Source organism: uncultured Ruegeria sp. (assembly GCF_947497005.1).
Lineage (GTDB): Bacteria > Pseudomonadota > Alphaproteobacteria > Rhodobacterales > Rhodobacteraceae > Ruegeria.
Window position 1 is genome coordinate 223,083 of the sequence record NZ_CANMFF010000007.1, and the last position, 51,576, is coordinate 274,658.

Sequence of the window (51,576 nt, forward strand, 5' to 3'; positions counted from 1 at the left end):
TGACGACCCCTTGCCCACCCGCGCCGGTTCTGAATCGGGCGCGTTGTACGCCGATAACTGCCAACGCTGCGGACACCACGATCAGGAACCAGCCCACCCATACGAGCAGCCCACCCGGCCCGCTGACCCAGCTAAGGCCTACGACCAGAACAAAGGCTGCAACCAAAACCTCACGCCAACGCCAAAGCGCCAGTTTTGCCTCGGGTCGGATGAAACTCATGACAGGGCCTCAAAGGAAAACTCTATTGCATAAGTGACAAGCTTTAAATTGGGGATCGCGCGTGCTGCGGCCAATGTCCGTTTGTCAAAACTGTGGGCCACGATCATCCCACGGATGGCCTGAGGTTCATCTTCAGCGATCAAATCACCCATATATCCCAGAATCTGCCCAACAACCCGACTGTCTGTCTTCCCGGCTTTCAATTCGATGACAACCATCTGACCCGACGGATCTTCGCACAGAACGTCGATGAAACCTGAATCAACCGAACGTTCCGCGCCGTCATCAATGATGGTCAGGCCAGCCTCCAGAACAGATATGTTCCTGCGCAAAGCGGCTTGCATGTCACGCTCCAACGCGAAGCGCTGTTTCTCAGTTTGCTCCGAATTGGCGTGATCGTTCGGATCCGTAGATCTCGGTTCGTCCGACTCGGGATCAAAACCCTCCGAAACAAACCGCGCATATCGGTGTACCGCACCTTTCAACGACTGGAGGCGGGTATAGACCCTGCCGTTGAAATCCACCTTGCTCGGGTTGGGCCGCCCGGCTCGTTCGTCCTGTTTCGAGTAGGTGAAATCCTCAACCAGCTTGTCCAGCCCACCGTCAGAGAGCAGGGGCAGCAAATCACCATAGTGCTTCTCGATAATTCGAATATGAGCCATTTGAGTATTGCAAGTGTTTTCGTTGTAGCCTTGAGCGACCAGCCAGTCTTGATATTCAGCTTTCACGTCCAATCCCCCAAAGCCTGCTGCCACATGGTCAGCGCGGCAACGGCTGCCGTGTCTGCCCGCAGAATACGCGGGCCGAGACTGACCACATGTGCATAGGGCAACGCGCTCAGGCGCGCGCGTTCTTTCTCGGAAAAGCCGCCCTCCGGGCCAATGAGAATCGCCCAAGGGCGACCTTTTTCATTGGCAGCCAATCGCAGGGCTGAGCCGACTTCGGCCTCATTGCAGAACATCAGTTGCCGGTCGTCAGGCCAGCCATCCAGCACACGATCCAGTCGCTGCAGATCGGCGACCTCGGGCACGAATGTTCCGCCACACTGCTCTGCCGCCTCGACTGCGTGGGCCTGCAACCGGTCTTGTCGGATGCGTTCGGAGTTGGTGAATTCAGTCTGTACCGGCAGGATACGCGCCGCACCCATTTCTGCTGCTTTTTCCACAATGAAATCGGTGCGGGCCTTTTTGATCGGCGCGAACAGGAACCACAGATCGGGCGGCAACTGCAACGGTTTCGTCTGTTCAATGCAGGTCAGCGTCCCACCGCGTTTGCCCGCCTCGGAAACTTCCGCCAACCACTCGCCATCCTGCCCGTTGAACAGGGCGACCTGCCCATTGACAGAAAGGCGCATGACGCCAAACAGGTAATGCGCTTGGTCGCGCGTCAAAGGAACCGATTGCCCCTGACCCAAGGGCTGCTCTACATACAGTCTGATCTTCGCACTCATGAGACCTTACATATGCAAGGCAATGCCCCAACACCAGATGGTCAAGTCGCCGATGCTGTCACCGGCAACTGGGTCGACACGCACGCCCCGGCTTTTGCCCGCCCCTATCTGCGCCTCAGCCGCGCGGATCGACCCATCGGAACATGGCTGTTGCTGATTCCATGCTGGTGGGGGCTAGCGCTGGCGATTCTGCACGACGGTCAGCCCCGGATAGCGGATCTATGGATCGCCATTGGGTGCGCGTTTGGTGCCTTTCTGATGCGAGGCGCAGGTTGCACCTGGAATGACATCACCGATCGAGAGTACGACGGGCAGGTTGAACGCACACGCTCACGTCCGATCCCTTCGGGTCAGGTCAGTGTTCGGCAGGCTGCGGCCTGGATGGTTCTGCAATGCCTTCTGGCGCTTGGCATCCTGCTCAGTTTCAATCAGGCCGCCATTGCCATGGGTGTTCTGTCGCTGTTGCCAGTAACGATCTACCCGTTCGCCAAGCGATTTACATGGTGGCCGCAAGTGTTTCTGGGGCTGGCTTTCAACTGGGGCGCGCTTCTGGCCTGGGCGGCCCATAGCGGCTCACTTGGTTGGCCTGCGGTTACACTGTACCTGTCGGGCATCGCATGGACCCTGTTCTATGACACGATTTATGCGCATCAGGATACGGAAGATGATGAATTGGTCGGTATCAAATCCACTGCTCGGCTGTTCGGAACCGACACCGCGAAATGGCTTAAGTATTTTCTGGTAGCGACAGTTGCCCTGATGGGTCTGGCCATCATCGACGCCGGTGTGCCGGATGCGTCTATCCTGGCACTGGTTGTTGCGCTAAGCGGGCCTTGGGCCATGGGATGGCACATGATGTGGCAACTGCGCGGGCTCGACACCGAAGACAACGCCAAACTGCTGCAATTGTTCCGGGCCAATCGGGATACCGGCTTTATTCCGCTGATCTTCCTTTGCATCGCCCTATTGCTCTGATTGCACCTGCTGAACGGGGCCTGTAAAGATCGGCCCAAACGCCTGAGGAGTGTCAAACCCAAACATGCGTCTGCCGTATTTTATCGCTGTTTCCCTGATCTTTCTTGTATCAGCCGGGGTGTCGCTTTTGGCAGCCAGCTATGCCGTTACGAAGATCGAGGAGACCTCGGAATTCGCTGTGCGTCGATCATTGGACCTGAAAGGCCATGACTGGGCCGAGGTCGAATCCGATGGCTTGCGCGTGATCCTGACAGGCATTGCACCGGACGAGGCGACCCGCTTTAACGCACTGACCGCGGCCGGAACCGAAGTCGATACATCCCGCGTGATCGATGAAATGGGCGTCGCAGCAACCTCTGCCCTAGCACCACCACGCTTTTCGGCAGAAATTCTGCGCAATGATCGCGGCATCTCGATCATCGGCCTGATCCCGGCCAGTGAAGACAGAGAAGGGCTGATACAGCGGCTGAGCGATCTCAACCGCAACGTTCCAGTCTCGGACCTGATGGAAACAGCGGACTATCCAAAACCCAAAGGCTGGGACGCTGCTATGTCCTTTGCGATTGAGGCTTTGACCAGCCTGCCCCGCGCCAAGATCTCCGCCAGTGCTGATTTGGTCAAGATTACGGCCATTGCCGACAGCCAACAGGAAAAGCAACGTCTTGAGCGGGATTTGACCCGCGCCGCGCCACCAAGTTTGCGGATCGGGTTGGCGATTTCAGCGCCTCGCCCCGTCATCACGCCTTTTACACTGCGCTATCTGATCAACGATGAAGGTGGTCAATTTGACGCCTGCTCAGCACAGGATGAGAAATCCCGCGACCAGATCGTGGCCGCCGCACGCGATGCCGGATTGTCGGGACCATATTCCTGCACCATCGGTTTAGGCGAGCCATCGTCGCGCTGGCCCGAAGCCGCCGTGAAAAGCATTCAGGCGCTGGCCAGAATCGGCAAGGGCTCGGTCACGATATCGGACGCGGACATCACGCTGGTCGCAGAGCAAGGCACTGATCCAGCCTTGTTCGACCGGGTTGTGGGCGAACTTGAAACAGCGCTGCCTCAGGTCTTTGCCCTGCACGCCGTGCTGCCGGAACCCGAAACCAGTGAACAGACCGGTCCTGTTGAATTCTCGGCGACCCGAAGCCCGGAAGGGCTGGTGCAATTGCGAGGACGTCTGGGGGATGAAACCCTGAGGGATATGGTCGACAGTTATGCCCGCGCTGCGTTTGGGTCGGATCAGGTCTATACAGCGACCCGCATCGTGCCGGGCCTACCAGCTGATTGGCCGGTGCGTGTTCTGGCCGGTTTGGAGGCTTTGGCCCAGCTTCATAACGGAGCCTTAACCGTGACACTAGGCACCGTCGAACTGACTGGCGTCAGCCATGAAGAAGATGCCAAAGCCCGTATTGCGGGCCAGTTGTCGGATAAACTGGGTGAGGGACAGGAATTCACCCTGATGATCACCTATCAGACCCCACCGGAACCTCAGGACGCCCCGCCTGACCCGGAAGTCTGTGAAGAGCAGATCGCCGAAGTTCAGGCCGTCAGCAAAATTGCCTTCGAACCCGGATCAGCCACGATTGCCGCCGACTCCCGCGATAGCGTGAACCAGATCGCAGATATCCTGCGCGACTGCGGGCCGATCCGGCTGGAAATTCAGGGTCATACGGACAGTCAGGGCCGCGAAGAGATGAACCAGCAGCTTAGCCAGGCGCGGGCACAATCCATTTTGAACGAGCTACGCGGTCGGCGCATTCCCACCAGCAGCTACACCGCCGTGGGATATGGCGAAACACAGCCCATTTCGGATAACGACACCGAAGAAGGCCGCGAAGAAAACCGGCGGATCGAATTCCGGCTGATCCGTCCCGAGCCTGTTGCCAACACCGAAACCGGGTTGGAAGAACTTGAGGCCGAAGCCAACGATCCTGAGGCTGATCAATCCGACACGACCGCACCTGATGCGGATGCAGGGGACCAGTAAGTTGAACAGAACCGAATTCGTCATTGCCACTGCCATCATCCTGTTCGCAGCGTTCTGCATGGGTTGGTTTGCCAATTGGCTGGCCCACCGCCTGTCCCGCGTACGCCAAAGCGACGTTGCCGATCTGGATCGTATGAGTCAGGAGCTGCACGAAGCTGAGGAAACTCGCGATCAGGCCATCACTTACCTGCAGCAGCGCGAGGCCGAGTTGACCAATCAGTTGACCCAGACAGAGGCAGAGCTGGCAGCCGCCATGGACGGCTTGCGGGCCGCCCGGCAGGAGGCCGAGGAATTGCGCGGGCGGATCAACAACGCCGACTGATCGGCCGCACGACGAGTGGGTTCACAGAACCTGCGCCAGATCAGCGATCAGGTCCTCGGGGTCCTCCAATCCGATTGACAACCGGAACACACCGTCCCCTGCGTAACTCCGATAGCTTGCCAACTGCGCCCCTTCCAGCCGGAAAGACGTTTCCATCAAAGCCTCTGTGCCCATCCAGAAAATCAGACTGCGATGGTGGCCAAGCGACACGGCATAGTGGACGATCTGCAGTTTATCGATCATCTGTTGGGCCAAGGCCTCTCCGGTTGCATTGTCGCCCATCTGAAAGGTGATCATGCCGGATGTGTTTCGCATCTGTCGCTGGGCCAATTCGTATTGCGGGTGCGATTTCAACCCCGGATAGATAACTTTCGCTACGACGCCACGTGTCTCAAGCCATTCGGCAACAGCGGTGGCACCAGTCTGATGCGCCTTCATCCGCAACGGCAAAGTCGCCATGCCCCGGGCAATCATCCACGCGTTGAAGGGGGACATGATGCTGCCGTGATGGATCGCGGATTCGTTGCGGATCTTTCCGATCAGCTCCTTGCGCCCGGCCACCGCACCACCGATGGCATCACCGTGCCCGCCGATGTACTTGGTTACGGAATGCATGATCAGATCAACGCCCAGCTCTCGGCTTGGCTGACCCAGAGGTGAGGCAAAGGTCGCATCACAAGACAGCAGCGCCCCTGCACCTTGCGCAATCTCTGAAACCGCCACCAGATCGGTCAGGCGCCCGATTGGGTTTACAGGCGTTTCCGTATGGATCAGCCGCGTGTTCGGCCTGATCGCGGCTGACACCGCGGAAAGATCGGACATGTTGACAGTGCTGACTTCAATCCCCAAACGCTGCAGCGTGTCCCGCGCCAGTTCTGCCACGCCCGCGTATGAAACGTCAGAGACAATCACGTGATCTCCGGCTGACAGGAATGTCAGGAAAATTGCCGTCGCTGCCGCCATTCCGGAGGCCAGACAGATACAATCCTCGGTGCCCTCCAACATGCTGATCTTGGCCTCAAGTGTCCGAACGTTGGGATTGGCCCAGCGGCCATAGAGATACGGTGCTTCTTCCTCCAGATCATGGGCCGAGAACCCAGCCACCTGATCAGTAACGAAAGTTGACGACATATGCAGTGCTGGCGCAGACGCACCGCTGGTCGGATCCGGGGTTTCACCTGCGTGGATCGCCTGAGTCGCAAGCCCTTTGTTTTTCAGTCCGTCGTGCATGGCGCTATCCTCTTGATCCACTTGCGCGAATTAAGTGCAAGTTTGTGAACCAGCGTCTAGAGGAGAATTAAACCCATTCTGTCCAAAAACGACCACATCAGTCGCGTGTCGGATGGATCTACTTTACCAACGGGTCAGCGCGTCTTCGTCTTCATCCTTGGCCGCAACCCATTCTGCGCCGGAATGGGTGACTTCCTTCTTCCAGAAGGGCGCGCGGGACTTCAGGTAATCCATTAGATATTCCGCCGCCTCGAACGCATGTTTGCGATGCGGCGCAGCAGTGGCCACCATCATGATCCTGTCGCCCGGGGCCAGACGGCCATGGCGGTGAATCACCAGCACGTCACCCAAAGACCAGCGATCCTTGGCCTCTTGTGCGATCTTGGTCAGGGCGCGCTCTGTCATGCCCGGATAATGCTCGATCTCCATCACATCCAGATCACCGTTCGCCAGGTCGCGCACGACCCCTGTGAATGTGACGATGGCACCGTTGGCATCGTCACCTGCGGCAAAGGCGTTGGCCTCGGCCCCCAGATCAAATGCCGCTTCCTGAACAGCGATCCGCATCTCTCAGCCGCCCGTCATCGGTGGGAAAAATGCCACTTCGCGAACACCCGCCAGAGACGCATCAAAATCTGAAAGTTCCTGATCCAGCGCCACGCGCAGGGCAGACAAGTCGGCAAAGGCTGCTGCATAGCGGTCTTCCCGAGCGCTCAGTTCAGCCACCAGATCATTTACCGTGGCTGCCTGCGACTCAACCTTTTCCTTCGGCAAGCCGATGCGTTCGCGCACCCATGCGAAGTACAGAACATCCATCGATTAGCCCTCCTTCAGATGTGGCATGGCTTTACGTAGGTAGTCATAGCCCGTGATCAATGTCAGCGTCGCGGCAATCCACAGCAGCCAAAGCCCGACCTGACCGGCCCAGTACATACCTTCGATATTCCAGCGCAGGTGGTTCACGTCCTCGACCTGACCCGCAATGATCTGCTCTACCAGCTCGGCATCCATGCCGAAACTCGCCATCACGGCATAGTGTTCAAAAATGCCCTGCGAAAACAGAACCGCGATGGCGACCATCTGTGCCGTAGTCTTCCATTTGGCCAGCTTGGTGACCTTAAGCGTCCCTGCCACATCGCCCAGATATTCGCGCAGGCCTGAAACGAACACCTCGCGAAACAGGATCACGGTGGCGGGCAGCACCAGCCATGGCGTCCAGTGTTCGGTCGAGTAGCCAACCAGAATCATCAATGCGATCACCACCATCGCCTTGTCGGCAATCGGGTCCAGCATCGCACCGATCTTGGTTTCCTGTTTCCACGCTCGGGCCAGATAGCCATCGAACCAATCCGTGATCGCAGCCGTCAGGAACAGGATCAAAGCGAACCAATCCGCATAAGGACGGGTGAAATACAAAAACATAACGGCCAGGCTGGGCGCGGCCAGCAGGCGCAGGACGGTCAGGATATTGGGTAAATTCCACTTCATGGCTTGGACCCTATATCGCCGGTCCGGGACAGAAAAGGCAAACGGTTAAAAAACTTCATCCCTCGCAACCACTTGGTCAAAGCGCCGCAGGCCTGACACCACAGAACAGTGCCTCTTGGCCTTTCCCGGCTTAGCGGTCAGATTGCCAGTCGAACGCAAGCCCGAAAGAACAGAATGACAGCGCATATACAAATAGACGCCCGGTCGAACATGATCGGCAGCCTCTGGATGATCGCCGCGATGGCGGGCTTTGCGCTGGAGGATGCATTACTCAAAGCAGCCTCAGCCGTGCTTCCGATCTGGCAGGTCCTGGTTCTTTTTGGCGCGGGTGGTTCCGTGATCTTTGCCGCGGTGGCCTTGGCTCGCGGGCAACGGTTGCTGCAGCCTGACGTTCTGTCCCGCCCGATGAAAGTTCGTGTGCTGTTCGAAATCTTTGGTCGGTTGTTCTATGTGCTGGCCATCGCGTTGACGCCCTTATCTTCGGCCACGGTGATCCTGCAGGCCACGCCTCTGGTCGTGGTTGCGGGTGCCGCGCTGTTCTTTGGCGAAACAGTTGGTTGGCGGCGGTGGAGCGCCATATTCGTCGGTATGATTGGCGTTGTCGTCATCCTGCAACCAACCGGTGACAGCTTTTCGCTGCTTTCAATATTGGCGGTGCTTGGGATGTTGGGATTTGCCGGGCGTGATCTTGCCAGCCGTGCGGCCCCAGCCACGTTGGGAACAGAGGTTCTGGGTTTTTACGGGTTCCTCAGCATTATCGTGGCGGGTCTCGCCTATCGGTTTTGGGAGGGCGCGCCTGTGGCACCGGTTGGCATCCACACCAGCCTGCACCTGACCGGCGCGGTGCTGATGGGGGTTATGGCCTATGCGTCGCTGATGAAGGCCATGCGCACGGGCGAAGTGTCCGCCGTGACCCCGTTCCGCTACATCCGGTTGCTGTTCGGCATCGGGTTGGGCGTGATCATGTTCGGCGAGAGCCTGGACCGTACCATGTGGATCGGCAGCGCGCTGATCGTTGCCTCGGGCCTCTATATTCTGTGGCGGGGCCGGCGCGCCTAACCCTTGTCGTGGAAGAAATCATAGACCTTCTGTGCCAACCCGGCCGAGATCCCGTCAACAGCCTTCAGGTCCGCGAGATTGGCCCGGCTGACGGCCTTGGCGCTGCCGAAATGAGTCAACAGAGCACGCTTGCGCGCAGCCCCAACGCCTGGGATTTCATCCAGCGGCGTGGCCCCTATGGCCTTAGCCCGTTTCGCACGATGGGTTCCGATGGCGAACCTGTGCGCCTCGTCCCTTAAGCGTTGGATGAAGTACAACACAGGATCGTTGCGTTTCAGAGCAAAAGTGCGCTGACCGATCCGGTGAAACTCTTCCTTGCCATGATCCCGATCGACACCCTTGGCGACGCCAACCATGGGAATGTCTTCGACCCCGTGTTCGACCATAATCTCGTGCACCGCGCTCACCTGCCCTGCGCCGCCATCAATCAACAGCAAGTCAGGCCAGAGCCCCTTGTCCCGGTCCGGATCTTCCTTTTGCAGGCGCGTGAAGCGGCGATTCAGCACCTCTTTCATCATGCCGAAATCGTCACCTGGAGTCAGGTCATCGCCTCGGATATTGAACTTACGGTAGGCATTCTTCAAAAAGCCTTCGGGGCCTGCCACGATCATGCCGCCTACAGCGTTGGTGCCCTGAATGTGAGAGTTGTCGTAAACTTCGATCCGCCCCGGAGAGCCATCCAGACCAAACGCATCGGCGACCCCGCGCAGCAGCTTGGCTTGCGTGGCGCTTTCTGACATGCGGCGCGCCAGAGACTCCCGTGCATTGCGCAAAGCGCCTGCAACCAGTTCCTGCTTTTCTCCGCGTTGTGGCACAAGAATTTCCACCTTGCGGCCAGCCTTCTCGGTCAATGCCTCATGCATAAGATCAGCGTTTTCGATAGCATCCGAAAGGATCAACTGCCGGGGCGGTTCCTTATTGTCGTAGAACTGGCCGAGAAAAGCCTCCATCGCTTCGGCAGGCGAAATATCCGGCCCGACACGCGGATAGAAATCCTTGTTGCCCCAGTTCTGGTTGGCGCGGATGAAAAACACCTGAACACAGGCCTGCCCGCTGTCCATATAAAGACCGATCACATCCGCCTCGGTCACGCCACGCGGGTTGATACCTTGCGAAGTCTGCACTTGCGTCAACGCCCGGATACGGTCCCGCAGTCCAGCAGCACGCTCGAATTCCATAGCTTCAGAAGCGGCCATCATCTGCTCGGCCAAATCCTCCTGAACCTTGGTCGAGCGGCCCGACAGAAAGCGTTCCGCGTCCTTTACGCTTTCGCTGTATTCCTGTTCCGAGATCAGGTCGACACACGGTCCGGAACAACGCTTGATCTGATAGAGCAGGCAAGGCCGCGTTCTACTGTCGAACATCGAATCCGAGCAGTTGCGCAGCAGAAAGGCCTTTTGCAACTGGTTAAGCGTCCTGTTCACTGCTCCGGCGCTGGCAAAGGGGCCGAAATAGGCGCCTTTTTCCTTCTTCGCCCCACGGTGTTTCTTGATCTGCGGAAAGCCATGATCCTTGGCGACCAAAATATTCGGAAAGCTTTTGTCATCCCGCAGCAGAACATTGTATTTGGGTTTGAGCTGCTTAATCAGGTTCTGCTCAAGCAACAACGCCTCGGTCTCGGTCCGGGTGGTCAGGAACATCATTGACGCGGTCGAGGCGATCATCTTTTCGATCCGCCCCGAGTGTCCCGGTCTTGTGTAATTCGACACCCGCGCCTTCAGGTTCCGCGCTTTACCGACATAAAGAACCCGGCTGTCCGCATCCAGCATGCGGTAGACGCCGGGCGAGTTGTCCAGCGTTTTTACATAGCGTTGAATGCAGGCATAGCCGGTCGGTTGAGTGTCCGGGTCTGGTTCGTGTTGGGCTGTCATGGCTTTGAGATATGATTCTCCGTCTATCGCTGCAATCTTGAGCGGCCCAGATCAAGAGAAAACAAATCCACGGTTTCTGTGGATAAGTGTGCAGATAAGTTTTGGGGGGCTACGAATTTCCCTTGTTTCATTGCCTTTTCCTTGAGTTGCACAAAAATTGTGCACTTTGTTAAATATTTGATTTTTAATGATATTTTTTCAAGTGCTTAGCAAGTGTATGAAAAAAAAGACATTTTTGTAACGCGCAGGTAACACAAATGAGAGCGGTGCAAAACTTGCGGCAAAATTACTTATTCTACGCCCAGGACATCCGGTGTTTTCCACCCCAGATGCTGACCACCATCCACACATAGAAGTTGTCCGGTAACTGCATGCGCATCCAGAAAATACCCAAGTGCTGCGGTAATATCAGACGGATTCGAGCCCCGCTCCAGTACCGTATTCGAACGCTGCGCCTGAAAATGTTCTTCACTTTGGCGGTGCCCCTGAATCGTCGGACCGGGGCCAATCGCGTTGACGCGGATTGTCGGAGACAATGCCTGTGCCGCCGTTCGGGTCAGCGTCCACAGGCCCATTTTTGCGATGGTGTAAGACATGAACTCGGGCGTCAGTTTGCGCACGCGCATGTCCACCATATTGACGATCAGGCCGGTTGCCAGCGCTTCCCCAACTTTATCTGTGCCTGCAGCCAACCCCTGATCAGCCATTGCCTGCGTCAGAACAAAAGGCGCGCGCAAATTGCTGTCGAGATGACGATCCCAGCTTTGCCGGGTTGCGGTTTGGATATTGTCGTATTCAAAGATCGACGCGTTGTTTACCAGACAGGTGATCGGGCCACCCAGCGCCTCAGCTGCTTTGGGCAGCAATGCCTGGACCTGAGCCTCGTCCAGCAGGTCAGCCTGAAGTGCCACTGATTGGCGGCCTAAAGCCTGCGCCTTTGCCACAGTCTCTTGCGCAGGGCCCTCGGAGGAGGCGTAGTGCACGGCCACATCGTAACCACGACCCGCCAAATACAGAGCCATGGCCCGGCCCAGACGAATACCGGCACCGGTCACTAAAGCTCGGGTCATGCTTCACCTCGTTTTGTCAGATCACACCAGCAATACGGTGACATAAAGCACATAAAGGAAGGTCAACACCAACCCCCAGATGCGCGAGATATCCTGCTTGAAGAACACAAACGGTACCAGCAGCAGCGAAGCGCCCAGCATGACCCACAGGTCAAACCGAAGGAATTCGGGGTCGACCGGAATACGACCGAACCACGTTGCGATCCCGATGATGGCCAGAAGGTTGAACATGTTCGACCCGATCACGTTGCCAAGCGCCACATCGGCCTGCCGGCGCAGAGCCGCCATCACAGTCGTGGCCAGTTCGGGCAAGGACGTTCCAACTGCGATCAGGGTCAGGCCAATTACCGTTTCACTTACGCCATAGTTCCGCGCGATGACGGTCGCATTGTCCACCAGAAGATGGGCCCCCATCGGAAGACCCACCAACCCAAGGATCAGGTAAATCGATACCTTCCAGTAGGGCATGTCAGGGTCAGCTTCTTCCAGACCTTCCAGTTCGTCATCATCCGCACAGGCCTCACCACAGGCCTTGCGGTGCGCTTTTGCCTCACGAAAGGCATTCGCCAGAACAAGACCCAAACCAGCCAGCAGGATCAGGCCACTGGCGAAAGTGAATGTCCCGCAAAAGGCCAGCCCGATGAACAAAACCGTCGCCATCAACATGAAGACGTAGTTCTTGCGGCTGTCGCATTCGCTGGTGTGGATTGTAGCAAGCAGCGCAGGCAAGCCCAGAACCAGCAGGACATTGGCCGTGTTCGATCCAACAACGTTGCCCAGCGCAATACCGGGCGCATTCTCTTTCAAAGCGCTGATCGCAATCAACAACTCGGGTGCCGATGTGCCAAAGGCTACAATTGTCAGGCTGACGATCAGGGCGGGAACGCCCAATCGCAGGCTCAGGTTCACTGCGCCACGCACCAGGGCGTCGCCTGCCAGCAACAGGATCAACAGGCCAAGACCAGACAGCAGCCAAGTGGAAATCAAGTCCGGCCTCCTTTTTCACAGGCGCAGGGGCCTTTGCCGATGCGAAACCGCCCGCAGCGCGGGCACTTGGCCGAACTCAGTTTCTTTTGCCCCGGAAAGCGAAGCTTGCCGAACATCGCCAAAACGCCCATGCCGATCAGGAAAAGTGTGACAGCTTTGATGATCACGTCACAAACCGAAACGCGCGTAGGCTGCCCGCTCCTCTAGCCCAGCGATTGCATCCTGCGCCAGACTGGCCCCAAAGCGTGACCAGATCGGTTTGCGCACGCCGTACCGGCGGAATTTGACCTTGTCGCCAAATCGCTCCTGCATCTTGGGCTTTAGATGGGCGATACCATCAATCAGGCCCAGCTCCTGCGCACGACGCGCCAGCCAGACTTCACCCGTGAACAAATCGGCGTTGTGATCCAGCTTGTCACCCCGGCGGGCTTTGACGTGATCAATGAAATTCTCGTGGATGTCGCCCAACAGCCCTTGCAGGCGCGCCACGTCCTCTTTCTTTTCAGGCGAGAAGGGATCCAGCATCGATTTCGATTTGCCAGCCGTATGTACCCGCCGTTCAAACCCCTGCCGCGCCAGAAACACGTGCGCGCCGAACCCGGCCGAGATAACACCAATCGACCCTAGAACCGAGCTTTCGTCGGCCCATATCTCATCCGCGGCAGCTGCCAGCCAATAGCCGCCAGACGCCGCGACATCTTCAACAAAGCCAATCACGGGCACGTCCAGTTCATCCGACAAACGCCGGATTCGGGCACCGATCAGAGAGCTTTGCACAGGCGACCCGCCCGGCGAGTTGATCTCGAGCGCGACGGCTACAGGCTTTCCCTTGCGAAAGGCCTTCTCAAGAACCGGGGCCAGAGCCGTGTCATTCAACGACCCCCGCCCGGCCATACCAATGGCGCCGGACAGACGGACGATAGCCACACAGGGGGGTTTTTTGACAAACGGCAGGCTGAGCTTCATGGGTGCCGATGTAGAGTGCCCCCAACTCGTAAACAAGGGACTCTGCGGGCCTTAAACGCGACGTGAACCAAATTCCCACACTCGATGGGCAAAAATGCAACGCCTTGGCGGAGGTTAGCTGCGAATGCGCCAGCCGGTTTTGAAGATCCAGCCGATGACCGCAAGACAGGTCCCCGTAAAGGCAATAATGGCCAGCAGACTGAATACAACAGGTACATCCGACAACCCGTAGAACGACCAGCGGAACCCTGAAATCAGGTAGACCACGGGATTGAACAACGTGATGGTCTGCCACAGTGGCGGCAGCATCGAGATCGAATAAAATGTTCCTCCAAGGAAGATCAGCGGCGTGACAATAAGCTGTGGCACCAGTGACATCTGCTCGAAATTGCTGGCCCAGATGCCGATGATGAAGCCCAAGAGGGAAAAGCTGAGACAGGACAGGATCAGAAACGCCGCCATGGCAAAGGGATGCTCGATCCGAAGGTCCACGAAAAACGTCGCGGTGGCCAGTATCACCAGCCCCACGAAAAGGGCCTTGGTCGCCGCCGCGCCGACATATCCGATCACGATCTCGATAAAATTCACCGGTGCGGACAGTAATTCGTAGATGGTGCCCAGAAACTTGGGGAAATAGATGCCGAAAGATGCGTTCGAGATCGACAGCATCACGACAGACAGCATAATCAACCCCGGCACAATGAACGCACCGTAGGAAACGCCTTCGACCTCCTGGATGCGGCTTCCGATAGCTGTTCCAAACACCACGAAGTAGAGCGAAGTAGACAGAACCGGCGACAGAAAGCTCTGCGCCAGAGTGCGGAAGAACCGGGCCATTTCGAACCGGTAGATGGCAGCAATTGCGGTCCAGTTCATGCGGCCTCTCCGGATACCAGATTGACGAAAATCTCTTCCAGGCTCGATTGCCTTGTTTGCACGTCGCGCAAGAACAGCCCGGCCTGCGACACGTCATTCAGCAGCGATGTGATACCCGTTCGGTCTGCATGCGTATCGTAGGTGTAGATCAGGGAATCGCCGGCACCGTTCAGAGTCAGATTGTGGATGGCCAGACTGTCTGGAATCCGGGCGATGGGTTCGGTCAACATGACCTCGATCTGCTTTTTACCCATCTGCGCCATAAGCGTGTCTTTGTCCTGCACCAGCAAAAGCTCGCCCTTGTCGATGACACCGACACGATCCGCGATGGCTTCGGCTTCTTCGATGTAATGCGTGGTCAGAATGATGGTAACACCGTCCCGTTTCAGTTCGGCCACGATCTCCCACATGTCCTTACGCAGCTCGACATCCACACCTGCGGTCGGTTCGTCCAGAAAAAGCACCCGAGGTTCATGGGCCAACGCTTTTGCAATCAGCACTCTACGCTTCATGCCGCCGGACAATTCCTTAATCGCGTTTTTGCGTTTTTCCCAAAGGGACAGTTTGCGCAGAATGTCTTCGATCCGGGCATTATCCTTACCAAGTCCGAACAGACCTCGGGACAATCGAACCGTGTTCCAGACTTTTTCAAAAGGTTCCAGCGCGATTTCTTGCGGCACAAGTCCGATCATCCTGCGCGCTGCGCGATAGTCGGACTGAATATCGTGTCCTCCGACGGTAACTGCGCCGGACGTCGGGGTTGTTATCCCGCAGATCGTGGTAATCAAGGTTGTTTTTCCAGCGCCATTGGGTCCCAGAAGCGCAAGTATCTCGCCCTCTTCAATATCCAGAGACACGCCTTTCAGCGCCTCGAACCCATCGGCGTAAGACTTGCGAAGATCTCTGATGGACAAAATGGTCGTCATATTTGTTCCCTATTCTGACCGAGACCCTATCGCGCAGGACCAGTGTGTAACAGGTCAATTTCGCACAGCAAGCTGCGCATTTTTCAAAGGGTGTCGGTCCTCTGCTCGAATCCGCCTTGCAATCCATCAACCGACCCGCAAACTCTACCCGCAACGGAGGGCGCTGATGCTGAACGGAATACGTGTTGTCGAAATCGAAGGGCTCGGACCCGGCCCATTTGCCGCCATGCAACTTGCAGATATGGGCGCCGACGTCATAACCATCCATCGCAAAGGCGGTACTGCAACGCCAGGTATGCCGGAACGCTCGCTTCTGGACCGAGGTAAACGATCCATCGCACTTGATCTGAAAGTTGCCGATGATCTGGGTACCGCCCGCCGCCTGATTGATACAGCCGATGCTCTGATCGAAGGCTTCCGCCCCGGCGTGATGGAGAAGCTGGGCCTTGGTCCGGATCTTTGCCTGTCCCGCAACCCAAAACTGATTTACGGGCGTATGACAGGCTGGGGGCAGGATAGCCCATTAGCTGACACAGCAGGGCATGACCTGAACTATATCGCCTTGTCCGGTGCGCTCTGGTACGCTTCTCACCCGGATCAGCCGCCTCAAACCCCGGCAACCCTTGTGGGCGATATTGGCGGAGGGGCGATGTATCTTGTCGCAGGCATTCTTGCCGGGATGATCAAAGCGCAAAGAACTGGCCAGGGTACAATTGTCGACGCCGCAATCTATGACGGTTCAGCCCATATGATGAACCTTCTCATGACTATGCGCCAAACCGGTAACCTGTCCGACACACGGGGCCATAGCCTTTTGGACGGCCCACATTGGAGCCGCACATATGCTTGCGCCGATGGCGGTTTCGTCACGGTTCAATGCCTCGAACCCAAATTCTACGCGCAGTTTCTGAACGTGCTGGGCCTCGCAGACGATACGGACTTCCATCAGCAATTAAACCGTACCCTCTGGCCTTCTCTTACACGCCGCCTGACCGACATATTCAAAAGCAAGTCTCGCGATCACTGGGACGCAATGTTTCTCGGATCCGATGCCTGCGTCGCTCCTGTTCTCAGCCCGGAGGAGGCGCAATCCCACCCTATGAACACACATCGAAACAACTGGCAGTATGTCGACGGCACTCTCCAGTCCGCCGCCGCTCCGCGGTTTTCAAATCGTGATTGGAGCCCAAAACCCAGCCCGACGCGCGGACAGCACACCGAAGACATCCTCGCCGAACTCGACAGCCGACCCTGATCCGCTCTTCATCTGGCCAAAAAAACCTCGGGGTTTGAATTGGCCGCAGGCCAAGAAAGGGGCTGGCCCCTTTTTGCTTGCTTAGCGCCCGCGCACCGTGTCGATCATCAACTGTACATTTTCCGGATCCGCATCCGGCGTGATCCCATGCCCAAGATTGAAGATGTGCGGTCCCTTGGAAAACGCCTCAACGATCTGCCGCGTTTCATCAACCAGCGCCTGCCCGCCCGTCACCATATGAGATGAAGCCAGATTGCCCTGCACGCAGCCATCAACCTGCACATGCTCGGCCGCCCAGGCAGGCAACACCGAATTGTCCAGCGCCACACAATCCACGTCGGTCTTCTTTGCGAACCCGATATACCCTTCACCTGCTTCACGCGGGAAACCGATTACCGGGACGCCCGGATGGCGGTCTTTGATGGCCTGAGTGATCACACGGCACGGCTCAAGCGAATACTTAAGGAACGCATCGCCTTTCAGAGAACCGGCCCAACTGTCAAAGATCTTGACCACCTCGGCCCCGGCGTCGATTTGCGCAGACAGATACTCAATCGTTGCCGCAGTGATGCGATCCAGAAGCGCCTCGAAAAGGGCTGTATTGCCTTCACGCAATGCATGAGCTGGTCCCTGATCCGGCGTGCCACGCCCGGCGATCATATAGGTGGCCACTGTCCACGGAGCACCCGCGAATCCGATCAAAGTGGTCTCCGATGGCAATTCCCGCGACAAAATACGCACAGTTTCATAGACGGGCGACAATGTCTCATGAATTGCGTCAACCTGTTTCAAGGCTTCAAACTCGGATTGCTGCGTAATGGTCGAAAGCCGCGGGCCTTCGCCGGTCACAAACCAAAGATCCGCCCCCAACGCCTGCGGAATCAGCAAGATATCGGCAAACAGGATCGCGGCATCAAACCCATAGCGCCGGATCGGCTGCAACGTCACTTCTGCCGCCAGTTCCGGATTATAGCACAGCGACAGGAAATCCCCGGCTTGGGCACGAGTGGCCCGGTACTCCGGCAGATACCGGCCCGCCTGACGCATCATCCAGATCGGCGGCACATCCTGTACCTCACCCGCCAGCGCACGCAGCAGTTTCTTTGTCTCGGCCATATTCGCCCCCAGCATTCCGGTTTTGGCAACGGGTCGTCCTTCGGCGGCAATTTGTCAAGCTCAGCCCCCATTGTCAGGGCAATGTGACGCGACTAAAGCTGTGCACATGACTTTGAACCTGCCCACCCCCGCATCGCCCCTTAAAATCGGCACCCGTGGTTCGCCACTGGCTCTGGCTCAGGCCTATGAAACGCGCCAGCGCCTGAGTGATGCTTTTGATCTGCCGCAGGATGCGTTCGAAATCGTAGTGATCAAGACGACCGGCGATAATCGCGCCATGATCGATGCGGATCGTCCGCTGAAGGAAATTGGCAACAAGGGCCTGTTCACCAAAGAAATCGAAGAGGCGATGCTGCGTGCCGAGATCGACATCGCGGTGCATTCAACAAAGGACATGCCCGTAGAACAACCCGAAGGGCTGGTTCTGGACACGTTCCTGCCGCGCGAAGACGTACGTGACGCTTTTATCTCTCCGCGGCTGGGCTCGATCCACGACCTGCCAGAAGGGGCTGTGGTAGGCACCTCGTCTTTGCGGCGGCGCGCGCAGCTGTTAAGCCGGCGACCCGATCTGGAAGTGGTCGAGTTTCGCGGCAATGTGCAGACACGGCTGAAAAAGCTGGAAGACGGGGTTGCGGATTGCACCTTTCTTGCGATGGCGGGTATTCGCCGTCTGGGGATGGATGACATTCCGGCCAGTGCCATCTCGCCCGACGACATGCTGCCTGCAATCGCGCAGGGCACCATCGGTATCGAACGACGTGGCGACGACATGCGCGCAGCGGAAATGCTTGAAGCGATCCATCACATGGAAACCGGTCAGCGCCTGTCCACGGAACGCACCCTGTTGGCTGCGCTGGACGGATCATGCGAAACGCCGATTGCAGGTCTGGCAGAGTTGGGCGGTACCTCTCTCAGACTGCGTGGCGAGGTTCTGCGCCCTGACGGGACAGAAACTGCACGCGGTGATATGACCGGGACTGTCGAAGATGGGCCTGAGATGGCGCGCGTGATGGCAGCAGAACTGCTGGAACAAGCAGGCCCTGACCTATTCGATTGGAAAAATTCAAAATAAATTTGCTCAGTGTGAACTCGGTCACTGAAGATAGTCCTTCAGTCAGGCATTAAAATGACATACCGAAGAGGAAGTCGGGTCAGTCTCGAAAGTATCGAAAAGTTTTCAGATTGCCGGTGTTTTAATAAGTATTCGAGGGGGCGAGACTGACCCCCGACTTCCAAAGGTAGCGGGTCGCTGTTGGCTTCAACAGCGACCCGTTTACCTTTCCTTTAAGCCGCACTCAGGAAATCGCGGCAACAGCGTAGTGTACGGCCTCTCTGGTTTGCTCCAAATCCGCATCGGTCACCGCTAGCGAGGGGTACAATTTACCCGGAGCTTTGAATATCCCATGCGCCCGCAACGCTGCATTGTACGTGGTGTTGCGTTGCGGATCATCGTGATTTGCACTGCGATAATCCCGGCAATCGGCCTCGGTAAAGTAAAGGTCGAACAAGGTCTCATCGCCGCAGATACGATGGGCAATACCCGCGTCATTTAACGCATCCGCCTGCATCAGCTGCAGCTGCTTTCCAGTTGCGCGCAGATGTTCATAGGTGCCTTCGCGCCGTAGAATCTCCATCGTCTTCAACCCGGCGGCCGAGGCAACGGGGTTGCCCGACAAAGTGCCCAACTGCATCAGCCAGCCTTCTTCGCCAACTTCCGATTTGTCGAAATGCTTCATGATCTCGGCGCTGGCGCCCAAAGCGGCCAAAGGGAAGCCGCCACCGGTGATTTTGCCCATGGTGCTGATATCCGGGGTCACGCCATATCGTTCCTGCGCCCCGCCATAGGCCAATCGGAAGCCAGTGACGATCTCGTCGAAAATCAGCAGAACACCGTGTTTGTCACACAAGTCCCGCAACCCTTGCAGGTATCCCGGCACAGGTGGGATAATCCGCTGCAGAGGTTCAACCATAATCGCAGCGACATCATCGTGTTCATCCAATAGCGCAGCCACAGCTTCAAGATCATTGAAGGGCGCGATCAGCATCTGCTCGGCCACACTTTCGGGAATTCCCGCGCTGTCGGGCACCGCCTGAGGGAAGTTGACCCGGCGGCTGGGGGCAAGGCTCATCTGCGCCTCAGCGCTCATACCGTGGTATCCGCCCTCGAATTTGAGGATCTTGTTGCGCCCAGTGTAAGCGCGCGCCAGCCGGAGCGCATACATATCTGCCTCACCGCCGGAGGCAACAAATCGTACCTTTTCGCAGCAGGGAACGGCCTCAATTATTGCCTCGGCCAGTTCGATACCTTTGCTGTTGTTTGCAAAGAACGTCATGCCCTTGGGCAGTTGTTCCAGAACCGCTTCCATCACTTCGGGGTGGCCATGGCCCAGCAGCATCGGACCGGACCCGATCAGGTAGTCGATATATTCGTTCCCGTCTTCGTCCCAGACACGGCTGCCCTCGCCACGGGCGATGATGATGCCCGGATCGAAATTGCCAAAACCGCCGGCAGGCAGAACTTCGTTTGCGCGTGCTATCCACTCGGACTGCGTTTGGATCTTCAGCATCTCAATCAATCTCCAAAATCGGGGAGCCAAGAATTTCGAGGTCAGGTGCAACACCTAAACCCGGACGCTCGGGCGGTGCAATCCGACCATTTTCACGGTTTGGTGCGTCGGGACACAAGCGCGGAGCAACATAAGAGGACAGATCGCAGGTGTTCATCAGCGATCCATGCGGGGTTGAAGCCGCAAAATGTAGCGAGGCCGCCGTCACGATATCCGAACCCCATGTGCATTCTGCGCAAATCTCGGCACCCAGTTGCACGGTCAGATCACGCGCACGCCGCATCGCCGACAGGCCGCCAAATTTCGACAGTTTCAGTGCAACCGCGTCCATGCATCCCAGCTCATGCGCCCGCATCAGCGAGGCAAGGTCATATGCATTTTCGTCGATCTTCATAGGCAGGCCCGTGGCCTGACGGACAGCGGCGCAGTCCTCCAACGTTTTACAGGGCTGTTCCAGCATCACATCCAGATGCGCCACCGCACGCCCCGTCCGGGTTGCCTGCAGGCGCGACGCCCCACAATTCCAGTCGCCATACACCAGCGACCCCGGCCCTACAGCCTCGCGTACTTTGATCAGCCGCTCGGCATCTGCCTGCCAATCGGCCTCGGCACCCAGCTTGACCTGGAACTGGCGGATACCGGTTTGAAAGGCGGTCTTTGCGATGCGTGCCATCTCGTCCGGCGCAATGCATGTGATCGAATGATAGAGCGGCATATCCGCCCGCGTTCTACCACCCAGCAACGCATAGACCGGCAACCCTGCCGCGTGGCCAAACAGATCCCACAACGCAATATCAACAATCGATTTCGCGTATCGATGTCCTTGCAGAAATCCATCCAGCTTGCGCATGGGTGCATCTACACCGAAAGGCGACATTCCAAGGATCTCAGGACCCATTTCAGCAACGGCGCCCGGAACACCATCCGCATAGGCGGGCAGGTAATGCGGGATCGGGCAGACCTCACCCCAGCCATTTAGGCCGGTGTCTGTGTCAAAGCAAAGGATATGAGATTTCACAGTCGCGCAGGTCTTGCCTTCGGCCATGTGATAGGTCTCATGACTGGTCAGATCGACAGACCACAGCGTTATCTTGTTAATCTTCAAGTATATTCTCCCACTGGATTACCCAATGTGTTTTCGTCCGGGTGCACGCCAAGCCCCGGTGCGTCGGGCAGATGCAAGTTGCCATCGATATTGCGAGGCCCGCGGCCACCCGCAATATCGACCGTAATCATGTCCTGACAGGACCAAACAGCATGGCAATTGTCATCCGGGACGGTCGCGGCCAGATGCAGTGCTTCGGTATCGGCCAGAACCGTTCCGCCTGTGGCCATCACGAACATGTCGATCCCATGGGCCAGCGCGATATCCCGCATCCGCGCGGCCTTGGTCAGCCCACCAACGCGGTTCAGCTTGATCCCGAAAATCTGGGCCAGACCATCGCGGGCAATCCGGGCGGCATCCTGCAAGGTCACAAGGCTCTCATCCACGGAAACAGGCGACGCATGAAGCCCCGAGATGGCCGCGATATCATCCAGCGTCTCACAGGGTTGCTCAAACATAACGTTCAGGTCTTCGCAGGCGCTCATCACGCGCAAAGCCTGTTGACGCGTCCAGCCGCGATTAACGTCATAGAGAACGATTTCTCCGGGTTGCCGGATGCTTTCCACATCCCGCACACGGGCAATGTCCCGTTCAACATCACCGCCGATTTTCACGGAATGGGCGATATAGCCGCGCTTGCGATAGCGTTCCATGACCTCGCGCGTTTCACCGACGGTTTTCGCCCCGACCGACGACGCAATCGGGCGTGGTGTCCGCGATCCGCCGCCCATCAGGTCGGCGATCGGCAGGCCCGCTGCCTGACCTGCAATATCCCAGCAAGCCATATCGATGGGACTTTTGGCATAAAGATGTCCGGGCAAGGCAAGATCCATCGCCCGTTCCACATCCAGAACCCGACGCGGATCGAGGCCGAGGATGAAGGGTGCCATCGTTTCGATCCCGGCCCGGATGCCCGGCCCATGAGCAGGCACATAGGTGTGCCCCCAAGGCGTGCCCTCGCCCCAACCAATCAGACCCGTATCGGTTTCAAGCTTGACCAGCGTCGCATCCAGCGTTTCGAATTTCAATCGACCGCCGGACAGCCAATAAGGATGCTCAAGCGGCAGATCGACCTGATAAACAGTAATGGATTTGATTTTCATAAAGTATACTCCGCCACTGGTGCACCGAGGCTCTCGAATTCGGGGGTTACACCCAATCCCGGCGCATCGGTTGCATAGAGCTTTCCGTCTTCTGCAACGGGGCCGCCGATGCCGGTAGATCGCGTGTTGTAGTTCATCAGATCCGTCGTGTTCTGAAGATACTCGGAAGGCGTCGATGCCGCGAAATGGGCCACAACCGAAGAGGTGATCTCTCCGCCCCAGGTGTCTTCGCTGACCACGGGAAAGCGGTTGTCGATCAGGTAATCACGCACCCGTCGTGCCTTGCTGATGCCGCCGAGGTTTGAGACCTTTAGACAGCAGATCTCAGCCCCACGGTCCGCGACGATACGCTGGGCCATATGGATGCCGGTGAGACATTCATCCAGCTTCATTGGCTGCTCAGCAACCCGGCGCACCTGTTGGCATTCTTCATAGGTGCGGCAGGGTTGTTCCAGAATGAAGTCCAGATCACGCGTCTCGCGCGCCACGCGGATTGCATTGTCCACGCGCCAGCCCTGATTTGCATCGGCCATGGCTTTCTCGCCCGGTTTCAACAGGGGCACAGTGGTGTGTATCCGGTCAATGTCGCTGGTCCAGTCGCCGCCCACCTTAATCTGAAACTGCCGATAACCCTGCTCCCGGTAGCGATCCATCTCGGCCACCGTCTCGGCCACCGATTTTTGCGGCGCGACCCGGTACATCGGCGCACCGTCGGTCAACTTGCCGCCCAGAAGCATCCAGACCGGCTGATCGCAGGCCTGCCCCAGTATATCCCAACACGCCGCATCGTACGGGGCCTTGGCATAGCCATGCCCCTGCACCAGATGGTCCATCAGATGCTCGATACGCCCCACCTGCCGCGGGTCTTCGCCCAGTAGATTCGGAGCGACCAGCCGCCCCAGTGCAGCGACACCTTCGGAATGGGCCACCATGTAGTTCTCACCACAGGGTGTGAATTCTCCACACCCCTGCAGACCCGCATCAGTGTCGATCACCACAACCGAGGCTATGGCTGTTTCAATCGCATTTCCCGCGCCCCAGACATAGGTACCGCCCACATAGGGCAGCCCGGTCCGGAAAATTCGGATGCGGGTGATTTTCATGCGACATCCATCATAGGCAGATCGCCCATCCCTTCGCCGCGCCAAAGGACATAGGTCAGGATCGGTTGATCTGTCGTGATCATGGCGTGACTTTGCCAGCTTATGTGCTGCCGCGTCAGGTTCGGGCCAACAAATGTTTCGTCTTCATCGCTCCGAAAAACAGCACCGCCTGCCAGGATCAGATACAGCTCTTCTGCCTGATGGCTATGCCAGTCATAGTCCAGGCCAGCGCCCCAGTACCCCACGTAGCCGCGCAACTGGGCCGAGTGAAAATGCCCGGTCGGACCGAACAATTCGTAGTATCCATACCGGTTCAGAAAATCCGCGCCGACTTCCTCTTCGGTATAGGTGTGTTTCCAGTGGGCTTGATGCGCGGTCGCCTTGATCGCCGCGATCAGATCGCGGGTTCGTTCCCCGCCGTCGAGGTTAAAGTCGCGCACTAAATCGGTCGCCGGCACGGGTGCAGGCCGCAGACCAGTGGCTGCCAAATCATCCGGCCATGGCGCAAACCCCTTCAGTCCCGGATGCGCTTGGTGCACTTGGCGGGCGGCCTCGAGAACGTCATCCAGCGTCATGGCACTACCACGATGTTGCCGGTGTGCTGCTTGGCGATGAAGGCAGATTGCGCTTCACGCAACTCCTCCAGCGGATAGGTCGCAGCAAGCGCCGGTTTGATCTCACCCGCCTCGATATATTTCACAAGGCTCTGCATCACCTGCGGGTCAATCACGGTCGAACCGGTAAAGGTCAGGTCGCGCAGGTAGAAGGTCCGCAGGTCAAACTCGACCATCGGACCTGCGATGGCACCGGAACAAGTATAGCGTCCGCCGCGTTCCAGAATGTCGACCAGGTTCGGCCAGTATGGGCCGCCTACCACATCGGCAACCACCGTGATTTTTTCGTCGCCCAGCGCCGCCCGCAAGTTCTCAGGCGCACGGGTCAAAGTTAGGTCGGGGCCAAGCTCGGCCACGTCGGCGTGTTTGGTCTCTGACGCCATCGCGACCACACGTGCGCCACGACGTTTCGCCAATTGGACCAATGCGCCGCCAACGCCACCAGACGCGCCGGGGACCAGCACGGTGTCTTTTTCAGTCACGTTGGCACGGGACAGCATTCCTTCGGCGGTCGAGTAAGAGCAGGAGAACGTCGCCAGTTCGGCATCCGACAGATCCGAAGTGATCGGCACCGCATTCACGGCCAGAGTCGTGGCATATTCCGCGAAACCTCCATCCCGTTCCGACCCAAAATAACCTGTCTTGTTCATATTGCCGGGGTCAGCAGGATCCCGCAGCCAGCCATCCGTTATGACACGCTCGCCGACGCGGGCGCTGTCAACACCCATGCCAACCGCCACGATGTGTCCGCAGATATCTGCCCCCTGAATGCGCGGGAAGGTGATCGGATTGCCGCCCCAGGTGGGGTCTTCTTCGCCCACCTCATCGAACGCGCCACCTGTCGTCGCATCGGTGACCGTTTTTGAATACCAGCCGGACCGCGTATTGACGTCGGTATTGTTCAATCCGCAGGCTGCGACCCTGATCAGAACATCTCCGGCCGCAGGTTCGGGGCGCGGCCAGTTTTCGTGCAGAACCATTTGGTCCAAACCACCATGGCCCATTGTCACCATCGCTTTCATTGTGTCAGGCAGGTTCATCACACAGTCTCCAGTATAGCGTCGGTTCGGGGCAACTGATTTTCGGGATCGTAAGCGGGTTCGCCCAGAACGCGCGCGGCGCGGGGGTTGCCGTGGATTACGACCTCCAACCCGGTTCCGGGGGTCGCCGCATCGGGTTTGATATAGGCAAACGCGAGGATCTTGCCGACCGTGTGGCCATAGGCAACCGACGCGGTCGACCCAACGACGCATCCGTTCAGCATCACTGCTTCGCCGCCATGCCCATCAATCTCTCCGTCCGGTTCGATTTCCAGATAGGCACAAATCCAGGGCAGATCAGTATTGAGCGTTTGGTCCTTGCCCAAATACTCCTTGTCGGTACGGGCAAAACGCAGCACGTCTGCCTCGACCAGAGTGACCTCATTGGTCAGCTCACCCGCGCCTTTGAACCCTTTCTCCATCCGCATCACGTTCATGGCAAAGCTGCCGTAGTCGGCGATGCCATGCGCCTCACCCGCAGTCCAAAGCGCGGTGTAAACGTCGAGGCAGGCGGCGTTGGGCATGTGCAACTCCCATCCCAACTCACCGGCATAGGACATCCGGAACGCCCAAACCTGATGGCCCGCAATGATGATTTCCTGCGCCGACAGCCAGCGGAATCCGGCATTGGTCAGATCGGCATCGGTGCAGCGCGCCAGCACGTCGCGCGAACGGGGGCCATTCAACGACAGGGCTGACCATTCGGCGGACAACGCAGTGATCTGTACATCCTCGCTCGTGCGTTGATGTGCCAGATGATCCAGCAGGCGTTGTTCGAAAAAGGCCGCGCAGACCAGATAGAAACGGTCCTCGGCCATACGGACAATCGTTGTTTCCAACTCAATCCGACCACGTCGGTTCAGCATATGGGTCAGCGTGATCGAAGCGACCTTCTGCGGCATCCGGTTCGCGGTCAGCCGGTCCAGCAGGGCGTAGGCATCCGGGCCAGAAACCTCGACCTTGGTAAAGGCGGTCACATCCATGATGCCGACGCGTTCGCGCACCGCCTTGACCTCGGCCGCTATCATGTCATCGGCGGGGGTCCGGCGGAAGGAATAGTGATCGCGCTGTTCTACACCATCTCGCGCGAACCAGCGGGGTCGTTCAAAGCCATAGACTTCTTCATGAACCGCTCCCTTGGATTTCAGCAGCTCATACAGCGGCGAAGGCTTGATCGGGCGCCCTTCAAGACGGTTGAAATGCGGAAAAGGGATTTCGTGGCGCAGGCAATAGTCTTCCTCTGCCTTGATCACCTGCCAGTCCTTGATGGCATAACTGCCGAACCTACGTGGATCGAACTCACGCATCGAGATATCGGCCGCGCCATGCACCATCCAGCGCGCCAATTCGCGGGTCAGACCCGGGCCCCAGCCGATCCCAATCTGCGTACCGCAGCAGCACCAGTAGTTCCGAACACCCGGCGCGGGCCCGATCAGAGGGTTGCCATCGGGGGGATGCGAGATCGCCCCATGGACATCGCGTTGAATGCCCAGTTCGGCAAAGATCGGCATGCGGTTCAGGCTTTCCTCAAGCCACGGCATCACCCGGCCGTAATCCGCGTCGAACAGCCAGTTTTCGTATTCCCACGGGCAATGATCATGCCAGACCGAGTTCGGGTTCTCTTTCTCATAAATCCCGATCAGCCCGCGCTGCTGCTCCATCCGGATATAGCCCGAGACTTTGCAGTCATCGCGGATCACCGGCAGTTCCTTGTCCAGATTCTGGAACTCGGGCACCGGTTCGGTCACGAAATAATGGTGCGTCATCGAGGTCATCGGCAGTTGCAGCCCCGACCATTCCCCCATCTGCCGGGCATAGGTGCCGCCCGCATTCACTACATGCTCGCAGGTGATGGTGCCCATCTCTGTCTCGACCACCCATTCACCGTTGTCGGCTTGTGTGATGTTGGTGGCGCGGCAATTGCGGAAGATACGAACGCCCTTCTGGCGCGCGCCCGCCGCCATCGCCATCGTCACATTCGTCGGGTCCACGTGACCGTCATCTGGCGTATGCAGCGCGCCCAATACCCCTTCAAGATTGTAGAACGGGTGCAACTCAGCGACCCTCTCAGGCCCGACCAATTCGATATTGAAACCCAGCGAGCGGCCCACCGACAGGGTATGCCGCAGCCAGTCCATCTCATCCTTGGTATAGGCCAGGCGGAACGAGCCGCAGCCGTGCCATGTCACCGGCTGGCCGGTTTCGGCCTCCAAAGCCCCGGAATACAATCCGATGTTGTAGTCCACGCATTTGCCCAACCCAAAGCTCGAGGTCGAATGCGTGATCTGCCCTGCCGCGTGCCAGGTGCTGCCGCTGGTCAGCTCAGCCTTTTCCAGCAGGACGGTATCCGCGCCCCAGCCTTCATGTGCCAGATGATAGGCCAGACCGACCCCCATGACGCCGCCGCCGACGATGACCACACGGGCTGCGGTCGGCAATTTCTTCTCGGACATGACATTTCCTCTTCCCGAGTCGCTTTTCTGCTCGACAGGCTAATTCCACGTTTGTACCATCGTCAATCATGAATGACACAAATGTATCATCAACCGTTCTCGACCGCCTGAGCGCTGAGTGGGACGCCTTGACCCCCGAGGCGCAGAAAGCCGCGCGCTACGTACTGGAAAACCCAACGGATGTTGGCGTTTCAACCGTGCGTGAAATCGCAGAAGCCGCCAAGGTCAAACCCAATACATTCGTGCGCATGGCGCAGCAGGTGGGTTTTGACGGGTACGAAGATTTCCGCGAACCGTTTCGCGAAGCAATCCGCAATGGGCAGGTGTCGTTTCCAGATCGTGCCCGGTGGCTACAGAATATCGGCAAGTCAGGTGAATTGGGTGGGCTCTATGCCGATATGATCGGCGCCGCGATCCAGAATATCGAAGAAACTTTCGCAGGGATCGATGCTAAGCGCCTGAAGGCTGCTGCTGAAGATATCTGGAGTTGCCGCCAGATTTTCACTCTGGGCGTCGGCGTCAACAACTCGAACGCGCGCAATTTCACTTATCTTGCCTCGACAGGGATGAAACAATTCCACGCCATCCCCCGCCCCGGCTCGACCCCGGTGGACGATTTGGCCTGGGCCGATGAGCAGGACGTGCTGATCGCAATTACCTGCCGCCCGTACCGCACCGAAGTGATCGAGGCGATCAAGCTGGCTCGACAACAGGGGCTGACCGTCGTAGGCATCTCGGACAGCCCCGCCAGCCCGGTCATTCTAAACGCCCAACACGGCTTTGTTGTCGCTGCCGATACGCCGCAATTCTTCCCCTCATCGGTCTCGACTATTGCTTTGCTGGAAACGTTGCTGTCCTTCGTGATCGCCGTTTCCAGCGATGAGATCGTCGAGCGGGTGGAGCGGTTTCATCAACGCCGCCACCAACTTGGCCTCTACGCGGTGGAGCCCGAATGAACGCACCCCTGACGCACTCATTGGACGCGCGATACTATACCGACCCTGCGATATTCGCACAGGAGATGCAGGGCCTTCTGGTGCGTACATGGCAATTCGCGGGCCATGTGGCGCAAGTTCGGGAAACAGGGGATTACTTTGCTTTTGAAATCGCCGGGCAGAACCTGTTCTGCATCCGGGGTCGCGATGGCGAAATCCGCACCTTCTACAATGTCTGTCAGCACCGCGCGCATGAGATGGTCACAGGTGCGGGCAACACCCGCGTCGTCGTCTGCCCCTATCACGCCTGGACCTATGAGCTGTCGGGCCAGCTGCGTGCCGGGCCGAACATAAAATCCGTCCCCGGCTTTGACCGCAGCGCGATCTGCCTGACCTCTGTCCGCACTGAGGTGTTCAACGGGTTCATCTTCGTCAATCTCGACGATGACGCCGCCCCGATGGATGAATGGTACCCCGGCGTGCGCGAGGAACTCCGCTCTTTTGTCCCGCAAATCGACGATCTGGAACCGCTCGAATGGGTCGAAATCCCCGAAAACTGCAACTGGAAGGTCAGCATCGAGAACTATTCCGAATGCTATCACTGCCCGACCAACCACCCCACCTTCGCCGAGGGCGTGGTCAAGCCCGAGACCTATGACATCCAGCCCGATGCAGGCGGCGGCTATGTGCTGCGTCACACGACCGAATGCCAAAGCCTCGACAAGATGACATATCCAATCGACCTGTCGGTACCGCACGCAGGCGACTATCAGTCGTGGTTCCTGTGGCCGATGTTCTCGTTCCAGTGTTACCCGGGCAACGTGCTGAACACTTATCACTGGCGCGCTGTTGATGCCGATCACTGCACCGTCTGGCGCGGCTGGTACACCGAAGGTGGTTCGGAAAGCGCGGTTATCCGGCAGTTGGCTGTTCAGGACCGCGAAACAACGGTCGAGGAAGACATCCGCCTTGTGGAATCCGTCCATCGCGGGCTCAAGTCGCGCGGGTATCGCCCTGGCCCGCTGGTGCTGGATCCGGGGTGCGGGGTGATGTCGGAACATTCGATCGCGCGGCTTCAGCAATGGATGCGCGAGGCTGTGGATTGATGACCGAGGTGACCCCCCAATGCTGATGCCCAAAGACTGGCGCCCAGAACACAAACTGTTTCCCCATCAGGTCGGCTTTACTTCGCCGCCGTTCGACTTCGACGCTGCCCCATCAGATTTCTTGCGCATATGCCCCAAAACCGTCGGCGTTCATGGTTGGATGCTGCACGTGCCGGACTACGTGCACGATCTGGACCAGCGCAAAAAGAACTTTGGTATGCTGGATGATTTCGTTCACTGCATGTCGCGCAACGGCGTGGATGTTTGTGGTCAGGTCGGTTCGAACTGGGTTCATGCTTGCGGGCTGGGCGTGGAAGGTGTCCGGCAACATTGCGAAGACCTGTCAGACAAATACGGTACCCGCTTTCACATGGCAGGGTATGCCATGGTCGAGGCACTGCATGACATGAACGTCGAGAAGGTTGCCCTGAACGCCGCCTATCACTGGCCGGAATGGTGGCAGGGCACGGTCGGCTTCCTGAAAGAAGCCGGGTTTGATGTCGTCTGGGCCGGAAATTTTCACGACCAAGGCTGGTTCGACAGTCAGGAAGAGGTCAATTCCTATCGCTGGGTCTTTGACGGAGATCTGGCATTGAAGAGCTTTGAATACGTCGCCAACAAGGCTCCTCAGGCCGATGCGATCCTGATCAACGGCATGTGCAACTTCCGCACCGGACCTGATGGCCTGCCACAGCGTCCGCTGCATCTGGCCAATACGCTTGAGGCCGCCCTGGGCAAGCCGGTGATCGGCCACGATATCGCGCTTTACTGGCGCATTTTCAAATCCCTCGGTATCGCGCCCGACACACCGCGCGGACAATTGCTGAAACGTCTGTGACTGCACGAAAGGCCATGACTATGCACAAGATCCTCGCGCTATGGGCTGTGCCCCGATCCACCTCGACCGCGTTTGAGTGGATGATGCGGCAACGTGGAGATCTGGATTGTCTGCACGAACCCTTTGGCGAGGCGTGGTATCAGGGCGAAGACCCCTTGTGGCACCGGTTTCAGCCAGAGGACGTTACGACGCCGGGCCTGACGCTGGACAGTGTCTGGCAGGATGTTCAGGCACGAGCAGAAAAAGGCCCGGTCTTTCTCAAGGATTTCCCGCATTACATCAACCACATGTGGGATGCTGAGTTCCTGTCGCATTTCACCCATGCCTTTCTGATCCGGGATCCGGCCAAGACCATCACGTCGATGTACAAGCAATGGCCCGACTTTGCCGAAGGCGAGGTTGGCTTTCCCGAACAGCGTGCCCTGTTCGATCTGTTGACGGCGCTGCACGGAACGCCGCCGCCGGTGATCGACAGCGATGACCTGTTGGAAGACCCTCACGGCATGACCCAGGCCTTTTGCGAGGCGGTGGGTATCCGCTTCCTCGAAGACGCGTTGACCTGGGCGCCCGGCGGAGACCCATCGGCCCACAGTTGGTGGGACGGAGGATCGTTCCACGGCAACCTTGCGAAATCAACCGGACTTGCCCCGCAGCCGCGCAAGCATATCGACATCACGGACGCGTCAGATCGGGTGAAACAGGTGCACCGCCGGATGAAACCGCATTACGACCACCTTTACAAACACCGCCTGGCACGCTGACACACCGGAGACTCGCAATGGCCGACATTTTCGACGAAGACCTGTTCCTGAAAGGGTTAGAGCAAAGGAAGAACACGCTGGGCGCAGAGTATGTGGAAAAGAACCTTGCCGCTGCCGATGACTTTACCCGCCCGTTTCAGGAGGCCATGACGGCCTGGTGCTGGGGTTTCGGTTGGGGCGATGACGTGATTGATGCGAAAACGCGGTCAATGATGAACCTGTCGATGATCGGCGCTCTGGGCAAGATGCACGAATGGGAAATCCATTGCCGCGGCGCGATCAACAATGGCGTCAGCAAAGAGGAAATCCGCGCCATCATTCATGTCATCGGTATCTATTGCGGTGTGCCGCAGGCGCTGGAGTGCTTCCGGGTCGCGCGCAAGGTTTTGGAAGAAGGCTGACCGCCTAAAGCCCGGCCTCGGACAGCAGTTTCACCACGTCTGAATAGTGGCTTTGTTTCCTGAAACAGGCGGGCCAGGCCCAGCGCTCGGCGGTGAAACCCGGTTGCAATTCAAGAATGCGCCGGGCGTGCCGCTGAGCCAGTGACCGGTTTCCGGCCGCTGCCGAAAGCATACACAGCACAATGCGCGCGCGCACGCTGCCCGGGTCCACGCGCAGCACATTATGTGCGTGCTGCCATGCGGTCTTGTCAGCGTTCAGCGCAAGGGCCATGGCCAGATTGGCCTCGATCCAGATCGGTGGATGCGGTGTCAACGTAAGGGCCTGACAGTAAACGGCAATTTCGGAATCCAGCCGGTCATCATACCCAAGCAGACCGGCGTAGTATCCCAGCATTTCGGGGCTGCTGTGAAATCGCTCGACCACCTTGCGCATCAGGTCGCAGGCTTCGTCCGTCTTACCGGCCACGTTTTTGGTGAACGCCTCAAGCGCCGCGCAATATGGGTCGGTGGGGTGCTTTTTTCGCAGCTCCAGACATTTCGCATCGACCTGCGCCAAGGTCTGTCCGGGCGCATCGTCCATGCCCAACCGGATCAGATCCAGCTGACAGAAACCGATTGCGATCCGGGCGGGCAGATAGTCCGGATCGCGGCTGAGGCAGATTTCGTACTGCCGGATGGCGCGGAACAGACCGTCCTCGGTCGTGTGGCTTTCCTGAATTCGGCCGTTCTGAAAGGCAGTCCAGATCTCGGTCGACGTGGCGCGGGCCGCCCAGATTTCCGACCAGTGGCCGTCGCGGAGCCGCAATTGCAGCGCCTCGACCACCTTCATGGCAATCTCTTCCACCGCGTCGAACGTATCCTGTTTGCGAAACCGGAACCGCTCGGTCCAGAGGCAGATCTGATTGTCGGTCGAGGTCAGCTGTGCCGCCACCCTCAACCCTTCCGCGCCAACAACACTGCCACTGAGAACATAACCCTGAACCGGCCCTTCCTGCCTGCGCGCATCGCGCAGTTCGATGACATCGGACAAGGTGCCCAGCAGAAAAAGCAACTCATCGCGGATCGATGTCGCGGCCACGGATACATCCGGCGAATCCCCGACCACCTCCATCGGCTCTACCACGATGGCAGGGCGCTGCCGCCCCCAATGGGCCGGAACACGCGTGCTCAGCGGGGCTGGCCCGTCTTCTCCTGTATCGATATCCCAATAGGCCTGACGTTCGATCGCCAGCCAATCCTCGAACTCGGGATCGGCCACATCCAGACCTTCCAGTAGTTCGGCGCGATCTGGCTGCAACTGTTCGTCGAACAGGTCCACTTCGACTGACTTCAGGTCGATGGACACATTTTCGCGGCCAATTTCAAGAAAGGTCAGGTCGTACTGCCCGAAATGTTTGGTCAGTACGCTCAGTTCCTTGCGCAGCGATGCCGCGCCCTGCGACGGGGAACTGCCACTCCAGAGTTTATCCTGCAGCCAGGCCCGGCTGCGGACAGCATTTTTCGACAACAACACCAGGGCGACAAGCGCTTTCGCCTTGGTGCCGCGTGGTGTCGCGTCCCGGCCGTCGTCGCAAATGACCTGAAACGGGCCAGTCATGAATATCTTGGTTCGTGCTTTCGTCACGAATGACCCTCAGACGAGGTGGGACACCCTCTTTATTTGCCGCAACCGAAGACGACGATACCGCCCATTGCCTCACAGGCGAAGTCATCGCACCACGATTTGTAGTCGGCGTTGTCTTCGGTGATTTTGTCCGAAATATCCGGAATGATGATATTGATCAAGTCTTTGTTATCATAAGCGAAATGAACCTCCAGCCCCTCATTTGCGGCGACCATCTCGCGGATTTTTGATTCTGCTTCTTCCTCAAGCCCCTTTTCACCGAGCGCACGGCCACGTGCTGCCCTGAGGACTTCGCAGCCCAGATCTTTGATCGAAAACTGTGGGTTTAAAATAAGACGAGCCATGTAAAATCTCCTTCTCAAACAATAATGCTCATTTGTATAACCCCTCATATCCTTATCAGGAAACGAAAATGACCGATGCGTTCATTGAAAGGGCCGAAGCTGCGCGGCTTATTTCCAGACCCTCTTTTGCTGATTTTCCCAAAGACACTCCGATCCACGCGGCCTTTCGCAAGATCGAATTGCGCGCCGGGACTCAGCCGCCCAAAGGTGCGATGAAACATCGGGTGTCCTTCGGCACCGGCTGCACCAGGGAAGAGGCCGCGCGACTGGCGGGGTTTGAGGCGATAGAACGCTATGCTCTGCAATACAGCAGTGACGAGCCTGAAACCCGCGAAAGCCTGATCGCATCGGACGGCGCAATCCATGTGATGCCAAGTGGTGCACTTGCACTGGGTGCCCCGTGCAGTAACGGGAAGATCACCTCAAAAGGTGCCGCTGCCGGCCCGACGCATGAGGCCGCAGCCTTGTGGGCCGCGCTGGAGTTTCTGGAGCACGCTCTTGGGTCACAAGAGTTTACTCATCTGTTGCCGGAAACAGCACTGCCCTGTGATCTGACCCGCTGGCTAAATGCACACTTGCGGCAACTGAGCATTCACATCCACGAAGTCCCGGGCATCGGCCTTTTGTTACGTGCGGTCTGCGCAGATGTGGATGGCGGCAGGCCAACCTACGGCACAGCGTTTTCCGCCGATCTGGCGCAAGGCGTCTGGCACGCTGCATCCGAGGCAGTGGTGTCTTGGCGCAACATGGTGATGCTTGATCATAACGGCGTGACAGAAGACGGCATGGACACTGAACAAACGCGTTTGTTCCGGTTGTATCGCGGCGCGCAATCTGACCGGGCTACTGCTCCGACAACGCTGTTCGATGTGGAAGGGTGGGACGCCCCAAACCCGACGCTCACGGGCGTGTTGAGAGCGGCGAGCAAAATTGCTTGCCGTCCGGTTGCGATTTTTGACATGACGGCCCCGGAAATCCCTCTGCCGGTGGTCAAAATCGCGTCGATTTGAGCGCCCTTCAGTTTTTGTTTTCACGAAAAGGCGTCGAGTCACCCTCGGCTTCTGCCTCGCACTGATCCGCGAATTCAGAGATCTGCCTGCATCGTTGGGTCTCGGGCAAACCACAAACAAACCGCGCCGGATCAACATCTGGGATTTCAACAAACTCTACGCGAGTGATCGCACGTGGTTTGGCAGCAACTGTGATAAGGGGGCCGACCTCAATCAGGCTGGCGAGTGTATACCCCGAGACGGGTCGCGCCGATGCGCCTGATCCCAATGTGATTTCATCCAGGAACCACGGGTCATCGTCGGCAGGTCCGAACTCCAGACGCATGGGCATTCCTGGCGCACCGCGTGCGTATCGGACCCAATCCAAAGGCACGTTGTTTTCGCCCGCAAACAGATCGGATTCATGGAACGCCTGAATATAGAGCACCAACGGATCAGAGAACGCCATCGCTCGGCCAGTCGGTGACGCGCCGCCTTTTCCGAAGGCCAAATCGAGTGTTTCTTTGGCCAATCGGGTCCCGGCATGCTGGCAATACAGGTCTTGCCGGTATGCGAAATCAAGCACTTCTCCCAGCCGCGCACGCCTTCTGTTTTCGCCGCTGGTTACAAGATACGGGAAGGAGGAAAGATGCATGGTATGGATCAGATCGATCAGACTGTTTGCCTTATTGGCCATAAACAGAACATGCTGGATATTCAGCGGATGTTCCGGCGGTTGCACGTGATTCCGACCAACCAGCCTTTTGTGGAAGCGAGCCATGCGCTGAGAAACCTCCATCAAGTTCCACTCTGATTGCGAGGCTTCAAACAGGTCCTCGCAGGAGTAGAAACTTCCGGACACAGTTGCGACCACCGAAAGAAAATGATCCAGGTCGAACACCGCCATGGTTCGCCACCATTCCATAAACTCGGTCGTGGCCACAAACCGCTTTGGACGCATTCTGCCGCTGGCATCGGGTCGCATTACCAGCGTGTATTCCAAGTATTCGTTGTGCAATTCAGCCCTGCTGGACCAACCTTGATCAGACAGGCGCGCGGCCAGTTCATCGCCCAGACAATCCCGGGGCTCGCGCGGATTGGCCAGCCATCTGAACCCACGCGCAGGCTGGCCCAATTCTATGTCACGCGGGTCCATGACCAGAAACGGGCTGACGCCGCATCCATCGAAGATGTCCTGAATACTTGAATTCCAAGCTGACAGGGCGGCTGTGTTCACACCTTGATCGGCAAGGCCCGGCGATTTGAAAACAGACATCAACGAACACCGCTGAAATTTAGAAACACAAGGATGGAATGCCGGGTACCGATGCCATCGCGGAATCGATTCCAATCGGGGCATCGCAACAGGTGACGCGTAGGGAAACATCATGAAGAATGACCGGACATGGTGTTGGACACACTCATTCTTCCCAGCCCGCCTGTTCAGGCAAATGACGGGTCCACCACCTTTCAGGCGTACTGTTCGCAATGTGGATTTGACTGCCGGAGAAACGATTGCCAACGATGTTGAGCCAATCTCCATCAAACGTCTCAAGAGACATATTCGCGGTCTCCGGGAATTTGGCCAAATGTTCGGCCAGAATGCCAACGGCAACACGTTCGCCCATCCGAACACTGTCGAAATAGTCGCTGTAAAAGTGAACCCCTGCCAGATTGCGCCCGATCGCGACATTCGCGGCCAGCTTGTTCAGCTCACCGTTCAGCGTCAGCTTGGCACCGCTGTCGGATGGTCGTGCGGACTCGATCAACGTTTTGCCCCCCGCCGCCGGAACAAGAACTTGCGGCATTGCCGCCTCGGTCAAAGCCACCCGGGAACCGTCCGGGGCATGGGTCTTGAAAAACGCCTTGAGCACGGTGGCGCATGCGCCGGCAACAGCCCCGTGCCCCGCTCCATATGACGGGTGCATCGGTGAGCCTTCAGGATACGCAACAGGCAACAGCAAGTTGCGATCATTTGTCGGCAAACCCTTACGGGAAACTGTACCATGTACGAAACGTCTAGCAGACGGCGCGTCAGCAATAGCAACAATGAGACTGAAGTCCTCACAAACGGCGCTTTCCAGTTTTTTCAAATGGGCGGCAGCAAACGGCTCAGCTGGGCCAAGCACCACGCCGTGCCCATTCGCTATCAGACTCGCAATGCTGCCCAACTTTTCGGGGCGTGCGCGGTTGTGTACCTGAAACGTCTGGCGTTTCACGGCCCGCAAAGCCCGGGTTGCGGTTTCTGCCAGCAATGACAGCACATGTGCCCCAGCCCAAGAGGTTCCAGACTCATGCGTGCAGGTACGCCCAGCATCGGGCAGGCCTCCATCCGTCTCAGTACCTTGGTCGAGCATCAGAAGACAGGCATTGAAAAAGGCCTGATAAATCGTGTCGAAATGTACGTAAGTTGCAAGATCGCGCGGCGTTTCAATGAATTTCGGGCCGTCATTCTCAAAGGCCTGTTCGCCGGTAGTGTCGGCCCCGTTCTGAACATCCAGCCATTCAGCCCAATCCCGCAGGTAATCCACGCCCACAGCCTGGGGCGCAACTCTCTGGTCGATCCGCAACGCACCAAATGGCATTGCCCCGGTGGCCACAGACTGTGTCAACCGTTGCCCCCGCGCATGGGCATCGCCGACCGTCAGAGGTTCATGCCCCTGTACCAGAAATTGCGATAGGTACGGCCCCTGCGCGCAGCCCTGGCTGCAGCCTCGGAACAATGTCTGAGGTGTCAGTCCCTCGCCATCACGCACCCGCCGGGCGGCCGGTACTTTTCCAATCTCTGTGCCATCGGCTTCCTCGGGGCAACCGGCGCGGGAGAACCACTCTAACTGACCAAGTGCGCCAACCACTTTGCCCGCTTCGTCCGCGCCATCCCGAAGGGTTTCAAAGGGCACATCCCGCAGATAGGCCATCGCATAGGCTTCAGCCATTTCCGCCGCCAGCTCATCTGATCCAAGTCTGGGCGCCGGGGCGATACCCAAACCACCAGCATCCGAGCCATTAAGGCCCAACCGGTGACCCAGGATTGGCCCTTCCCACGCACGCCATCTAAATTCGCCACCCTCTGATGGCGTGGTGCGGAAGGGCCCGGAATAGGCTGGTGTATCAAACAACGCCAGCCTGTTTCCATGATTGTCGGTGCAGGTTGGGTCAGCCACTTCTTCCAGAAACTCAGCGTAAACCTGCGCATCGACGATACCGTTTTCATCATGCCGCAAGCCCTTCGAGAAATTCGTGGGCCATATCCCTACGAACATATCTGATTCACCGTTATGATCCTTGCCCCCCCTTTCTGGGGTGCCAATCTGAATGCTGGAACGGCATTGATCGCTGCCTACGTCATGATTGGGCTTCCAAAGGTGCTGCCACGGCTCGGACGGAACGGTATGTTGCGGCATGTTATTCTCCTATTCAACGGAACAACGATTCGCATTCGGGCGTTACCGGATCGTGACCGGATCGTGATCGGTGCATTCAACGCGCGTTTTTTCGTGCCTTACAGCACTTTGAGCCCATCTTCTGAATGTAAACGGCCGTATCGCAACGGAATACAAAGCACCGCTGCTGGGTCTGGACAACGCCAGAATGAGGCGCCTTACACCTCGGGACACAATTTAGGGTGTCGCTTTCATAGCTTACGCCACAGGACCGAGTGTCGCGAATCTACACCTCGCAAGAATGGGCTGTAGAACAGCGGCCATGGTCCAATGTCGGCCTGAAACCTTTTTAATTCTGCGGGAATTGTTGCGTTTTCAAAGATTTCCGGGGTTTCAAAGAAAACTACCAAACCCACGAGAATTGACCTTGTATTTCCGTTGCTTGCAAGGATATACCCATCGGCGGAGACGTGGCCGAGTGGTCGAAGGCGCTCCCCTGCTAAGGGAGTAGGCCCGGAAGGGTCTCGAGGGTTCGAATCCCTTCGTCTCCGCCATCAACCTATTTCGGCGAAGTGGCATGACCTGTCTAACGTGCCATATTCCTATAAATAATCAGCACTTACCATCTCATAGTATCATCTTGAGTTTTGCCAAGTTGTCCTTAGAATATTTCGTTGAGCGGTATGTTTTGTGGTATTTTCATCTCTGCGCTCAGAGGAAAGCTGACAAAGAAGCTGGTAGAGAATCTTGGCCCGGGTCGGCATGGCGACGGTTTTGGCCTTTACCTTGTTGTTGACCCTTCAGGTGCGCGGCGCTGGATCGTACGCGTTACGGTAAAGGGGCAGAAGAACCGAAAGGGCGCGCCGCTGCGCACAGATTTCGGTTTAGGCGGCGCCGATGTCGTCACACTGAATCAAGCCCGAGAAAGAGCCCTCGAATACCGGCGAATGGCGAAAGCTGGGTTAAACCCTCGATTCAATGCTCAGCGCGAAATCCCGACCTTTGAAGAACTCAGCCGTCAGGTTCACATTGACCGCCTGCCAACATGGAAGAACGCCAAGCGCGGCCAGCAATGGCTCAACACCTTGAAGACGTTAAGCAATTGATCCAGTGGATCAATTGTAGTCTGAACGGGCTGCTTTGGATTTTCTGACGCTGGTTGCGGGAGCAGGATTTGGCCTTTGCCGAACGTCAGCGGAACTATTAATCTAACAGGCCAACTTTGCGCATGCCCTGGCTGTTTGAATTAATGACCGCATTGGGACGGATGGCAGACCCAGCATTGAAGTGCGCTAAAGATGTCTTGCGGATTTTTCCGCCATTGGCCCGCTTGCGCCGGAGGGCCGCAGACAGCCCAAAGTGGACCATCAAATCCAAGCAAGGTGACTTCCGAGATGAGGACAAGACGGACCTCGGTTGGTTTAGTAATAACGACCGCTATGTTCGCTTCACAACGACCGTAAGATCGACCTGCGCATAGAGCCGAAATTGAGCTGGATTATTCGACTGAGCCACTCCCAGACTGATCACTTAAACCCTCAAAGTAGATGGAAGGAGATTTCTGGCATTGTTACTCCGTTGAACCATCACAATAGTCGCACAAATCCTACTATCTTGAACAAAATGCGCTGGCGACAGATGCCGCCAGCGCAGTGCCCGTCACTGGGTTATGATTTCCGGTCCCATGAACGTATTGGGGAGGAATGTAGACAAGAACGGAACGTAGGTGACGACGATCAGGAACACGAACAGCACGGCAAGGAACGGCAGGGCTGCCTTGACCACACTCATCATCGGCATCCCGGCAACGCCCGAGGTGACGAAGAGGTTTAAGCCCACCGGCGGGGTGATCATACCGATCTCCATGTTCACCACCATGATGATGCCCAGATGGATCGGATCGATGCCCAGCTCGATAGCGATGGGAAAGACCAGGGGTGCTACGATAACAAGCAAGCCCGAGGGTTCCATGAACTGACCCCCTATCAGCAGGATGATGTTGACGACCACCAGGAACATCACTGGCCCGAAGCCCGCAGACAGCATCGCGTTGGCGACCTGCTGCGGGATTTGCTCATCCGTCAGCACATGTTTCAGGATCAGCGCGTTGGCGATCACAAACAGCAGTGTCACGGTCAGTTTCCCCGCATCGAACAAGGTCTTTTGCGTGTCCGGATGCACAATGGCTGTGATAATCGCCCATGGTTTGTTCTTTAGGGGAATGCGCAGCCCGGCAGGCGCGTTTTCGATCACTGCGGCGGCCGACAGGCTGCGGGTTTTGGGGGCAGCCAGCGGACCCATGTCTTTGTAGACAAAGGTGGAGATGAAGAAAGCATAGACGGCGGCCACAGCGGCGGCTTCGGTAGGCGTGAAGATACCACCATAGATACCGCCCAGAATAATCACGATCAGGAACAGGCCCCAACCGGCTTCACGGCCCGACTGGAAAACTTCACCCCAACCCTTCCACTCGCCCTTGGGCAGGTTCTTGATCTTGGCGATGACATAAATGGTGACCATCAGCATCACACCGGCCAACAGTCCTGGAATGACACCTGCAAGGAACATCCGGCCCACCGACACCTCGACCGAGGCGGCATAGACCACCATCACGATGGAGGGTGGGATCAGGATGCCCAGCGTACCAGCATTACAGATCACACCGGCGGCGAACTCCTTCGAGTATCCGACCTGCCGCATACCAGAGATCACGATTGTACCGATGGCGACAACGGTGGCTGGCGATGAACCTGACAGCGCGGCAAACAGCATACAGGCAAACACGCCCGCAATCGCGAGGCCGCCCGGGAAATGGCCGACACATGCTATCGAGAAGCGAATGATCCGCCGCGCCACACCGCCTGTTGTCATAAAGGCCGAAGCCAGAATGAAGAACGGGATCGCCAGCAGGGTAAAGTGGCCTTCGAATGCGGCAAACAAGGTCTGCGCGACCGAGGCCAGCGAACTGTCGGAAAACCACAGCAGGAATAGAATTGAAGACATCCCAAGCGAGATCGCAATCGGGACGCCGATCATCAGGAAGCCGATGACCATGGCAAAGAGAAGGACGGTTTCCATTATTTTGCCTCCGCGTTCTGGGCTTCAATCTCAGCCAGTTCTTCTTCAACCTCGTGGCTGGCCACGAGCCGATCCGTCTTTCCGTTTAGGATGCTGAATGTCGCCTGAACAAACCTCAGCAACAGCAAGGCCATCGAAATCGGCAGCACGATGTAGGGCAGAAAACGCGGGATTTTTTCGTAGGCCTCGCCCTCGTTGAAGGTGTCTGCCATCCAGGCGAGGATACCGGGCATCGGGACGTCATTGGTCTCGTACCAGCCCTTCTCGCGATAGTCTTGCTCGAACCCAAGCGGGAACCAGCGTCCTTCGGTGGCGGGCAGGTTGGCGAAGTTGGCCCAGTAGTCCCACGATCCTTTCAGCATAAGAAGTGAGAAGGCGACACAAACAGCGGCAGCGGTCAATGCCAGCCACTTTCGGGCGTCTCCGTGCAGCATGTTCACCACCAGATCGACCCCCAGATGTGCGTGTTTTTTCACCGCATAGGACGACCCAAGCAGAACCAGCCAGGCGAACATGAAGACGGTCATCTCCAATGCCCAAAGGATATTTGAGTTAAAGACATATCTGGCGACGACGTTGGCAAATGTCAGTGCGGTCATCAGACCCAGAATTGCGGCGATCAAAACTTCTTCGATCCGGTCCATGAACGAGTGATTGTTGGTCATAGCCTACCCTCCCAACAGCCGTTTTCAGGAAAACAGCAGGCAGGAATGTCCTGCCCGCCGATGGTGTGGCTCAGAAGCCAGAGTTGATCTGAACTGCTGTGTCGAGGGAGTCCTGACCGATATCGACAGAGAACTGCTCCCATACCGGCTGCATGGCGGTGACCCATTCCAGACGTTCGTCATCCGACAGGGTGCGAATGGTGCCGCCCGCGTCCAGGATCGCCTGACGGTTCTTTTGATTGACCTCATAGGATTCTGAGTTTCGGGTGGCTGTCACCTCGCCCAGTATGGTCAGAAATTGCTCGCGCACCTCCGGGTCCAGACTGTCCAGCCAGTCGACCGAGGTCACGACCAGATAGTCGATGATGCCGTGATTGGTCTCGGTGATGCCATCCTGCACTTCAAAGAACTTCTTGCCATAAATGTTGGACCAGACGTTTTCCTGGCCGTCTACAACACCCTGCTGAAGCGCGCCGTAGACCTCCGAGAACGCCATCTTCTGAGGGCTACCTCCGATGGCTTCCATCTGCGCCACCAGCACGTCCGAGGACATGACCCGGAATTTCAACCCATCCGCGTCGGCCGGTGTAACCAGCGGAACATTGGCCGACATCTGTTTCATGCCGTTGTGCCAGAAAGTCAGCCCTTGAAGGCCACGGCGCTGCATCGAATCCAGCAGAGCTTGCCCGGCGTCCGAGCTCTGGAATGCATCGACCGCCTCGATATTCTTGAATAGGAACGGAAGGTCGAAGATACGGAATTTCTTGGTGAATTTCTCGAACTTGGACAACGACGGCGCGGCCAATTGTACGTCGCCCTGCAACATGGCCTCAAGCACCTTGTCGTCATTGTAGAGGGTCGAGTTTGGGAAGACCTCCATACAGGCTTTCCCGTCCATCTCTTCGTTGATGCGCTGTTCCAGCAGCGTCGCTGCAATGCCCTTGGGGTGTTTGTCGGTATTGGTTACATGGCTGAACTTGATGACGACTTCGCCCGGATCACAGGCGGCAAATGCGGAACCTGCACCAGTAACGAGCGCAACAACCAGACTTGATGTCTTCCAGATATTCATAGCTTCCTCCCTTTCAGTCAGGCCGGGCTGACCTGAATAAATATGCTGATCGAGATTACATGCTTGAGCGGTGATGATTTTTCGGAAGAATTGATCAGTAAATCCGATCAATATTATCGAAAAGGTCGGCTATATTGAATAACCAATCGTTTTAGCGGAGCGCACAGATATGTTTCTGGATTTCGAGGAACTGACTTTGAATGTCGGCGAGCAGAAGATTTTTGTGCGCCACGGTGGCGACCCCGGCAATCCGGGCCTTTTGCTGTTGCACGGCTATCCGCAGACATCAGCCATGTGGCACGCGGTTGCCCCGCAACTCACAGATCAGTTTCATGTCATCTGCGCCGACCTGCGCGGATATGGCCGCTCGTCCAAACCCGCCTCAGATGATCGGCATACGCCCTATTCGAAACGCGAAATGGCAAAAGACATGGTCTCCGTCATGTCTCAGATGGGGCATGAGATCTTTCTGGTCGGTGCACATGATCGCGGTGCGCGTGTCACCCACCGAATGGCGCTGGATCATTCCCAAATAGTCCGCGCGATAGTCCTGTTGGACATCGCACCGACTCGCGAAATGTATCGCGATACCTCAATGGAATTTGCCAGCGCCTATTGGCACTGGTTCTTTCTGATTCAGAAACACCCCATCCCGGAACAGATTATCGGCAAAGATCCCGCGCAGTTCTGGAAATTGAAATGCTTCAATCAGGCCAAGGGCAAAAACCCCTTTGCCGCTGCGGCGCTCAACGAATACATCGACGCCTTCAGCGCACCCGAGGCGGTCCATGCCGCTTGCGAGGATTATCGTGCCGCTGCGACCATCGATATCGAACATGACGATCAGGACGACGGGCGGAAGATAGAACAACCGCTTATGGTCCTATGGGCCAAGCGCGGGGTGATCGAAACCTGCTTTGATGCAATGGCGCTGTGGCAGGAGCGAGCGCACCGGGTTGAGGGCGAGGCCGTCGATGCCACGCATTACATGGCCGAAGAGATCCCGGACGAAATAGCCAGCCGAATGCGCGCATTTTTCCTGCACCACACCGAACAGAAGGATGCTGCCGAATGAGCAGGACGCTTTACGATAAACTGGTGGACGCACATAAGGTCTGCGATCTGCCGGACGGCGACATGCTGATCTATGTCGATTTCCACATTATGAATGAATACACCAGCCCGCAGGCGTTTTCTGGGCTGGATCAGAAAGGGCTCTCCGTTTGGCGGCCCGAAGCTCATCTGTCGGTCGTTGATCACGTTAATGCCACACGGCAGCGCGATCCGCATGATGCGGCCTCCAAGCTGCTGATCGACAATCTGGAAGCCAATTGCAAAAAGCACAACATCGCCTTCTATGGCCTGGGTGACCGCCGCCAGGGGATCGAGCATGTTGTTGTCCCCGAACAGGGGCTTGTCGCGCCAGGGATGTTGATTGCCTGCGGCGACAGCCACACCACGACCTATGGGGCTTTTGGGGCGCTGGGATTTGGCATCGGTACGTCCGAGGTCGAACACGTGCTGGCGACGCAGACCCTGCGCTATAAGCGGCTGAAGACAATGCTGGTCAATATCGATGGCGATCTTGCCCCCGGTGTAACTGCCAAGGATATCATCATGAAGGTCGTTCAGGTGGTCGGCGCAGGCGGCGCCAATGGCTATGCCGTCGAGTTTTCCGGTTCCGCCATCCGCGCGCAGGAAATGTCCGGGCGGATGACAATCTGCAACATGGCGGTCGAGTTGGGCGGGCGGGCCGCCTTGATTGGAGCCGACGAAAAGGCGCTTGAGAAAACCAAAGGGCGCGCACATAGCGGCACGCTGGATTTCGGCGGACTGGATTGGAATTCGGATGCGGGCGCGGATTATGACACGGTGTTTAAGATCGACGCCGCCGATATTGCCCCGCTTGTCAGCTGGGGCACCAGCCCGGATCAGTCCGTTCCTGTCGACGGCTCAGTCCCCGCCGAGACCGAGGGGATGACGCCCAAGGCACGCGAGGTTCTGAACAGGGCGCTGGATTATATGGATTTGAAGGCCGGTCAGGCGATGACCGATATAGAAATCGACAGCGCCTTTATCGGCTCATGCACCAACAGCCGCATCGAGGATCTGCGCGCCGCGGCGACAATCCTGAAAGGCAAGAAGGTTGCCGGATCGGTGAACGCCATCGTCGTACCTGGCTCGACCTATACCCGCCTACAGGCCGAGGCTGAGGGGATCGACCGGGTGTTTATCGAAGCGGGCTTTGACTGGCGCCCGGAAAGCGGCTGTTCGATGTGCCTTGCGATGAATGACGATATCGCCATGGATGGAGAGCGGATTGCGTCCTCGACCAACCGCAATTTCGAAGGACGGCAAGGCCGCGGCGCGCGTACCCATTTGATGAGCCCTGAAATGGTGGCCGCCGCCGCCATCAATGGCCGTATCGCGGATGTCCGCGAATTTCTGAGCGAAGGAGCGGAATAAGATGCCAAAAACTGTTCATGGGCTCGCCGCCGCCCTACCACTTGCCAATGTCGATACCGATGTGATCATGCCCAAACGCTTTCTGATCACCATCACGCGCGAGGGGTTGGCAGATGGCACATTCGCCGATCTGCGCTTTCACGACGATGATACGCCGCGCGCGGATTTTGTACTGAACACACATCCCTGGCACGAGGCCAGAATATTGATTGTCGGCGATAATTTCGGCTGCGGGTCCAGCCGGGAACACGCGGTCTGGGGGCTGGTTCAATTGGGCATTCAGGGCATCATCGGCACCAGCTTTGCAGGCATTTTCTATGACAATGCGCGCAAGAACGGCCTTGCCTTGCCCATCGTCAGTCCCGAGGTCCGGGAACAACTGATGCAGGCGGCATCCCATGAGAATGGTGCCAACTATACGATTGATATCGAAAACCGGGTCATCAGGCACGGCGAGGCGGCACACCCGTTTGAAATGGACGACGCAACACAGACTGCCCATCTTGAGGGCCGCGACGACACCCTGAACTCGCTGGAATTCGCGGATGCGATCCGTGATTTTGAACGCGGGCTGGGCAATCAGCAACGGGTGCGCGTGATACGGTAGTCGGGACAGGTTGATTTGGAACTTCGCCAACTTCAGTGCTTTGTAGCGGTCGCCGAAGAGTTGCATTTTCGAAAGGCGGGCGAACGTCTTGGCCTCAGCCAGCCTGCCTTGTCCGACCGCATTTCCGCGCTGGAACACGAGCTGGGCTTTGCCCTGTTCTTTCGCACAACCCGGCAGGTCAGTTTGACGCAAGCGGGGTCCGAGTTCCTGCGCGACGCCAAGCGTATTCTGGCGGATATCGAGAAATCCGTTTCCAAAGCCCGGCATGCGGCCGACGGCGGCCTGAAGACATTGCGGGTCAGCGGGGTTGATGAGGCGATCTCGATGCTGCTGCCGCCGGCGCTGATGGAGTTCCGCAAACGGCAGCCTTCGGTACATGTGGACATTCTTGAGATTTCGTCCTCGGATTACCATACGCAAGAGCTTGCAAATCACCGCACCGACATTGCTTTTGTCCGCAAACCCCCTGAGGAGGAGTATTTGAAAGCGGACCTTTTGTACCAGCAGGGCGCTGTTGTGGTCTTGCCATCCTCATCGGAACTTGCAAGCCGGGGCACGCTGTCAGCGGCAGATATCAGGGATCATCCGATTATCGGGTTTCCAAAACACGCCCGCCCAATCCTTCACGACCTGCTCTGGAACAGCTATCGCGCCCATGGGTGGCAACCAGACATCGCCTGCGAAGTCATCGACAAATCCACCATGTTGCAGCTGGTGGCGCACGGGGTTGGCATCGGGCTGGCACCTGCATGGATTCGCGCCCTGGCGCCTGCACATTTGAGTTGCATCCCGTACCAAACGGATGGCGAAAGCATCGAACTCTACATTGCGCGACGGGCAGCGGAGAACTCGAAAATGGTGGATGAGTTCGTGGACGTGGTCAAAGACGTCTCTTCGGGCCTGCACCCTTTCGGGGTGGGTCAGTGACACGACCCCGATTGTGTTCCGCAGAAGCATTCGTCGGCTAAATTGCGGCAAATCCGGGAGCCTTGAAATAGCCCCAGCGTTCGCCTGGAGTGTGTATATCTCAATACTACGCGATAAGGCAAAACGCGTCGGTGAAAGTTCTGTCGGCGATCCGGCGAAGTTGGATCGTCAGTGAAGTTTGGCTTGGACCCTTCGTTCAGACAACAACGGCAGTCATCTACGGACTACGGTCGTTCGTGCGTACTGCGGCATTAAGCACTTCGGGCTCGGTGTCGCCGTTCGCTGCTTTTCGCGTCAGTGACTGGAGGAAGCCCAAACCGGACGTTGGCGCCAAAGTTTTGCAATTCCTGAAATCCAGACAAGTTGACCAAAAATCATTTCAACTGAGATGTTCAATGAACTTGCCACAGCCGCACACGAAAGAGTTCATGTTGGACGGATTTTCGTCCTAACGTATCGGGATAGGACAGCGGACCAAAATGCCATTACACTAAGTTTGCAACGGGTTGGAGGTGTCTTTGTCAAATGAGGTTAGAAGACTATCCGCAATAGTGGCTTTCGACATGGTTGGCTACAGCCGACTAATGGAGTTGGACGAGTGCGGAACCCTCGCGCGGCAAAGAACTGTCCTGAATAAGATCATTAACCCAAAGGTGATCGAGTTTGACGGTCGGGTAGTGAAGACCATGGGAGACGGAGCACTGATTGAGTTTGCCAGTGCCGTAAACGCGGTTTCATGGGCGGCTTCGGTACAACGCGCGATGATCATTCACGAACGTGATCAGGATGCGGATAAACGAATCTCTTATCGTATTGGGATCAATCTCGGTGACATTCTCGTCGAGGGAGACGACATTTTTGGGGAAGGGGTGAACGTCGCTTCCCGACTGGAAGGATTGGCTGAGCCCAACGGGATTATGATCTCGGATACGGTATTCAAAAGCGTGAAAGGCAAACTGGATCTTGGCTTTGCCGACGTCGGGCTCAACAAGGTCAAGAACCTTTCGGAGCCAATACAAGCATTCAAAGTGCTTCTTGACCCAGGCGATGCCGGCAAAATTCTTGCCGATACAAACCCGATCTCAGGCCGGATCGGAAAACCTATGGTTGTCGCAGCGGTTGTTCTTTTGGTGGGTTTGAGTGTCCTCATCGGTTCAATCTGGACTCCGAGCTTGGGTGATCCCGACGATGGAATATTGATCGTCCCGTTTACCGCCGAAACAAGCTCTGACAGGGTCTCGGCAGATATGGTGACAGAGTTGTTTCTTCGATCATACGGCAGGCTCAGGCAGTTGCCCTCTGCTTCGTATAGTACATCGATGGGGTACAAAGGTATCTCCGTCACGTTAGCGGACCTGAAACGGGACATTGATGTCAGGTATGTTCTCGACGGGTCAGTCAGAACACACGAAAACGAAATCGAAATCCGTGCGCGTCTCAGAGATGCAACAGAAAGCGGCGACGGCGTCATCTGGGAGCAAGTTGTAGAAGGGGGAAAAGATCGGCTGTTCGACCTTGTCAGCGACCTGAAATTCAAAGCAGCTGGCGCGCTGAAGCTCAAACTCAACCCGGTTGAGCGCCGATTTTTTGAAGAAACGCCCACAACTGACCAAAACGCATTTCTTGCCTATGCAAACGCCGATAGGTTGCTGCACAGCAAGGATTTCACGGATATCGGTAAAGCCCTGCCGTTATACGAGGAAGCAATCTCGCTAGATCCAAACTTTGTTGAGGCTAAGCTTGGATATGCAGAAGCCAACTTTCAAATCTGGGAAGGAAGCTACAACACAATACGTTTCACGCTGGACGCACTGGATGAAGCAAAGACTATTGTCCGAGATGTGCTTGGCACCGATCCCTCAAATTCAGTCGCTATTGGATTACAGGTCAGATTGCTATTGCAGCAACTCCAAAGGGACCGCGCTTTGTCTATGGCGAGAGCCGCAGTATTCAACAGCCCAAGCGAACCAGGCCTTAGGCTTGTGCACGGGCTCACTCTGAATGCGGTTGGCGATTACGAACAGGCCATTGAAGCGTTCAATCAGTACGAGGCGCTGTCTGCGCGCCTCAGTTCGGGCGACAAAGGGGATCTGGCTTGGAATTTACTCCGGGCGGGCAACAGCCAGAAAGCGCTTTCGTTGTTGCTTAGCATTCCGGAGAACGAACTGCGCGAACAGCATTTTAGATTTCTGGCGGAAGCTTTTTTCCGCGAAGGCAATAGTGAAAAGGCTCGTGAATATATCCAGCGCTTTCTGACCAATAACGTATGGCTGAATGTGATGTGGATGAAGCCATGGTTCGAAATTTATGATGATCCAAATGTATTCATTATCTATTCCGAAGCAATGTTGGCGTCTGGATTGCCTGAATGGCCTTATAGTTTCGACAAGGGGCGCGAAGGCGACCGCATCGGGCACGATGAGCTACTTGAATTGTACTCCGATCAGTTCGAAGAACAGTTCACGACAGGCCCATTTGGAGCGCCATATTCAGAAGAACGAAGAGCTGACGGAACGGTCGAAATGGAATTTGGTTGGATGAATGGTATCCCTCTCAATGGGACTTGGAGTATCAAAGACGATGCTATTTGTCAGAGGCTTCCTTCGGTCCATCAGGGGCGAGAACAATGCCATTTCTTATATCGTGACGCGGAAAGGTCGACCGAGACCAGATGGCATGTGTCAGCAGTCTTGTCCTTCGGTGTGATCGATTCAGAATTCATACGTCTCAGAGAGTATTGAATGCCGCGCATTGCATACCCCTATGAATTCTGCGGATGCCAGATTGGCGTTTTGCAAGGCGACATACTCACTTCTTTTAAAGATCACCTGTGAGAACTAATCGAATTTTGCAAAGTCTGCTTTCTGCGCATGGCGGACTTCCGTAGGAAGCGTTGCATCGTTTAAGAAGGGCTCATCCCCTGGCAGCAATGATAGGGCTGGCCCAGAACGACAAAAGCCGCCTTGCGGCGGCTGGTTCGGCAGTAATGGTTGCGGGAGTAGGATTTGAACCTCTGGTCCTGCGCGTTGCGCGTTCATCAGGCGATCGATCCACTGGATCGATCTCTATTCTTCCTCACCCTTCAGGTTATGAGCCTTTCGAGGTGAAGACGTTAAGCAATTGATCCAGTGGATCAATTGTAGTCTGAACGGGCTGCTTTGGATTTTCTGACGCTGGTTGCGGGAGTAGGATTTGAACCTACGACCTTCAGGTTATGAGATAGTTTACGCCCACCTGCACCAATTACGCTGGAAAGCGCCGTTCTAATCTATCTTATTGGAATCGTTGTTTTATTGTTGACGATCGCATCACTCCATTCCTACCTCTTACGCCATGAACCGCTTCCAGTTGCTTCCACAATGCTTCCACGGGGCGATGACAGGTAAAGGAATGAGCATGCCGAAACTGACCAAGCGCGCCGTAGAAGCCCTGCCCGTTGAGGCGAAGGATTACTTTGTTTGGGATAGTCAGATTGCCGGGTTTGGTGTCCGCGTCATGCCCTCCGGTGCCAAAACCTATCAGGCGCAATATCGCAAAGGTGGAAGAACACGGCGCGTTTCCATCGGTCGACATGGCAAGATCACAGTCGACGAATGGCGCAATTCAAACAGCTTCCATCATTCGGACCTGCTGAATATCTCTAAATGCGCGGAGCGCGCTGAAATCTGGATTGGCCGTCAAACCAATGCCAGGTGATGGCAGCACCGGAGCGGCTTCGCTCCGGCCCCAAAACAAATGCTGCCCCGCCGGAGGCACTCAGGGGGCGTAAGCCCCCGTACTCTTTTCCCCACATCGCCAAATCTCCCAGCGGCAGGGCATGCCGCGATAGAGGGGGGTCTTGTAACACCCCCCTCCACGAATACGAAAGCGAAGGTCATCGCAAATGGAAGCAACGATCCTGCATTCAGGCTTCGATGGGCTGAAGTTTACTATTCAGGCGGACATCCCCGACGGCTTTCGCGACGAACTGGCCTCCGCCAAGCAACATGCCAAAGACACCTACAGTGATTGCGTCCTTGAATTTGGCACCGTGTCACTCAACGTGACCAGCAAGGGTGCGCGTGGTTTTACTACACATACAGGCGATCACGGAGCGGTGTGGCTGTTTCAAGACCCACAGGACCGCATTCCCAACAATCCCGGCATCACTGTCGACTTCCGGGCCTTTGGGTTGGCCACGCGCGGTTTGGAAGGCGCAGAGCGACACTTTCGAGATTGCATGGAAGCCTTTGGAATCAAATATGTCGAAACCCAATTGCGGGTCGCACGTGCTGACTTTGCCGTGGACTTTCTGGCACCTTGGTTTGAACCCGACCGCGAAGCCTTGGTTGTTCCACCCGGCACGAAGGTCACGGAGTACACCGGTGTTGATGAAACCGCGACCGTATCCAGCGGGGCGCGTGTGGTTGGCTTGCGTGCCGGTGCCGTCGCCAATCGGCAACTGGCGATCTATGACAAGCGGGCCGAAGTGATCCAACAGAACAAGATGGGGTGGCTGACGATCTGGAATGCGGCTCTGGCAGTGACCTGCCCCCCGAGGCTCCCTCATTCATAACGAGAGTCTGCGGGTCTGGTCTTCATATTCGTCGTCGTTGGTTTG

The 51,576-nt window shown here is 57.1% G+C and carries 49 protein-coding genes and 1 tRNA gene (1 of these 50 cut by a window edge); 21 read left to right on the forward strand and 29 right to left on the reverse strand.

The window, feature by feature from the left end; all coding sequences use genetic code 11:
* The 3 genes in view from Q0816_RS12200 to Q0816_RS12210 are tightly spaced (each overlapping or abutting the next) and all read right to left on the reverse strand, a layout consistent with a single transcriptional unit that may run on beyond the window.
* Positions 1–220 carry the start of a hypothetical protein gene (locus tag Q0816_RS12200; RefSeq protein ID WP_298850793.1) on the reverse strand. It extends 308 nt beyond the left edge of the window, so 220 of the gene's 528 nt are visible here — the first part of the coding sequence; it begins with the start codon at positions 218–220; the stop codon falls past the left edge of the window.
* On the reverse strand, positions 217–948 hold the full coding sequence (locus Q0816_RS12205) for an endonuclease NucS domain-containing protein (RefSeq protein ID WP_298850794.1): 732 nt from the start codon (positions 946–948) through the stop codon (positions 217–219). Before Q0816_RS12205 ends, Q0816_RS12200 begins: the two co-directional genes overlap by 4 nt.
* The gene (locus tag Q0816_RS12210) at positions 945–1,670 is read right to left on the reverse strand and encodes a 16S rRNA (uracil(1498)-N(3))-methyltransferase (protein WP_298850796.1); all 726 of its coding nucleotides are present in this window, start codon (positions 1,668–1,670) and stop codon (positions 945–947) included. The genes Q0816_RS12205 and Q0816_RS12210 overlap by 4 nt, the downstream gene beginning before the upstream one ends.
* A gap of 12 nt (positions 1,671–1,682) precedes the next feature.
* Here Q0816_RS12210 and ubiA point away from each other — a divergent pair, with 12 nt between their 5' ends.
* The 3 genes from ubiA (at position 1,683) to Q0816_RS12225 (ending at position 4,951) form a co-directional block, all read left to right on the forward strand.
* Positions 1,683–2,645: a 4-hydroxybenzoate octaprenyltransferase gene (gene ubiA / locus Q0816_RS12215; RefSeq protein ID WP_298850798.1), complete on the forward strand. Its 963-nt coding sequence runs from the start codon at positions 1,683–1,685 to the stop codon at positions 2,643–2,645.
* A gap of 64 nt (positions 2,646–2,709) precedes the next feature.
* Entirely contained in the window at positions 2,710–4,629 is a 1,920-nt protein-coding gene (locus Q0816_RS12220; RefSeq protein ID WP_298850801.1) for an OmpA family protein, read from the forward strand.
* A 1-nt stretch (position 4,630) separates the two neighbouring features.
* A complete protein-coding gene (locus tag Q0816_RS12225) occupies positions 4,631–4,951 on the forward strand; it encodes a hypothetical protein (RefSeq protein WP_298850803.1) in 321 nt (106 codons plus the stop codon).
* A gap of 21 nt (positions 4,952–4,972) precedes the next feature.
* Here the strand turns inward: Q0816_RS12225 and Q0816_RS12230 are convergent, their stop codons facing one another.
* The 4 genes from Q0816_RS12230 to pgsA all read right to left on the reverse strand — a co-directional run bounded on the left by Q0816_RS12230 (position 4,973) and on the right by pgsA (position 7,669).
* The gene (locus tag Q0816_RS12230) at positions 4,973–6,181 is read right to left on the reverse strand and encodes a PLP-dependent aspartate aminotransferase family protein (RefSeq protein WP_298850806.1); all 1,209 of its coding nucleotides are present in this window, start codon (positions 6,179–6,181) and stop codon (positions 4,973–4,975) included.
* A gap of 123 nt (positions 6,182–6,304) precedes the next feature.
* On the reverse strand, positions 6,305–6,748 hold the full coding sequence (locus tag Q0816_RS12235) for a molybdenum cofactor biosynthesis protein MoaE (protein ID WP_298850808.1): 444 nt from the start codon (positions 6,746–6,748) through the stop codon (positions 6,305–6,307).
* A gap of 3 nt (positions 6,749–6,751) precedes the next feature.
* Positions 6,752–6,997: a molybdopterin converting factor subunit 1 gene (moaD, locus tag Q0816_RS12240; protein ID WP_298850810.1), complete on the reverse strand. Its 246-nt coding sequence runs from the start codon at positions 6,995–6,997 to the stop codon at positions 6,752–6,754.
* 3 nt (positions 6,998–7,000) lie between these two features.
* Positions 7,001–7,669: a CDP-diacylglycerol--glycerol-3-phosphate 3-phosphatidyltransferase gene (gene pgsA, locus Q0816_RS12245; protein ID WP_298850813.1), complete on the reverse strand. Its 669-nt coding sequence runs from the start codon at positions 7,667–7,669 to the stop codon at positions 7,001–7,003.
* A 174-nt stretch (positions 7,670–7,843) separates the two neighbouring features.
* Here pgsA and Q0816_RS12250 point away from each other — a divergent pair, with 174 nt between their 5' ends.
* Positions 7,844–8,728: a DMT family transporter gene (locus tag Q0816_RS12250; RefSeq protein WP_298850815.1), complete on the forward strand. Its 885-nt coding sequence runs from the start codon at positions 7,844–7,846 to the stop codon at positions 8,726–8,728.
* On the opposite strand, the gene uvrC is transcribed toward Q0816_RS12250, so the two are convergent.
* From uvrC to Q0816_RS12285, 7 genes are all read right to left on the reverse strand, one after another.
* Complete coding sequence (uvrC, locus tag Q0816_RS12255) at positions 8,725–10,599, reverse strand: excinuclease ABC subunit UvrC (RefSeq protein ID WP_298850817.1); 1,875 nt, start codon at positions 10,597–10,599, stop codon at positions 8,725–8,727. The genes Q0816_RS12250 and uvrC overlap by 4 nt on opposite strands.
* 290 nt (positions 10,600–10,889) lie before the next feature.
* Positions 10,890–11,669, reverse strand: a complete 780-nt coding sequence (locus tag Q0816_RS12260; RefSeq protein ID WP_298850821.1) for an SDR family oxidoreductase — start codon at positions 11,667–11,669, stop codon at positions 10,890–10,892.
* A gap of 21 nt (positions 11,670–11,690) precedes the next feature.
* Positions 11,691–12,653 (reverse strand): calcium/sodium antiporter, encoded by a 963-nt coding sequence (locus Q0816_RS12265; protein WP_298850921.1) that lies wholly within the window; start codon positions 12,651–12,653, stop codon positions 11,691–11,693.
* Positions 12,653–12,823 carry a hypothetical protein gene (locus tag Q0816_RS12270; protein ID WP_298850823.1) on the reverse strand — a complete coding sequence of 57 codons (171 nt, stop codon included), beginning with the start codon at positions 12,821–12,823 and terminating at the stop codon, positions 12,653–12,655. Before Q0816_RS12270 ends, Q0816_RS12265 begins: the two co-directional genes overlap by 1 nt.
* A gap of 1 nt (position 12,824) precedes the next feature.
* The gene (locus Q0816_RS12275; RefSeq protein ID WP_298850825.1) at positions 12,825–13,622 is read right to left on the reverse strand and encodes a S49 family peptidase; all 798 of its coding nucleotides are present in this window, start codon (positions 13,620–13,622) and stop codon (positions 12,825–12,827) included.
* 114 nt (positions 13,623–13,736) lie between these two features.
* Complete coding sequence (locus tag Q0816_RS12280; RefSeq protein ID WP_298850828.1) at positions 13,737–14,498, reverse strand: ABC transporter permease; 762 nt, start codon at positions 14,496–14,498, stop codon at positions 13,737–13,739.
* Positions 14,495–15,424, reverse strand: a complete 930-nt coding sequence (locus Q0816_RS12285; protein WP_298850830.1) for an ABC transporter ATP-binding protein — start codon at positions 15,422–15,424, stop codon at positions 14,495–14,497. The genes Q0816_RS12280 and Q0816_RS12285 overlap by 4 nt, the downstream gene beginning before the upstream one ends.
* 166 nt (positions 15,425–15,590) lie before the next feature.
* On the opposite strand from Q0816_RS12285, the gene Q0816_RS12290 reads away from it, so the two are divergent.
* Positions 15,591–16,679 carry a CaiB/BaiF CoA-transferase family protein gene (locus Q0816_RS12290; protein ID WP_298850833.1) on the forward strand — a complete coding sequence of 363 codons (1,089 nt, stop codon included), beginning with the start codon at positions 15,591–15,593 and terminating at the stop codon, positions 16,677–16,679.
* A gap of 81 nt (positions 16,680–16,760) precedes the next feature.
* Here the strand turns inward: Q0816_RS12290 and hemE are convergent, their stop codons facing one another.
* Positions 16,761–17,795, reverse strand: a complete 1,035-nt coding sequence (gene hemE, locus Q0816_RS12295) for a uroporphyrinogen decarboxylase (RefSeq protein WP_298850836.1) — start codon at positions 17,793–17,795, stop codon at positions 16,761–16,763.
* A gap of 106 nt (positions 17,796–17,901) precedes the next feature.
* On the opposite strand from hemE, the gene hemC reads away from it, so the two are divergent.
* Positions 17,902–18,867, forward strand: coding sequence for a hydroxymethylbilane synthase (gene hemC / locus Q0816_RS12300; protein WP_298850838.1), 966 nt, complete (start codon positions 17,902–17,904; stop codon positions 18,865–18,867).
* 223 nt (positions 18,868–19,090) lie between these two features.
* On the opposite strand, the gene Q0816_RS12305 is transcribed toward hemC, so the two are convergent.
* Genes Q0816_RS12305 through Q0816_RS12335 form a run of 7 tightly spaced genes read right to left on the reverse strand, consistent with a single transcriptional unit; the run spans position 19,091 to position 27,780 of the window.
* The gene (locus Q0816_RS12305; protein ID WP_298850840.1) at positions 19,091–20,362 is read right to left on the reverse strand and encodes an aminotransferase class III-fold pyridoxal phosphate-dependent enzyme; all 1,272 of its coding nucleotides are present in this window, start codon (positions 20,360–20,362) and stop codon (positions 19,091–19,093) included.
* A 1-nt stretch (position 20,363) separates the two neighbouring features.
* Complete coding sequence (locus tag Q0816_RS12310; protein WP_298850843.1) at positions 20,364–21,467, reverse strand: mandelate racemase/muconate lactonizing enzyme family protein; 1,104 nt, start codon at positions 21,465–21,467, stop codon at positions 20,364–20,366.
* Entirely contained in the window at positions 21,464–22,570 is a 1,107-nt protein-coding gene (locus Q0816_RS12315) for a mandelate racemase/muconate lactonizing enzyme family protein (protein WP_298850845.1), read from the reverse strand. Before Q0816_RS12315 ends, Q0816_RS12310 begins: the two co-directional genes overlap by 4 nt.
* Positions 22,567–23,673 (reverse strand): mandelate racemase/muconate lactonizing enzyme family protein, encoded by a 1,107-nt coding sequence (locus Q0816_RS12320; protein WP_298850851.1) that lies wholly within the window; start codon positions 23,671–23,673, stop codon positions 22,567–22,569. Before Q0816_RS12320 ends, Q0816_RS12315 begins: the two co-directional genes overlap by 4 nt.
* On the reverse strand, positions 23,670–24,248 hold the full coding sequence (locus Q0816_RS12325) for a dimethylsulfonioproprionate lyase family protein (protein ID WP_298850854.1): 579 nt from the start codon (positions 24,246–24,248) through the stop codon (positions 23,670–23,672). The genes Q0816_RS12320 and Q0816_RS12325 overlap by 4 nt, the downstream gene beginning before the upstream one ends.
* A complete protein-coding gene (locus Q0816_RS12330) occupies positions 24,245–25,327 on the reverse strand; it encodes an alcohol dehydrogenase family protein (protein ID WP_298850856.1) in 1,083 nt (360 codons plus the stop codon). The genes Q0816_RS12325 and Q0816_RS12330 overlap by 4 nt, the downstream gene beginning before the upstream one ends.
* Positions 25,327–27,780, reverse strand: coding sequence for an FAD-dependent oxidoreductase (locus Q0816_RS12335; RefSeq protein ID WP_298850859.1), 2,454 nt, complete (start codon positions 27,778–27,780; stop codon positions 25,327–25,329). Before Q0816_RS12335 ends, Q0816_RS12330 begins: the two co-directional genes overlap by 1 nt.
* Before the next feature lie 68 nt (positions 27,781–27,848).
* On the opposite strand from Q0816_RS12335, the gene Q0816_RS12340 reads away from it, so the two are divergent.
* Genes Q0816_RS12340 through Q0816_RS12360 form a run of 5 tightly spaced genes read left to right on the forward strand, consistent with a single transcriptional unit; the run spans position 27,849 to position 31,821 of the window.
* Complete coding sequence (locus Q0816_RS12340; RefSeq protein WP_298850861.1) at positions 27,849–28,736, forward strand: MurR/RpiR family transcriptional regulator; 888 nt, start codon at positions 27,849–27,851, stop codon at positions 28,734–28,736.
* A complete protein-coding gene (locus Q0816_RS12345) occupies positions 28,733–29,821 on the forward strand; it encodes an aromatic ring-hydroxylating dioxygenase subunit alpha (protein WP_298850863.1) in 1,089 nt (362 codons plus the stop codon). The genes Q0816_RS12340 and Q0816_RS12345 overlap by 4 nt, the downstream gene beginning before the upstream one ends.
* A 19-nt stretch (positions 29,822–29,840) precedes the next feature.
* On the forward strand, positions 29,841–30,659 hold the full coding sequence (locus Q0816_RS12350; protein ID WP_298850864.1) for a hypothetical protein: 819 nt from the start codon (positions 29,841–29,843) through the stop codon (positions 30,657–30,659).
* 20 nt (positions 30,660–30,679) lie between these two features.
* On the forward strand, positions 30,680–31,420 hold the full coding sequence (locus Q0816_RS12355; RefSeq protein ID WP_298850868.1) for a sulfotransferase family protein: 741 nt from the start codon (positions 30,680–30,682) through the stop codon (positions 31,418–31,420).
* Positions 31,421–31,437: 17 nt separating this feature from the next.
* Entirely contained in the window at positions 31,438–31,821 is a 384-nt protein-coding gene (locus tag Q0816_RS12360) for a carboxymuconolactone decarboxylase family protein (RefSeq protein ID WP_298850871.1), read from the forward strand.
* Positions 31,822–31,825: 4 nt separating this feature from the next.
* Here the strand turns inward: Q0816_RS12360 and Q0816_RS12365 are convergent, their stop codons facing one another.
* Both Q0816_RS12365 and Q0816_RS12370 read right to left on the reverse strand, forming a co-directional pair.
* The gene (locus Q0816_RS12365; RefSeq protein ID WP_298850873.1) at positions 31,826–33,445 is read right to left on the reverse strand and encodes a hypothetical protein; all 1,620 of its coding nucleotides are present in this window, start codon (positions 33,443–33,445) and stop codon (positions 31,826–31,828) included.
* A 32-nt stretch (positions 33,446–33,477) separates the two neighbouring features.
* Complete coding sequence (locus Q0816_RS12370; RefSeq protein WP_298850875.1) at positions 33,478–33,789, reverse strand: hypothetical protein; 312 nt, start codon at positions 33,787–33,789, stop codon at positions 33,478–33,480.
* A 68-nt stretch (positions 33,790–33,857) separates the two neighbouring features.
* Here Q0816_RS12370 and Q0816_RS12375 point away from each other — a divergent pair, with 68 nt between their 5' ends.
* A complete protein-coding gene (locus Q0816_RS12375; RefSeq protein ID WP_298850877.1) occupies positions 33,858–34,799 on the forward strand; it encodes a YcaO-like family protein in 942 nt (313 codons plus the stop codon).
* A gap of 7 nt (positions 34,800–34,806) precedes the next feature.
* Here Q0816_RS12375 and Q0816_RS12380 read toward each other — a convergent pair whose 3' ends face one another.
* On the reverse strand, positions 34,807–36,054 hold the full coding sequence (locus Q0816_RS12380) for a hypothetical protein (protein ID WP_298850879.1): 1,248 nt from the start codon (positions 36,052–36,054) through the stop codon (positions 34,807–34,809).
* Between the two features lie 145 nt (positions 36,055–36,199).
* Positions 36,200–38,182, reverse strand: a complete 1,983-nt coding sequence (locus Q0816_RS12385) for a hypothetical protein (RefSeq protein ID WP_298850881.1) — start codon at positions 38,180–38,182, stop codon at positions 36,200–36,202.
* 443 nt (positions 38,183–38,625) lie between these two features.
* Between Q0816_RS12385 and Q0816_RS12390 the strand changes: the two genes are divergently transcribed.
* Positions 38,626–38,715, forward strand: a tRNA-Ser gene (locus tag Q0816_RS12390).
* Between the two features lie 129 nt (positions 38,716–38,844).
* Complete coding sequence (locus tag Q0816_RS12395; RefSeq protein ID WP_298850923.1) at positions 38,845–39,267, forward strand: Arm DNA-binding domain-containing protein; 423 nt, start codon at positions 38,845–38,847, stop codon at positions 39,265–39,267.
* A gap of 553 nt (positions 39,268–39,820) precedes the next feature.
* Here the strand turns inward: Q0816_RS12395 and Q0816_RS12400 are convergent.
* The 3 genes from Q0816_RS12400 to Q0816_RS12410 form a co-directional block, all read right to left on the reverse strand.
* Positions 39,821–41,239 (reverse strand): TRAP transporter large permease, encoded by a 1,419-nt coding sequence (locus Q0816_RS12400; RefSeq protein WP_298850883.1) that lies wholly within the window; start codon positions 41,237–41,239, stop codon positions 39,821–39,823.
* Positions 41,239–41,904, reverse strand: a complete 666-nt coding sequence (locus Q0816_RS12405; RefSeq protein ID WP_298850885.1) for a TRAP transporter small permease — start codon at positions 41,902–41,904, stop codon at positions 41,239–41,241. Before Q0816_RS12405 ends, Q0816_RS12400 begins: the two co-directional genes overlap by 1 nt.
* A gap of 70 nt (positions 41,905–41,974) precedes the next feature.
* Positions 41,975–42,976 (reverse strand): DctP family TRAP transporter solute-binding subunit, encoded by a 1,002-nt coding sequence (locus tag Q0816_RS12410; protein WP_298850886.1) that lies wholly within the window; start codon positions 42,974–42,976, stop codon positions 41,975–41,977.
* Positions 42,977–43,145: 169 nt separating this feature from the next.
* Between Q0816_RS12410 and Q0816_RS12415 the strand changes: the two genes are divergently transcribed.
* The 7 genes from Q0816_RS12415 to Q0816_RS12445 all read left to right on the forward strand — a co-directional run bounded on the left by Q0816_RS12415 (position 43,146) and on the right by Q0816_RS12445 (position 51,531).
* Positions 43,146–44,051: an alpha/beta hydrolase gene (locus tag Q0816_RS12415; protein WP_298850888.1), complete on the forward strand. Its 906-nt coding sequence runs from the start codon at positions 43,146–43,148 to the stop codon at positions 44,049–44,051.
* Complete coding sequence (gene leuC / locus Q0816_RS12420; RefSeq protein WP_298850890.1) at positions 44,048–45,442, forward strand: 3-isopropylmalate dehydratase large subunit; 1,395 nt, start codon at positions 44,048–44,050, stop codon at positions 45,440–45,442. Before Q0816_RS12415 ends, leuC begins: the two co-directional genes overlap by 4 nt.
* Position 45,443: 1 nt before the next feature.
* A complete protein-coding gene (leuD, locus tag Q0816_RS12425) occupies positions 45,444–46,049 on the forward strand; it encodes a 3-isopropylmalate dehydratase small subunit (protein ID WP_298850892.1) in 606 nt (201 codons plus the stop codon).
* Between the two features lie 15 nt (positions 46,050–46,064).
* Positions 46,065–46,976, forward strand: a complete 912-nt coding sequence (locus Q0816_RS12430) for a LysR family transcriptional regulator (RefSeq protein ID WP_298850894.1) — start codon at positions 46,065–46,067, stop codon at positions 46,974–46,976.
* Positions 46,977–47,494: 518 nt separating this feature from the next.
* On the forward strand, positions 47,495–49,717 hold the full coding sequence (locus Q0816_RS12435; protein WP_298850896.1) for a tetratricopeptide repeat protein: 2,223 nt from the start codon (positions 47,495–47,497) through the stop codon (positions 49,715–49,717).
* A 655-nt stretch (positions 49,718–50,372) separates the two neighbouring features.
* Positions 50,373–50,672, forward strand: a complete 300-nt coding sequence (locus Q0816_RS12440) for an Arm DNA-binding domain-containing protein (protein ID WP_298850898.1) — start codon at positions 50,373–50,375, stop codon at positions 50,670–50,672.
* 187 nt (positions 50,673–50,859) lie between these two features.
* Positions 50,860–51,531, forward strand: a complete 672-nt coding sequence (locus tag Q0816_RS12445; protein WP_298850900.1) for a hypothetical protein — start codon at positions 50,860–50,862, stop codon at positions 51,529–51,531.
* Positions 51,532–51,576: the final 45 nt, after the last annotated feature.

Coding starts and splice junctions, on each gene's coding strand:
- Q0816_RS12210 (WP_298850796.1), bottom strand. CDS start 1,670: ATGAGTGCGAAGATCAGACTGTATGTAGAGCAGCCCTTGGGTCAGGGG.
- ubiA (WP_298850798.1), top strand. CDS start 1,683: ATGCAAGGCAATGCCCCAACACCAGATGGTCAAGTCGCCGATGCTGTC.
- Q0816_RS12220 (WP_298850801.1), top strand. CDS start 2,710: ATGCGTCTGCCGTATTTTATCGCTGTTTCCCTGATCTTTCTTGTATCA.
- Q0816_RS12230 (WP_298850806.1), bottom strand. CDS start 6,181: ATGCACGACGGACTGAAAAACAAAGGGCTTGCGACTCAGGCGATCCAC.
- Q0816_RS12235 (WP_298850808.1), bottom strand. CDS start 6,748: ATGCGGATCGCTGTTCAGGAAGCGGCATTTGATCTGGGGGCCGAGGCC.
- moaD (WP_298850810.1), bottom strand. CDS start 6,997: ATGGATGTTCTGTACTTCGCATGGGTGCGCGAACGCATCGGCTTGCCG.
- pgsA (WP_298850813.1), bottom strand. CDS start 7,669: ATGAAGTGGAATTTACCCAATATCCTGACCGTCCTGCGCCTGCTGGCC.
- Q0816_RS12250 (WP_298850815.1), top strand. CDS start 7,844: ATGACAGCGCATATACAAATAGACGCCCGGTCGAACATGATCGGCAGC.
- uvrC (WP_298850817.1), bottom strand. CDS start 10,599: ATGACAGCCCAACACGAACCAGACCCGGACACTCAACCGACCGGCTAT.
- Q0816_RS12260 (WP_298850821.1), bottom strand. CDS start 11,669: ATGACCCGAGCTTTAGTGACCGGTGCCGGTATTCGTCTGGGCCGGGCC.
- Q0816_RS12275 (WP_298850825.1), bottom strand. CDS start 13,622: ATGAAGCTCAGCCTGCCGTTTGTCAAAAAACCCCCCTGTGTGGCTATC.
- Q0816_RS12280 (WP_298850828.1), bottom strand. CDS start 14,498: ATGAACTGGACCGCAATTGCTGCCATCTACCGGTTCGAAATGGCCCGG.
- Q0816_RS12285 (WP_298850830.1), bottom strand. CDS start 15,424: ATGACGACCATTTTGTCCATCAGAGATCTTCGCAAGTCTTACGCCGAT.
- Q0816_RS12290 (WP_298850833.1), top strand. CDS start 15,591: ATGCTGAACGGAATACGTGTTGTCGAAATCGAAGGGCTCGGACCCGGC.
- hemE (WP_298850836.1), bottom strand. CDS start 17,795: ATGGCCGAGACAAAGAAACTGCTGCGTGCGCTGGCGGGTGAGGTACAG.
- hemC (WP_298850838.1), top strand. CDS start 17,902: ATGACTTTGAACCTGCCCACCCCCGCATCGCCCCTTAAAATCGGCACC.
- Q0816_RS12305 (WP_298850840.1), bottom strand. CDS start 20,362: ATGCTGAAGATCCAAACGCAGTCCGAGTGGATAGCACGCGCAAACGAA.
- Q0816_RS12315 (WP_298850845.1), bottom strand. CDS start 22,570: ATGAAAATCAAATCCATTACTGTTTATCAGGTCGATCTGCCGCTTGAG.
- Q0816_RS12320 (WP_298850851.1), bottom strand. CDS start 23,673: ATGAAAATCACCCGCATCCGAATTTTCCGGACCGGGCTGCCCTATGTG.
- Q0816_RS12325 (WP_298850854.1), bottom strand. CDS start 24,248: ATGACGCTGGATGACGTTCTCGAGGCCGCCCGCCAAGTGCACCAAGCG.
- Q0816_RS12330 (WP_298850856.1), bottom strand. CDS start 25,327: ATGAACCTGCCTGACACAATGAAAGCGATGGTGACAATGGGCCATGGT.
- Q0816_RS12335 (WP_298850859.1), bottom strand. CDS start 27,780: ATGTCCGAGAAGAAATTGCCGACCGCAGCCCGTGTGGTCATCGTCGGC.
- Q0816_RS12340 (WP_298850861.1), top strand. CDS start 27,849: ATGAATGACACAAATGTATCATCAACCGTTCTCGACCGCCTGAGCGCT.
- Q0816_RS12345 (WP_298850863.1), top strand. CDS start 28,733: ATGAACGCACCCCTGACGCACTCATTGGACGCGCGATACTATACCGAC.
- Q0816_RS12350 (WP_298850864.1), top strand. CDS start 29,841: ATGCTGATGCCCAAAGACTGGCGCCCAGAACACAAACTGTTTCCCCAT.
- Q0816_RS12355 (WP_298850868.1), top strand. CDS start 30,680: ATGCACAAGATCCTCGCGCTATGGGCTGTGCCCCGATCCACCTCGACC.
- Q0816_RS12360 (WP_298850871.1), top strand. CDS start 31,438: ATGGCCGACATTTTCGACGAAGACCTGTTCCTGAAAGGGTTAGAGCAA.
- Q0816_RS12370 (WP_298850875.1), bottom strand. CDS start 33,789: ATGGCTCGTCTTATTTTAAACCCACAGTTTTCGATCAAAGATCTGGGC.
- Q0816_RS12375 (WP_298850877.1), top strand. CDS start 33,858: ATGACCGATGCGTTCATTGAAAGGGCCGAAGCTGCGCGGCTTATTTCC.
- Q0816_RS12380 (WP_298850879.1), bottom strand. CDS start 36,054: ATGTCTGTTTTCAAATCGCCGGGCCTTGCCGATCAAGGTGTGAACACA.
- Q0816_RS12385 (WP_298850881.1), bottom strand. CDS start 38,182: ATGCCGCAACATACCGTTCCGTCCGAGCCGTGGCAGCACCTTTGGAAG.
- Q0816_RS12395 (WP_298850923.1), top strand. CDS start 38,845: ATGTTTTGTGGTATTTTCATCTCTGCGCTCAGAGGAAAGCTGACAAAG.
- Q0816_RS12400 (WP_298850883.1), bottom strand. CDS start 41,239: ATGGAAACCGTCCTTCTCTTTGCCATGGTCATCGGCTTCCTGATGATC.
- Q0816_RS12405 (WP_298850885.1), bottom strand. CDS start 41,904: ATGACCAACAATCACTCGTTCATGGACCGGATCGAAGAAGTTTTGATC.
- Q0816_RS12410 (WP_298850886.1), bottom strand. CDS start 42,976: ATGAATATCTGGAAGACATCAAGTCTGGTTGTTGCGCTCGTTACTGGT.
- Q0816_RS12415 (WP_298850888.1), top strand. CDS start 43,146: ATGTTTCTGGATTTCGAGGAACTGACTTTGAATGTCGGCGAGCAGAAG.
- leuC (WP_298850890.1), top strand. CDS start 44,048: ATGAGCAGGACGCTTTACGATAAACTGGTGGACGCACATAAGGTCTGC.
- leuD (WP_298850892.1), top strand. CDS start 45,444: ATGCCAAAAACTGTTCATGGGCTCGCCGCCGCCCTACCACTTGCCAAT.
- Q0816_RS12440 (WP_298850898.1), top strand. CDS start 50,373: ATGCCGAAACTGACCAAGCGCGCCGTAGAAGCCCTGCCCGTTGAGGCG.
- Q0816_RS12445 (WP_298850900.1), top strand. CDS start 50,860: ATGGAAGCAACGATCCTGCATTCAGGCTTCGATGGGCTGAAGTTTACT.